General features: G+C 61.3%; 53 protein-coding genes and 2 pseudogenes (1 of these 55 running past the window's edge). 31 read left to right on the top strand and 24 right to left on the bottom strand.

Annotation, left to right across the window (positions count from 1 at the left end; all coding sequences use genetic code 11):
* Window positions 1–64 precede the first annotated feature (64 nt).
* Together ACQKP4_RS10365 and ACQKP4_RS10370 are read left to right on the top strand one after the other, a co-directional pair.
* Window positions 65–943: pseudogene (locus ACQKP4_RS10365) on the top strand (aspartate carbamoyltransferase catalytic subunit); the annotation flags it as partial.
* Window positions 940–2,211, top strand: a complete 1,272-nt coding sequence (locus ACQKP4_RS10370) for a dihydroorotase (RefSeq protein WP_427632793.1) — start codon at window positions 940–942, stop codon at window positions 2,209–2,211. The pseudogene ACQKP4_RS10365 and the gene ACQKP4_RS10370, both read left to right, overlap by 4 nt.
* An 83-nt stretch (window positions 2,212–2,294) precedes the next feature.
* Here ACQKP4_RS10370 and ACQKP4_RS10375 read toward each other — a convergent pair whose 3' ends face one another.
* Window positions 2,295–2,726, bottom strand: coding sequence for an NINE protein (locus ACQKP4_RS10375; RefSeq protein ID WP_427632795.1), 432 nt, complete (start codon window positions 2,724–2,726; stop codon window positions 2,295–2,297).
* A gap of 250 nt (window positions 2,727–2,976) precedes the next feature.
* Here ACQKP4_RS10375 and ACQKP4_RS10380 point away from each other — a divergent pair, with 250 nt between their 5' ends.
* On the top strand, window positions 2,977–3,597 hold the full coding sequence (locus tag ACQKP4_RS10380) for a C40 family peptidase (protein WP_427632797.1): 621 nt from the start codon (window positions 2,977–2,979) through the stop codon (window positions 3,595–3,597).
* Window positions 3,598–3,673: 76 nt separating this feature from the next.
* On the opposite strand, the gene ACQKP4_RS10385 is transcribed toward ACQKP4_RS10380, so the two are convergent.
* Complete coding sequence (locus ACQKP4_RS10385; RefSeq protein WP_427632798.1) at window positions 3,674–4,708, bottom strand: type IV pilus twitching motility protein PilT; 1,035 nt, start codon at window positions 4,706–4,708, stop codon at window positions 3,674–3,676.
* 195 nt (window positions 4,709–4,903) lie between these two features.
* On the opposite strand from ACQKP4_RS10385, the gene ACQKP4_RS10390 reads away from it, so the two are divergent.
* The 9 genes from ACQKP4_RS10390 to ACQKP4_RS10430 all read left to right on the top strand — a co-directional run bounded on the left by ACQKP4_RS10390 (window position 4,904) and on the right by ACQKP4_RS10430 (window position 11,617).
* Window positions 4,904–5,602 (top strand): YggS family pyridoxal phosphate-dependent enzyme, encoded by a 699-nt coding sequence (locus tag ACQKP4_RS10390; protein WP_427632800.1) that lies wholly within the window; start codon window positions 4,904–4,906, stop codon window positions 5,600–5,602.
* Window positions 5,603–5,627: 25 nt separating this feature from the next.
* Window positions 5,628–6,446, top strand: coding sequence for a pyrroline-5-carboxylate reductase (gene proC, locus ACQKP4_RS10395; RefSeq protein WP_427632802.1), 819 nt, complete (start codon window positions 5,628–5,630; stop codon window positions 6,444–6,446).
* Window positions 6,447–6,470: 24 nt separating this feature from the next.
* Complete coding sequence (locus ACQKP4_RS10400) at window positions 6,471–7,058, top strand: YggT family protein (protein ID WP_427632804.1); 588 nt, start codon at window positions 6,471–6,473, stop codon at window positions 7,056–7,058.
* Window positions 7,059–7,247: 189 nt separating this feature from the next.
* Window positions 7,248–8,387 (top strand): homoserine O-succinyltransferase MetX, encoded by a 1,140-nt coding sequence (metX, locus tag ACQKP4_RS10405; RefSeq protein WP_427632806.1) that lies wholly within the window; start codon window positions 7,248–7,250, stop codon window positions 8,385–8,387.
* Window positions 8,388–8,394: 7 nt separating this feature from the next.
* Window positions 8,395–9,015, top strand: a complete 621-nt coding sequence (gene metW / locus ACQKP4_RS10410; RefSeq protein WP_427632808.1) for a methionine biosynthesis protein MetW — start codon at window positions 8,395–8,397, stop codon at window positions 9,013–9,015.
* A 26-nt stretch (window positions 9,016–9,041) separates the two neighbouring features.
* On the top strand, window positions 9,042–9,476 hold the full coding sequence (locus tag ACQKP4_RS10415) for a DUF4426 domain-containing protein (protein WP_427632810.1): 435 nt from the start codon (window positions 9,042–9,044) through the stop codon (window positions 9,474–9,476).
* Window positions 9,473–10,069, top strand: a complete 597-nt coding sequence (rdgB, locus tag ACQKP4_RS10420) for an RdgB/HAM1 family non-canonical purine NTP pyrophosphatase (RefSeq protein WP_427632811.1) — start codon at window positions 9,473–9,475, stop codon at window positions 10,067–10,069. Before ACQKP4_RS10415 ends, rdgB begins: the two co-directional genes overlap by 4 nt.
* On the top strand, window positions 10,066–11,271 hold the full coding sequence (gene hemW / locus ACQKP4_RS10425; protein ID WP_427632813.1) for a radical SAM family heme chaperone HemW: 1,206 nt from the start codon (window positions 10,066–10,068) through the stop codon (window positions 11,269–11,271). The genes rdgB and hemW overlap by 4 nt, the downstream gene beginning before the upstream one ends.
* A 22-nt stretch (window positions 11,272–11,293) precedes the next feature.
* Window positions 11,294–11,617, top strand: coding sequence for a DUF3392 domain-containing protein (locus ACQKP4_RS10430; protein ID WP_427632815.1), 324 nt, complete (start codon window positions 11,294–11,296; stop codon window positions 11,615–11,617).
* A 159-nt stretch (window positions 11,618–11,776) separates the two neighbouring features.
* On the opposite strand, the gene trmB is transcribed toward ACQKP4_RS10430, so the two are convergent.
* From trmB to ACQKP4_RS10450, 4 genes are all read right to left on the bottom strand, one after another.
* A complete protein-coding gene (gene trmB, locus ACQKP4_RS10435) occupies window positions 11,777–12,502 on the bottom strand; it encodes a tRNA (guanosine(46)-N7)-methyltransferase TrmB (RefSeq protein ID WP_427632817.1) in 726 nt (241 codons plus the stop codon).
* Between the two features lie 9 nt (window positions 12,503–12,511).
* Entirely contained in the window at window positions 12,512–13,306 is a 795-nt protein-coding gene (locus ACQKP4_RS10440) for a thiazole synthase (protein WP_008068101.1), read from the bottom strand.
* A 60-nt stretch (window positions 13,307–13,366) separates the two neighbouring features.
* Window positions 13,367–13,567 carry a sulfur carrier protein ThiS gene (gene thiS / locus ACQKP4_RS10445; RefSeq protein WP_427632819.1) on the bottom strand — a complete coding sequence of 67 codons (201 nt, stop codon included), beginning with the start codon at window positions 13,565–13,567 and terminating at the stop codon, window positions 13,367–13,369.
* Between the two features lie 90 nt (window positions 13,568–13,657).
* The gene (locus ACQKP4_RS10450) at window positions 13,658–14,029 is read right to left on the bottom strand and encodes a DUF423 domain-containing protein (RefSeq protein ID WP_427632821.1); all 372 of its coding nucleotides are present in this window, start codon (window positions 14,027–14,029) and stop codon (window positions 13,658–13,660) included.
* Window positions 14,030–14,103: 74 nt separating this feature from the next.
* Here ACQKP4_RS10450 and mtgA point away from each other — a divergent pair, with 74 nt between their 5' ends.
* Window positions 14,104–14,826 carry a monofunctional biosynthetic peptidoglycan transglycosylase gene (gene mtgA, locus ACQKP4_RS10455; protein ID WP_427632822.1) on the top strand — a complete coding sequence of 241 codons (723 nt, stop codon included), beginning with the start codon at window positions 14,104–14,106 and terminating at the stop codon, window positions 14,824–14,826.
* Between the two features lie 193 nt (window positions 14,827–15,019).
* Here mtgA and rpoH read toward each other — a convergent pair whose 3' ends face one another.
* From rpoH to ftsY, 4 genes are all read right to left on the bottom strand, one after another.
* On the bottom strand, window positions 15,020–15,874 hold the full coding sequence (gene rpoH / locus ACQKP4_RS10460) for an RNA polymerase sigma factor RpoH (protein WP_045059814.1): 855 nt from the start codon (window positions 15,872–15,874) through the stop codon (window positions 15,020–15,022).
* Between the two features lie 112 nt (window positions 15,875–15,986).
* The gene (gene ftsX, locus ACQKP4_RS10465) at window positions 15,987–17,009 is read right to left on the bottom strand and encodes a permease-like cell division protein FtsX (protein ID WP_427632825.1); all 1,023 of its coding nucleotides are present in this window, start codon (window positions 17,007–17,009) and stop codon (window positions 15,987–15,989) included.
* Window positions 17,006–17,677: a cell division ATP-binding protein FtsE gene (gene ftsE / locus ACQKP4_RS10470; RefSeq protein ID WP_427632827.1), complete on the bottom strand. Its 672-nt coding sequence runs from the start codon at window positions 17,675–17,677 to the stop codon at window positions 17,006–17,008. Before ftsE ends, ftsX begins: the two co-directional genes overlap by 4 nt.
* Complete coding sequence (gene ftsY, locus ACQKP4_RS10475) at window positions 17,674–19,191, bottom strand: signal recognition particle-docking protein FtsY (RefSeq protein ID WP_427632829.1); 1,518 nt, start codon at window positions 19,189–19,191, stop codon at window positions 17,674–17,676. The genes ftsE and ftsY overlap by 4 nt, the downstream gene beginning before the upstream one ends.
* Before the next feature lie 344 nt (window positions 19,192–19,535).
* On the opposite strand from ftsY, the gene ACQKP4_RS10480 reads away from it, so the two are divergent.
* The 4 genes from ACQKP4_RS10480 to ACQKP4_RS10495 are packed head-to-tail and all read left to right on the top strand — an operon-like array spanning window position 19,536 to window position 24,039.
* Window positions 19,536–20,891: a M16 family metallopeptidase gene (locus ACQKP4_RS10480; protein WP_427632831.1), complete on the top strand. Its 1,356-nt coding sequence runs from the start codon at window positions 19,536–19,538 to the stop codon at window positions 20,889–20,891.
* Window positions 20,884–22,374: a M16 family metallopeptidase gene (locus ACQKP4_RS10485; protein WP_427632833.1), complete on the top strand. Its 1,491-nt coding sequence runs from the start codon at window positions 20,884–20,886 to the stop codon at window positions 22,372–22,374. The genes ACQKP4_RS10480 and ACQKP4_RS10485 overlap by 8 nt, the downstream gene beginning before the upstream one ends.
* Window positions 22,374–22,985, top strand: coding sequence for a 16S rRNA (guanine(966)-N(2))-methyltransferase RsmD (gene rsmD, locus ACQKP4_RS10490; protein ID WP_427632835.1), 612 nt, complete (start codon window positions 22,374–22,376; stop codon window positions 22,983–22,985). The genes ACQKP4_RS10485 and rsmD overlap by 1 nt, the downstream gene beginning before the upstream one ends.
* A gap of 55 nt (window positions 22,986–23,040) precedes the next feature.
* Window positions 23,041–24,039, top strand: a complete 999-nt coding sequence (locus ACQKP4_RS10495) for a hydrolase (protein ID WP_427632837.1) — start codon at window positions 23,041–23,043, stop codon at window positions 24,037–24,039.
* 37 nt (window positions 24,040–24,076) lie between these two features.
* Here the strand turns inward: ACQKP4_RS10495 and ACQKP4_RS10500 are convergent, their stop codons facing one another.
* Window positions 24,077–24,931, bottom strand: a complete 855-nt coding sequence (locus ACQKP4_RS10500; RefSeq protein ID WP_427632839.1) for a sulfurtransferase — start codon at window positions 24,929–24,931, stop codon at window positions 24,077–24,079.
* A gap of 45 nt (window positions 24,932–24,976) precedes the next feature.
* Window positions 24,977–25,648 carry a TetR/AcrR family transcriptional regulator gene (locus ACQKP4_RS10505; protein ID WP_427632841.1) on the bottom strand — a complete coding sequence of 224 codons (672 nt, stop codon included), beginning with the start codon at window positions 25,646–25,648 and terminating at the stop codon, window positions 24,977–24,979.
* A gap of 138 nt (window positions 25,649–25,786) precedes the next feature.
* Between ACQKP4_RS10505 and ACQKP4_RS10510 the strand changes: the two genes are divergently transcribed.
* The 5 genes from ACQKP4_RS10510 to ACQKP4_RS10530 all read left to right on the top strand — a co-directional run bounded on the left by ACQKP4_RS10510 (window position 25,787) and on the right by ACQKP4_RS10530 (window position 30,475).
* Window positions 25,787–27,217 carry a coniferyl aldehyde dehydrogenase gene (locus ACQKP4_RS10510; RefSeq protein ID WP_427632843.1) on the top strand — a complete coding sequence of 477 codons (1,431 nt, stop codon included), beginning with the start codon at window positions 25,787–25,789 and terminating at the stop codon, window positions 27,215–27,217.
* A gap of 27 nt (window positions 27,218–27,244) precedes the next feature.
* A complete protein-coding gene (locus ACQKP4_RS10515) occupies window positions 27,245–27,790 on the top strand; it encodes a twin-arginine translocation pathway signal protein (RefSeq protein ID WP_427632845.1) in 546 nt (181 codons plus the stop codon).
* A 140-nt stretch (window positions 27,791–27,930) separates the two neighbouring features.
* Window positions 27,931–29,526 carry a GMC family oxidoreductase N-terminal domain-containing protein gene (locus ACQKP4_RS10520; protein WP_427632847.1) on the top strand — a complete coding sequence of 532 codons (1,596 nt, stop codon included), beginning with the start codon at window positions 27,931–27,933 and terminating at the stop codon, window positions 29,524–29,526.
* A gap of 115 nt (window positions 29,527–29,641) precedes the next feature.
* Window positions 29,642–30,121, top strand: a complete 480-nt coding sequence (gene coaD, locus ACQKP4_RS10525; protein ID WP_427632849.1) for a pantetheine-phosphate adenylyltransferase — start codon at window positions 29,642–29,644, stop codon at window positions 30,119–30,121.
* Between the two features lie 102 nt (window positions 30,122–30,223).
* Entirely contained in the window at window positions 30,224–30,475 is a 252-nt protein-coding gene (locus ACQKP4_RS10530; protein WP_048722619.1) for a YfhL family 4Fe-4S dicluster ferredoxin, read from the top strand.
* Window positions 30,476–30,648: 173 nt separating this feature from the next.
* Here the strand turns inward: ACQKP4_RS10530 and ACQKP4_RS10535 are convergent, their stop codons facing one another.
* The 3 genes from ACQKP4_RS10535 to ACQKP4_RS10545 are packed head-to-tail and all read right to left on the bottom strand — an operon-like array spanning window position 30,649 to window position 32,679.
* Entirely contained in the window at window positions 30,649–30,972 is a 324-nt protein-coding gene (locus tag ACQKP4_RS10535) for a multidrug transporter (RefSeq protein WP_427632851.1), read from the bottom strand.
* A gap of 50 nt (window positions 30,973–31,022) precedes the next feature.
* Window positions 31,023–31,835, bottom strand: a complete 813-nt coding sequence (gene mutM / locus ACQKP4_RS10540) for a bifunctional DNA-formamidopyrimidine glycosylase/DNA-(apurinic or apyrimidinic site) lyase (protein ID WP_427632853.1) — start codon at window positions 31,833–31,835, stop codon at window positions 31,023–31,025.
* A 28-nt stretch (window positions 31,836–31,863) separates the two neighbouring features.
* Window positions 31,864–32,679: an HDOD domain-containing protein gene (locus tag ACQKP4_RS10545; protein WP_427632893.1), complete on the bottom strand. Its 816-nt coding sequence runs from the start codon at window positions 32,677–32,679 to the stop codon at window positions 31,864–31,866.
* Window positions 32,680–33,027: 348 nt separating this feature from the next.
* Between ACQKP4_RS10545 and ACQKP4_RS10550 the strand changes: the two genes are divergently transcribed.
* From ACQKP4_RS10550 to ilvD, 5 genes are all read left to right on the top strand, one after another.
* A complete protein-coding gene (locus tag ACQKP4_RS10550) occupies window positions 33,028–34,224 on the top strand; it encodes a class I SAM-dependent rRNA methyltransferase (protein ID WP_427632855.1) in 1,197 nt (398 codons plus the stop codon).
* 422 nt (window positions 34,225–34,646) lie between these two features.
* Window positions 34,647–35,726 carry a SagB family peptide dehydrogenase gene (locus tag ACQKP4_RS10555; protein ID WP_427632857.1) on the top strand — a complete coding sequence of 360 codons (1,080 nt, stop codon included), beginning with the start codon at window positions 34,647–34,649 and terminating at the stop codon, window positions 35,724–35,726.
* Window positions 35,723–36,700: a diiron oxygenase gene (locus tag ACQKP4_RS10560; RefSeq protein ID WP_427632859.1), complete on the top strand. Its 978-nt coding sequence runs from the start codon at window positions 35,723–35,725 to the stop codon at window positions 36,698–36,700. Before ACQKP4_RS10555 ends, ACQKP4_RS10560 begins: the two co-directional genes overlap by 4 nt.
* Window positions 36,693–37,892, top strand: a complete 1,200-nt coding sequence (locus ACQKP4_RS10565; protein ID WP_427632861.1) for an MFS transporter — start codon at window positions 36,693–36,695, stop codon at window positions 37,890–37,892. Before ACQKP4_RS10560 ends, ACQKP4_RS10565 begins: the two co-directional genes overlap by 8 nt.
* 255 nt (window positions 37,893–38,147) lie before the next feature.
* Window positions 38,148–39,989 (top strand): dihydroxy-acid dehydratase, encoded by a 1,842-nt coding sequence (ilvD, locus tag ACQKP4_RS10570; protein ID WP_427632863.1) that lies wholly within the window; start codon window positions 38,148–38,150, stop codon window positions 39,987–39,989.
* 496 nt (window positions 39,990–40,485) lie between these two features.
* Here ilvD and ACQKP4_RS10575 read toward each other — a convergent pair whose 3' ends face one another.
* Complete coding sequence (locus ACQKP4_RS10575) at window positions 40,486–41,541, bottom strand: haloacid dehalogenase-like hydrolase (protein WP_427632894.1); 1,056 nt, start codon at window positions 41,539–41,541, stop codon at window positions 40,486–40,488.
* Between the two features lie 256 nt (window positions 41,542–41,797).
* On the opposite strand from ACQKP4_RS10575, the gene ACQKP4_RS10580 reads away from it, so the two are divergent.
* Window positions 41,798–43,189 (top strand): L-cystine transporter, encoded by a 1,392-nt coding sequence (locus tag ACQKP4_RS10580; protein ID WP_427632865.1) that lies wholly within the window; start codon window positions 41,798–41,800, stop codon window positions 43,187–43,189.
* Between the two features lie 129 nt (window positions 43,190–43,318).
* Here ACQKP4_RS10580 and ACQKP4_RS10585 read toward each other — a convergent pair whose 3' ends face one another.
* A complete protein-coding gene (locus ACQKP4_RS10585; protein WP_427632867.1) occupies window positions 43,319–43,831 on the bottom strand; it encodes a dihydrofolate reductase in 513 nt (170 codons plus the stop codon).
* Between the two features lie 85 nt (window positions 43,832–43,916).
* Here ACQKP4_RS10585 and ACQKP4_RS10590 point away from each other — a divergent pair, with 85 nt between their 5' ends.
* Together ACQKP4_RS10590 and ACQKP4_RS10595 are read left to right on the top strand one after the other, a co-directional pair.
* Entirely contained in the window at window positions 43,917–45,296 is a 1,380-nt protein-coding gene (locus tag ACQKP4_RS10590) for a DUF2868 domain-containing protein (protein WP_427632869.1), read from the top strand.
* A complete protein-coding gene (locus ACQKP4_RS10595; RefSeq protein ID WP_427632871.1) occupies window positions 45,289–46,665 on the top strand; it encodes a GTPase/DUF3482 domain-containing protein in 1,377 nt (458 codons plus the stop codon). The genes ACQKP4_RS10590 and ACQKP4_RS10595 overlap by 8 nt, the downstream gene beginning before the upstream one ends.
* A gap of 111 nt (window positions 46,666–46,776) precedes the next feature.
* Here ACQKP4_RS10595 and ACQKP4_RS10600 read toward each other — a convergent pair whose 3' ends face one another.
* The 7 genes and pseudogenes from ACQKP4_RS10600 to ACQKP4_RS10630 form a co-directional block, all read right to left on the bottom strand.
* Entirely contained in the window at window positions 46,777–47,340 is a 564-nt protein-coding gene (locus ACQKP4_RS10600) for a phosphonate degradation HD-domain oxygenase (protein WP_427632873.1), read from the bottom strand.
* Window positions 47,340–48,473, bottom strand: coding sequence for a TIGR03364 family FAD-dependent oxidoreductase (locus ACQKP4_RS10605; protein ID WP_427632875.1), 1,134 nt, complete (start codon window positions 48,471–48,473; stop codon window positions 47,340–47,342). Before ACQKP4_RS10605 ends, ACQKP4_RS10600 begins: the two co-directional genes overlap by 1 nt.
* Before the next feature lie 146 nt (window positions 48,474–48,619).
* The gene (locus tag ACQKP4_RS10610) at window positions 48,620–49,645 is read right to left on the bottom strand and encodes a putative 2-aminoethylphosphonate ABC transporter substrate-binding protein (protein WP_427632877.1); all 1,026 of its coding nucleotides are present in this window, start codon (window positions 49,643–49,645) and stop codon (window positions 48,620–48,622) included.
* A gap of 39 nt (window positions 49,646–49,684) precedes the next feature.
* Window positions 49,685–51,420, bottom strand: a pseudogene (locus tag ACQKP4_RS10615) (putative 2-aminoethylphosphonate ABC transporter permease subunit).
* On the bottom strand, window positions 51,420–52,496 hold the full coding sequence (locus ACQKP4_RS10620; RefSeq protein ID WP_427632879.1) for a putative 2-aminoethylphosphonate ABC transporter ATP-binding protein: 1,077 nt from the start codon (window positions 52,494–52,496) through the stop codon (window positions 51,420–51,422). Before ACQKP4_RS10620 ends, ACQKP4_RS10615 begins: the two are co-directional and overlap by 1 nt.
* A 258-nt stretch (window positions 52,497–52,754) precedes the next feature.
* Window positions 52,755–53,618 (bottom strand): LysR family transcriptional regulator, encoded by an 864-nt coding sequence (locus ACQKP4_RS10625; RefSeq protein ID WP_427632881.1) that lies wholly within the window; start codon window positions 53,616–53,618, stop codon window positions 52,755–52,757.
* A 15-nt stretch (window positions 53,619–53,633) separates the two neighbouring features.
* The gene (locus tag ACQKP4_RS10630; protein WP_427632896.1) at window positions 53,634–55,832 is read right to left on the bottom strand and encodes a heavy metal translocating P-type ATPase; all 2,199 of its coding nucleotides are present in this window, start codon (window positions 55,830–55,832) and stop codon (window positions 53,634–53,636) included.
* Between ACQKP4_RS10630 and ACQKP4_RS10635 the strand changes: the two genes are divergently transcribed.
* Window positions 55,803–55,970: the 5' portion of a hypothetical protein gene (locus ACQKP4_RS10635; protein WP_427632898.1), read on the top strand. It continues 6 nt past the right edge of the window; 168 of the gene's 174 nt are visible here — the first part of the coding sequence; it begins with the start codon at window positions 55,803–55,805; its stop codon lies beyond the right edge, outside the window. The genes ACQKP4_RS10630 and ACQKP4_RS10635 overlap by 30 nt on opposite strands.

Below are 55,970 nucleotides of genomic sequence, written 5' to 3' on the forward strand. Positions count from 1 at the left end.
GTGAAGGTTTGAGCGTACTTCAGTACTTCATCTCCACTCACGGTGCTCGTAAAGGTTTGGCGGCCTCGAAGTCGGTGCCCGGGCGGTGAAGAAAGTCCCGTTGCTGCGCGGCAAGACCGTGTGCAACGTGTTCTTCGAAAACTCCACGCGCACCCGTACCACCTTCGAACTGGCGGCCCAGCGCCTTTCGGCGGACGTGATCACCCTGAACGTGTCGACCTCGTCGGCGAGCAAGGGTGAAACCCTGCTCGATACCCTGCGCAACCTGGAAGCCATGGCCGCCGACATGTTCGTCGTGCGCCACGGTGATTCCGGCGCCGCGCACTTCATCGCCGAACATGTGTGCCCGCAAGTGGCAATCATCAACGGCGGCGACGGCCGTCACGCGCACCCGACCCAAGGCATGCTCGACATGCTGACGATCCGCCGGCACAAGGGCGGTTTCGAAAATCTCTCGGTGGCCATCGTCGGCGACATCCTGCACTCGCGGGTCGCGCGTTCGAACATGCTCGCGCTGAAAACCCTCGGCTGCCCGGACATCCGCGTGATCGCGCCGAAAACCCTGCTGCCGATCGGCATCGAGCAATACGGCGTGAAGGTCTACACCGACATGACCGAAGGTCTGAAAGACGTCGACGTGGTGATCATGCTGCGCTTGCAGCGTGAGCGCATGACCGGCGGCCTGCTGCCGAGCGAAGGCGAGTTCTATCGCCTGTTCGGCCTGACCACCGCGCGCCTGGCCGGGGCCAAGCCGGATTGCATCGTCATGCACCCGGGGCCGATCAACCGTGGCGTGGAGATTGAGTCGGCGGTGGCCGACGGCCCGCACTCGGTGATCCTCAATCAGGTCACCTACGGCATCGCGATTCGTATGGCGGTGTTGTCCATGGCCATGAGCGGGCAGACTGCGCAACGTCAATTCGAGCAGGAGAACGCCCAGTGAAGCTCAGCATTCTCGGCGCACGCGTCATCGATCCGACCTCGGGTCTGGATAAAGTCACCGACATTCATATCGAAGCCTGCAAGATCGTGGCCCTTGGCGCAGCACCCGCCGGTTTTGTGCCGGTCGATACCCTCGACGCCCAAGGCCTGGTGGCCGCGCCTGGCCTGGTTGACCTGAACGTCGCCCTGCGCGAGCCGGGTTACAGCCGCAAAGGCTCGATTGTCAGCGAAACCCGGGCCGCTGCGGCCGGTGGCGTGACCAGCCTGTGCTGCCCGCCGCACACCAAACCGGTGCTCGACACGTCGGCCGTGGCGGAACTGATCCTCGACCGCGCCCGCGAGGCCGGCAACACCAAAGTCTTCCCGATTGGCGCGCTGAGCAAAGGCCTGGACGGCGAACAGCTGGCCGAACTGGTCGCGTTGCGCGATGCCGGTTGTGTGGCCTTCGGCAACGGCCTGGAGAGCTTTCGCAACACCCGCACGCTGTGCCGGGCGCTGGAATACGCGGCGACGTTCGACCTGACGGTGATTTTCCACTCTCAGGACCACGACCTGGCCGAAGGTGGCCTGGCCCACGAAGGCCCGACCGCCAGTTTCCTCGGGTTGCCGGGCATTCCGGAAACCGCCGAGACGGTGGCGTTGGCCCGTGACCTGTTACTGGTCGAACAAAGCGGCGTGCGCGCGCACTTCAGCCAGCTCACCAGCGCTCGCGGCGTGGCCCTGATTGCTCAGGCCCAGGCGCGCGGTTTGCCAGTGACCGCCGACGTGGCGCTGTATCAACTGATTTTGACCGACGAAGCGCTGATCGATTTCAGCAGCCTCTATCACGTCCAGCCGCCGCTGCGCACCCGCGCCGACCGCGACGGCCTGCGTGCGGCGGTGAAGTCGGGCGTGGTGTCCGCCATCTCCAGCCATCACCAGCCGCACGAACGCGACGCCAAACTGGCGCCGTTCGGCGCGACCGAGCCGGGGATCAGCAGCGTTGAACTGTTGCTGCCGCTGGCGATGACGTTGGTTGAGGATGGTTTGCTGGACTTGCCGACGCTGCTGGCGCGCTTGAGCGCCGGGCCCGCCGAGGCATTGCGCTTGCCGGCCGGCCAATTGGCGGTGGGTGGGCCGGCGGACATCGTGTTGTTCGACCCGACGGCGTCGACCGTTGCCGGTGAGAACTGGCTGTCGAAAGGCGAAAACTGCCCGTTCATTGGCCACACCTTGCCGGGCGTGGTGCGATACACCCTGGTGGATGGGCGGATCAGCCACCAGGCTTAACACCGCACTGCCTGCATTCGCGAGCAAGCCCGCTCCCACATTGGAACGCATTCTCCTGTGGGAGCGGGCTTGCTCGCGAAGGCTTACTGAAAGGCGCCTCTGTTCTGTGCATTACGCAGCGAAACCTGGTCATTCAGCGTCCAGAAGTCATACAGCACACCGACAAAGAACAACCCGCCCGTCACCAGGTACAGCAATCCGCTGATCCACTTCCCCTGATACATCCGGTGCACGCCGAATACCCCCAGAAACGTCAGCAGAATCCACGCCACGTTGTATTCGATCGGCCCGGCGGTGAACCGCAGGTCTGCTTCACGGTCCATCGCCGGGATCAGAAACACGTCGATCAGCCAGCCAATACCCAGCAAACCGAAGGTGAAGAACCAGATCGTCCCGGTCACCGGCTTGCCGTAATAGAAGCGGTGAGCCCCGGTGAAACCCAAAATCCACAGCAGATAGCCAATCACTTTGCTGTGGGTGTCTTGATGCGTGCCGGCCTGTTGATAGGTGTTCATGAAGGACCTCGATTCACACGATAGATAAATATTCTTGAATTCTTTGTGACTTTTTTACAGGTTGCCGACGTATGGCAAATGCTACCTTGGATCCCGTCAAAGCCTTATACCACCTGACTCCTGTCCGACAATTGCGTCCATTTGCCGCTTGATTGGTTCCGTTGACCTCCAGGTTCAATCGACCAACGGCCTCGGAATGACAAAAAAAGCTGTTATAAAGTTTCGCGCTAACCCATATGAGCCTTGCCTAATGCGTCCATTTTTCAAGACATGGCTAACCATTTGCCTTTTGATGCCACTGGCCGCCCACGCCACCAATCGTGAGCAACGTCTTCCTAACGTTAATGGTTACACCCCGAAATCCCATGTTTCTGCTCCAACGAGCAAAAACAAGCAAACAGCCAAACACTCGACCCAACTGAGCAAGGCCAACAGCAAACTGGTGCCGCCGATGGCGAGCAAGACCAGCAGCAATGTATTGAGCCGCGCCGTCAACGTCCTCGGTACTCCCTACCGTTGGGGCGGCAGCAGCCCAAGTAAAGGGTTCGATTGCAGTGGTCTGGTGAAATACGCGTTCAACGACGCCACATTCGACCTGCCGCGTACTTCCAACGAGATGGCCAGCGGTCATGGCGAGAAAGTCGAGCGCGGCGACCTGAAGCCGGGCGATCTGATTTTCTTCAACATCAAGAGTCGTCGGGTCAATCACGTTGCCATTTACCTGGGCAATGACCGCTTTATCCACGCACCGCGTCGTGGCAAGTCGGTGACCATCGACACTTTGAAGAAACCGTACTGGGAAAGCCACTACGTCGTTGCCAAGCGGGTTCTGCCGAAAGAGCCTGGGCAGATGCGAGTCGTTCAGCGCTGATTTACCGGTGCCCACCTGAAGGCGGGCATTTGTGGTGAGGGGACAAGCCCCCTCACCACAAGGCTGCATTCCCTACTTAAAAATTATCCGGCGACCGCGCTTTCTCCCGCGCATGCTCCCGACTGATCAAGCCCTTGGTCACCAAGTCCTTCAAGCACATATCCAGCGTCTGCATCCCCAGATTCCCACCCGTCTGAATCGACGAGTACATCTGCGCCACCTTGTCTTCGCGGATCAGGTTACGAATCGCCGACGTTCCGAGCATGATCTCGTGCGCGGCAATGCGCCCGCCGCCGATCTTCTTCACCAAGGTCTGCGACACCACCGCCAGCAGCGACTCGGACAACATCGAGCGCACCATCGACTTCTCGTCCCCCGGAAACACGTCCACCACCCGGTCGATGGTTTTCGCCGCCGACGTGGTGTGCAGCGTGCCGAACACCAGGTGACCGGTCTCGGCGGCGGTCAGCGCCAGGCGAATGGTCTCCAGATCGCGCATCTCCCCCACCAGAATCACGTCCGGGTCTTCGCGCAACGCCGAGCGCAGGGCGGTGGCGAAGCTGCGGGTATCACGGTGGACTTCGCGCTGGTTGATCAGGCATTTGCGCGATTCGTGAACGAACTCGATCGGGTCTTCGATGGTGAGGATGTGGTGATGGCGATGGTTGTTCAGGTAATCGATCATCGCCGCCAGGGTGGTGGATTTGCCGGAGCCGGTCGGGCCGGTCACCAGCACCAGGCCACGCGGCGCCTCGGTAATCTTGCGAAATACCTCGCCCATGCCAAGGTCATCCATGCTCAGGACCTTAGAGGGAATGGTCCGAAACACCGCGCCGGCGCCACGGTTCTGGTTGAAAGCGTTGACCCGGAAGCGCGCCACGCCGGGCACTTCAAAGGAAAAATCGGTTTCCAGGTGTTTCTCGAAGTCGACCCGCTGGGTGTCGTTCATGATGTCGTAGATCAGTTCGTGCACCTGTTTGTGATCCAGGGCCGGCAGGTTGATGCGCCGCACATCGCCATCGACGCGAATCATCGGTGGCAGGCCGGCAGACAGGTGCAAGTCGGAAGCGCCCTGTTTGGCGCTGAACGCCAGTAGCTCAGTGATATCCATAGCACTCCTCAATTCCAGTAGAATGCCGCGAACCTTCAGACCAGCGGCGCCAAATCCTCGCCTGAAAAGTCGCCGAGCGATGATCAGGCAAGGCAAACGTTGGCGAAGAAGCGCAGTTGACGTCAGTCAATGAGCATTCTGAGCCGACTTTTAACGCCGCATGATCGAGTGCAGGCACTTTTCAGGCAGGATTTGATGTCCACGATAGCAGACAACATTCTTCAGGTTAGTTCGCGCATCCAGGCAGCGACCCAGGCCGCGCACCGCGACGAACACAGCGTTCAACTGCTGGCAGTGAGCAAGACCAAGCCCGCCGAGGCCCTGCGCGAAGCCCATGCCGCCGGCCTGCGTGACTTTGGCGAGAACTATCTGCAAGAAGCCCTGGGCAAACAGCTCGAACTGGCCGACCTGCCCTTGATCTGGCACTTCATCGGCCCCATTCAATCGAACAAGACTCGCGCTATCGCCGAGCACTTCGCCTGGGTGCATTCCGTGGATCGTCTGAAAATCGCACAACGCCTGTCCGAACAACGTCCTGCCGATCTGCCGCCACTGAACATCTGCATCCAGGTCAACGTCAGCGGCGAAGCCAGCAAATCCGGCTGCACCCCGGCCGATCTGCCGGCACTGGCCAAGGCCATCAGCGAGTTGCCACGCATCAAGCTGCGCGGGTTGATGGCAATTCCCGAGCCGACTGACGATCGTGCCGAGCAAGACGCCGCTTTTGCTGCCGTGCAGCGCCTGCAAACCAGCCTCAATCTGCCGCTCGACACGCTTTCCATGGGCATGAGCCATGACCTTGAGTCGGCCATCGCCCACGGCGCCACTTGGGTCCGTGTCGGCACGGCCCTGTTCGGTGCCCGCGGCTCTCAACAAATGCACGGCCAGCCTTGACCACTTTCTTTTATAGGGACCTGACATGAGCAAGACTCGTATTGCCTTTATCGGTGCCGGCAACATGGCCGCCAGCCTGATCGGCGGCCTGCGTGCCAAAGGTCTGGACGCGGCACACCTGCGCGCCAGCGATCCGGGCGCTGAAACCCGCGCGCGCGTGAGCGCAGAGCATGGCATTGAAGTATTCGCCGACAACGCCGACGCCATCGAGGACGCCGATGTCGTTGTTCTGGCCGTCAAACCCCAGGCAATGAAAGCCGTGTGCGAAGCCATTCGCCCAAGCCTCAAGCCGAATCAGCTGGTGGTTTCGATTGCCGCCGGCATCACGTGCGCGAGCATGAACAACTGGCTCGGCGCCCAGCCAATCGTGCGCTGCATGCCCAACACGCCAGCGCTGCTGCGCCAGGGCGTGAGCGGTTTGTTCGCCACCGCCGAAGTCACCGCGCAACAGCGCCAGCACGCTGAAGAACTGCTGTCGGCCGTGGGCATTGCCCTGTGGCTGAGCGAAGAACAACAACTGGACGCGGTCACCGCTGTTTCCGGTTCCGGCCCGGCGTACTTCTTTTTGCTGATCGAAGCCATGACCGCCGCTGGCGTCAAGCTTGGTCTGCCGGCAGACATCGCCGCGCAACTGACCGTGCAAACCGCGCTGGGCGCGGCGCACATGGCGGTCGCCAGCGACGTCGACGCCGCTGAGCTGCGTCGCCGCGTGACCTCTCCGGCGGGCACCACCGAAGCCGCCATCAAATCTTTCCAGGCCGACGGCTTCGAGGCGTTGGTAGAAAAAGCACTCGGCGCCGCCGCGCATCGCTCGGCCGAAATGGCTGAGCAACTCGGTCGCTAATCCGCTCTTATAAAGGAATCAATGATGCTCGGACTCAATGACGCTGCCATTTTCATCATTAAAACCCTAGGCAGCCTGTACCTGCTGATCGTGCTAATGCGCTTCATCCTGCAACTGGTGCGGGCGAACTTCTACAACCCGCTCTGCCAGTTCATCGTCAAAGCCACGCAACCGCTGCTCAAGCCGCTGCGCCGGGTCATCCCGAGCATGTTCGGCCTGGACATGTCGTCGCTGGTGCTGGCGCTGATCATTCAGATGCTGCTGATCGCGGTGATCCTCGCGCTCAAAGGCTTCATGGTTGATTGGGTGTTGCTGGTGCCTTGGGCGCTGATCGCGTTGTTCTCGCTGTTTTTGAACATTATTTTCTACGCCATGATCATCAGCGTGATTCTGTCCTGGGTCGCCCCGGGCAGCCACAATCCGGGCGCCGAGCTGGTCGGGCAGATCACTGAACCGGTCCTCGCGCCGTTCCGCCGGATCATTCCGAACCTGGGCGGCCTCGATATTTCGCCGATCTTTGCGTTTATCGTGATCCAGCTGCTGCAAAGCTGGCTGATCCCGCGCCTGGCGTACTTCGCTTTCATGCCGGAAGGGTTGCTCGGGCTGATCTGATTCAGCGAGACCGCGTCGCGCCCTTCGCGAGCAAGCCCGCTCCCACAGAGAAATGCATTCCCTGTGGGATTCGACTTGCTCGTGAAGGGCGCGACTCGATTCAACGGAATGAAATCACCCCCGCCCTTTGCTTGCCGCTAACCCCCCCGGTCTTTAGACTTACGCCTCATTTCAACGAGAGCAGGGTCGATGCCAACTGCCTTTCCCGCCGATTCTGTTGGTCTGGTGACGCCGCAAGTGGCGCACTTCAGCGAGCCCCTGGCCCTGGCCTGTGGCCGTTCGCTCCCAGCGTATGACCTGATTTACGAAACCTACGGCACGCTGAACGCCACGGCGAGCAACGCCGTGCTGATCTGTCACGCCTTGTCTGGCCATCATCACGCGGCCGGTTTCCACAGCCCCGACGACCGCAAACCCGGTTGGTGGGACAGCTGCATCGGCCCCGGCAAGCCGATCGATACCCGCAAGTTCTTCGTGGTCAGCCTGAACAACCTCGGCGGCTGCAACGGCTCAACCGGCCCCAGCAGCCTCAACCCGGAGACCGGCAAGCCGTTCGGCGCCGATTTCCCGGTGTTGACCGTGGAAGACTGGGTGCACAGCCAGGCACGCCTGGCCGACCGGATCGGCATCGGCCAATGGGCCGCAGTGATCGGCGGCAGCCTCGGCGGCATGCAGGCGATGCAATGGAGCATCACTTACCCCGAACGCATTCGTCACTGCCTGGCCATCGCCTCGGCACCCAAGCTGTCGGCGCAGAACATCGCCTTCAACGAAGTCGCGCGCCAGGCGATCCTCACCGACCCCGAGTTCCACGGCGGTTCGTTCCAGGAAGCGGGCGTGATCCCCAAGCGCGGCTTGATGCTGGCGCGGATGGTCGGGCACATCACCTATCTGTCCGATGACTCGATGGGCGAGAAATTCGGCCGTGGCCTCAAGAGCGAAAAACTCAACTATGACTTCCACAGCGTCGAGTTCCAGGTGGAAAGCTACCTGCGTTATCAGGGCGAAGAATTCTCCGGGCGTTTCGACGCCAACACCTATCTGCTGATGACCAAGGCGCTGGATTACTTCGACCCGGCGGCGAACTTCGACGACGACCTGGCGAAAACCTTCGCCGGAGCCCAGGCCAAGTTCTGCGTGATGTCCTTCACCACCGACTGGCGCTTCTCCCCTGCCCGCTCGCGGGAACTGGTGGATGCGCTGATGGCCGCGAAAAAAGACGTTTGCTACCTCGAGATCGACGCTCCGCAAGGCCACGACGCCTTCCTGATTCCGATCCCGCGTTATTTGCAGGCGTTCAGCAACTATATGAACCGAATCCAATTGTGAGAAAGCCATGAGAGCCGATCTGGAAATCATCCAGGAATGGATCCCCGCCGGCAGCCGCGTGCTCGACCTCGGTTGCGGTGACGGCGAGCTGCTGACGTGGCTGCGCGACAACAAGCAAGTCACCGGCTATGGCCTGGAAAACGACCCGGACAACATCGCCGAGTGCGTGGCCAAGGGCATCAACGTGATCGAGCAGGACCTGGACAAGGGCCTGGGCAACTTTGCCAGCAACAGCTTCGACATCGTGGTCATGACCCAGGCGCTGCAAGCCGTGCATTACCCGGACAAGATCCTCGACGAAATGCTGCGGGTCGGGCGCCAGTGCATCATCACCTTCCCCAACTTCGGTCACTGGCGCTGCCGCTGGTACCTGGCGAGCAAGGGCCGGATGCCGGTTTCGGACTTTCTGCCTTACACCTGGTACAACACGCCGAACATCCACTTCTGCACCTTCGGCGACTTTGAAGAACTGTGCCGCGAACGTGAAGCCAAGGTCATTGATCGGCTGGCCGTGGATCAACAGCACCGGCACGGGTGGGCCAGCAAGCTATGGCCTAATCTGTTAGGTGAGATCGGTATCTACCGTGTCAGCAGCCCAGGGCTGCAAGATCATAAAATCGCGGTCTGAACCAAGACATTTCAAGGAGAACGATCATGGGTCGTCTAGCGCTGTTTTTACTTACTGCCTGCCTGAGCGTCACCGCCATGGCCGCCGACGTTATCAAGAGCACGCGCCAGGAAACCTTCGGCGACGTGACGGTGCACTACAACACCTTCAACTCGACCTACCTGACACCGGACATCGCCCGGGCGGCCGAGTTGATCCGTAGCAAGAATCAGGGCGTGATCAACGTGTCGGTGATAAAGGAAGGCAAGCCGTTGATGGCGTCGGTCACCGGCACCGTCAAAGACCTGACCAGCCAGAGCGTGCCGCTGAACTTCAAACAGGTGACCGAGCAAGGCGCGATTTACTACATCGCCCAGTACCCGGTGGACCAGCAGGAAATCCGCACCTTCGAAATCAAGGTGCAGAACGGCGACAAAATCAACACCATCAATTTCAACCAAGAGCTCTTCCCCGGCGAATGATCAACTTCACGCAACTCGTACTGGCCAGCCACAACGCCGGCAAACTCAAGGAACTCCAGGCCATGCTCGGCGACGCGGTGCAACTGCGCTCGATCGGCGAGTTCAGCACGGTCGAGCCTGAAGAAACCGGCCTGTCGTTCGTCGAGAACGCCATCCTCAAGGCCCGCAATGCCGCGCGCATTTCCGGTCTGCCGGCGCTGGCCGACGATTCCGGGTTGGCGGTGGATTTCCTTGGCGGTGCGCCGGGGATCTATTCGGCGCGTTACGCCGACGGCCAGGGCGATGCGGCGAACAACGCCAAACTGCTCGACGCCTTGAAAGACGTGCCTGACGCCGAGCGCGGCGCGCAGTTCGTCTGCGTATTGGCGCTGGTGCGGCATGCCGATGATCCACTGCCAATTCTCTGTGAAGGCTTGTGGCACGGACGCATCCTGCGAGTGGCCAGCGGCGAACACGGTTTTGGTTACGATCCGCTGTTCTGGGTGCCGGAGCGCGGTTGCTCCAGCGCCGACCTGAGCCCGAGCGACAAAAACCTGATCAGCCACCGCGCCCGTGCAATGGATCTGCTGCGCCAGCGTCTGGGCCTGAAATGACCCACGACTCATCCGCGTCGCCGCTGATTTACGGCGGCGCCGCCCAATCGCCTCGGGCTGCGCTGCCGACGCTGCCGCCCTTGGCGTTGTACATCCACATTCCGTGGTGTGTGCGCAAATGCCCGTATTGCGACTTCAATTCCCACACCGCCAGCCCGGTGCTGCCGGAACAGGAGTACGTCGACGCGCTGCTGGCCGACCTCGATCAGGATCTGCACGCGGTCTACGGCCGTGAGTTGAGTTCGATCTTCTTCGGTGGCGGCACGCCGAGCCTGTTCAGCGCCGAGGCACTGGGCCGCTTGCTCAAAGGTGTCGAACAGCGCATTGCGTTTGCCAGTGACATCGAAATTACCCTGGAAGCCAATCCAGGCACGTTCGAGCAAGAGAAGTTCGTCGCCTACCGGGCGCTGGGCATCAATCGCTTGTCGATTGGCATCCAGAGTTTTCAGGAAGAAAAGCTCAAGGCCCTCGGGCGGATTCACAACGGTGACGAAGCCGTGCGTGCCGCCGGCATGGCGCGTCAGGCCGGGTTCGATAATTTCAACCTGGACTTGATGCACGGTTTGCCCGATCAGTCGCTGGACGACGCGCTGAGCGACTTGCGCCAGGCCATCGCCCTGAAGCCGACGCATCTGTCCTGGTATCAGCTGACCCTGGAGCCAAACACGGTGTTCTGGAACCAGCCGCCGACGCTGCCGGAAGACGACACGTTGTGGGACATTCAGGAAGCCGGGCAGGCATTGCTGGCCGAGCACGGTTACGCGCAATACGAAGTCTCGGCTTATGCCCAACCCGGTCGCCCGGCGCGGCATAACCTCAATTACTGGAGTTTCGGCGACTTCATCGGCATCGGCGCCGGCGCCCACGGCAAGCTCAGCCACCCGGACGGGCGCATCGTGCGCACCTGGAAAACTCGCCTGCCCAAGGACTATCTGAACCCGGCGAAAAGCTTCAAGGCCGGCGAAAAGGCGCTGACCAACGATGAACTGCCGTTCGAATTCCTGATGAACGCTTTGCGCCTGACCGAAGGCGTCGAGTCGCGCCTGTATCCGGAGCGCACGGGCCTGCCGCTGGAAAGCCTCGCCGAGGGTCGCCGTGAAGCCGAACAAACTGGCTTGTTGCAGGTCGAACCGTCACGCCTGGCGGCCACCGAGCGCGGCCAACTGTTTCTCAACGATTTGCTGCAGACATTTCTGAGCTGATTTCAGCCTTAAGGGAAAACCAATGGATTTGATCCTCGACCTGCTCGCCACCGTGTCCCGCTGGAGCCGCAGCAACCTGTCGGAAATTTCTCTGGCACTGGTGGGTTGTCTGCTGGTGCTGTTCGGCGCCGACATCAAAAGCTGGGTCGACCAACGCCTGGGCAGCATCGCCGGCGCCTTGCGCGTCCCGCTGATGGCCCTGCTGTGCATGGTCGGCAGCGGCGTCGCACTGATCTACGCCACGCCATGGATCATCAAAGGCCTGAGCCAGTTCAACAACTACAGCCTGGCGCCAGTGTTGCTGGTGGTGCTGGTGCTGATCGGCGTAGTCGCCGACCGCCGCTGATTTCAGCTACAACCTAAAACAACGGTGGGAGCGGCGGTGCGACGATTCGACTTGCTCGCGAAAGCGGTGTGTCAGTCGACATGAATGTATCTGATACACCGCTTTCGCGAGCAAGTCGAATCGTCGCACCGCCGCTCCCACATTAGGTATTGCGTGGGCTCAGGACTGTTTTTCGAACTTCAGATCCCACACGCCGTGCCCAAGGCGTTCGCCACGGCGTTCGAACTTGGTGATCGGGCGCTCGGTCGGACGCGGCACGCATTTGCCGTCTTCGGCCAGGTTGCGATAGCCCGGCGCGACGTTCATCACTTCCAGCATGTACTCGGCATACGGCTCCCAGTCGGTCGCCATGTGCAGAATGCCGCCGACCTTCAACTTGCTGCGCACCAGTTCAGCGAACGATGCCTGAACGATACGACGCTTGTGATGACGGCTCTTGTGCCACGGGTCCGGGAAAAACAGCATCAGGCGATCGAGGCTGTTGTCGGCCACGCACTGGTTGAGCACTTCGATCGCGTCGCAATCGTAGACCCGCAGGTTAGTCAGGCCCTGCGTCAGTACGCCATTGAGCAGCGCGCCGACACCCGGCCGGTGAACTTCCACGCCGATAAAATCCTGTTCCGGCGAAGCGGCGGCCATTTCCAGCAGCGAATGGCCCATGCCGAAACCGATTTCCAGCGAACGTGGCGCGGAACGGCCGAACACCTGGTCGAAGTCTACCGGTGCATCGGCCAATGGCAGCACGAACAGCGGCGTGCCTTGTTCCAGGCCTTTTTGCTGGCCTTCGGTCATGCGCCCGGCGCGCATCACAAAACTCTTGATGCGGCGGTGTTGGCGCTCGTCGCCTTCTTCCGGCTGGATTGGCGTGTCGTTTGATTCAGTCATCAATGGCTCTTACTTGATCAGACCATCCAGCGGCGAGGACGCGCTGGCATAGAGTTTTTTCGGCATGCGGCCGGCGAGGTAGGCCAGGCGACCCGCGACGATGGCGTGTTTCATGGCTTCAGCCATCATGATCGGCTGCTGGGCGTGAGCGATGGCCGAGTTCATCAGCACCGCTTCGCAACCCAGTTCCATGGCGATGGTCGCGTCGGAAGCAGTACCGACACCGGCATCGACCAACACCGGAATCTTGGCTTCTTCGAGGATGATCTGCAGGTTGTACGGGTTGCAGATCCCCAGGCCCGTGCCGATCAGACCGGCCAGCGGCATCACCGCGATAACGCCGATTTCCGCCAGTTGACGGGCGATGATCGGGTCATCGCTGGTGTAGACCATCACGTCGAAACCTTCCTTGACCAGCACTTCGGCGGCCTTGAGGGTTTCAATCACGTTGGGGAACAGGGTTTTCTGGTCCGCCAGCACTTCCAGTTTCACCAGGTTGTGACCGCCAAGCAGTTCACGGGCCAGGCGGCAGGTGCGCACCGCCTCGGTGGCGTCGAAGCAGCCGGCGGTGTTGGGCAGGAAGGTGTAGCGGTCCGGCGACAGGACTTCGAGCAGGTTCGGTTCGCCCGGATTCTGGCCCAGATTGGTGCGGCGCACGGCGAAGGTGACAATCTCGGCACCCGAGGCTTCGATGGCCAGACGGGTTTCTTCCATGTCGCGGTACTTGCCGGTGCCTACCAGCAAACGCGACTGGTAAGTACGACCGGCCAGGACGAAGGGCTTGTCGCTACGAACGATGCTCATGGGAAATCCTCTGTAGGGGTGAGGTTCTTGCAGAATTCTGTGCCCTTGCGGGCCGGGCGCCTAGCCACCGCCGATGGCGTGCACGACTTCGACACTGTCGCCGTCGTTCAACGTGGTGTCGCCATGCTGGCTGCGCGGGACGATATCCAGATTGAGTTCCACCGCCACCCGGCGTCCGGTCAGTTCCAGACGGGTCAGCAGCGCCGCAACGGTTTCACCGTCAGGCAGTTCAAGGGATTCGCCGTTCAACTGAATGCGCATGCAGGAAGCCGCCATCATTTTTAGGGGCTGGCATTCTAGCCCGATCAGTCTTGGCGACCCAAGCCATTCGTCATGAAACGGACCGCCCGGTCAGCTCAACCGCCAGGCGGCGAGGCCGAGGCAGAACCAGCCGATCAGGAATGCCAGGCCGCCGAAGGGGGTGATAATGCCGAGCTTACTGATACCGGTCAGGGTCAGCAGGTACAAACTGCCGGAAAACAGCACAATGCCAATCGCAAACGAGGCGCCGGCCCAGGTAATCAAACGCCCCGGAACCTGCGTGGCCAGCAGCGCCACGCCCAACAACGCCAGGGTGTGTACCAGTTGATAGGTGACGCCGGTGTGGAAAATCGCCAGGTACTCTGGCGTCAGACGGTTTTTCAGGCCGTGGGCGGCGAACGCGCCAAGGGCAACGCCGGTGAAGCCGAAGAAAGCGGCCAGCATCAGAAAGCCACGCAGCATGAATAACTCCAGTCAGACTCGATCAACAGGGTCTGTATAATGGCCCGCTCAACGGGTTCGGCCAAGCCATCTCTATGCTGCGTTCATTTTTACGACGTTTCACCAAAGCCCTGCTCTGGTTCGCGGGTGGCAGCGTATTGCTGGTGCTGATCTTTCGCGTGGTGCCACCACCGGGCACGGCGCTGATGGTTGAGCGCAAGGTGCAATCCTGGTTCGACGGCGAGCCGATTGACCTGCAGCGCACCTGGAAACCCTGGGATGAAATCTCTGACGACCTGAAACTCGCGGTGATTGCGGGCGAGGATCAGAAATTCCCGGAGCATTGGGGTTTTGACTTTGGGGCGATCCAGGCCGCGCTGGCGCACAACGAGCTGGGTGGTTCGATTCGCGGGGCCAGCACCTTGAGTCAGCAAGTGTCGAAGAATCTGTTTTTGTGGTCCGGCCGCAGTTGGTTGCGCAAAGGCCTGGAAGCCTGGTTTACCGGGTTGATCGAAGTGTTCTGGCCCAAGCAGCGAATTCTCGAGGTGTACTTGAACAGCGTCGAGTGGGATGACGGCGTGTTTGGCGCGGAAGCGGCGGCCCGGCATCATTTTGGCGTCAGCGCGAAAGGGCTTAGCCGCCAGCAATCGAGCCTGCTGGCTGCCGTACTGCCGAACCCGAGGGTATGGAGCGCGAGCCATCCGACCAACTACGTGGCGCGCCGCGCCGGCTGGATTCGGCAGCAGATGAGTCAGTTGGGTGGTGACAGCTATTTACTGGGGCTCAACGATTCGCGCCGGGCGCCTTGGGCTCAGTAACACCGCAGATCCCTTGTGGGAGCGGGCTTGCTCGCGAAGGCGTCGTGTCATCCAGCAATGATGTTGACTGACACGACGCTTTCGCGAGCAAGCCCGCTCCCACAGGGGGCCAGGGTGAAGCTGAAAACTGGTCATCAACAAAAACGCCCCGATCATTGCTGATCGGGGCGTTTTTTTATTGCCGGTTCGCAGGTTATGCGGCAATCGACAACTTGAGCTTGTTCATCGCGCTCTTCTCGAGCTGACGAATACGCTCGGCCGACACGTTGTACTTCTGCGCCAAGTCGTGCAGCGTGGCTTTCTCTTCAGCCAACCAGCGCTGGTAAAGGATGTCACGGCTGCGGTCGTCCAGCACTTCCAGCGCTTCGTGCAGGTTGTGGTTGGAGTTGTCGCTCCAGTCGGCATCTTCCAGTTGACGGGCCGGGTCATACCGGTGGTCTTCCAGATAGTTGGCCGGCGACTGGAAAGCACTGTCGTCGTCCGCTTCTGCGGCCGGGTCGAAGGCCATGTCATGGCCGGTCAGGCGACTTTCCATCTCGCGCACTTCCCGCGGCTCTACGCCGAGGCTTTCCGCCACACGGTGGACTTCTTCGTTGTTCAGCCACGCCAGGCGTTTCTTCTGGCCACGCAGGTTGAAGAACAGCTTGCGCTGGGCCTTGGTGGTCGCGACTTTCACAATGCGCCAGTTGCGCAGGATGAACTCGTGAATCTCCGCCTTGATCCAGTGCACAGCGAACGACACCAGGCGCACACCCATCTCAGGGTTGAAGCGCTTCACGGCCTTCATCAGGCCGACGTTGCCTTCCTGGATCAGGTCAGCCTGAGCCAGACCGTAGCCGGAATAGCTACGGGCGATATGTACGACAAAACGCAGGTGGGCGAGGACCATCTGCCGAGCCGCCCCCAAATCCTGCTCATAATAGAGACTCTCGGCCAGTTCACGCTCCTGCTCCGGCGTCAGCAATGGAATGCTGTTGACGGTGTGCACATAGGCCTCCAGGTTCGCACCCGGGACCAGAGCATATGCAGGTTGCAAAGAATTGGTCATACGAAAAAACCTCCGACTACATGACTCGTGCAGTTCAGCACTGCGAAAATTGACCGGAAACCGCAAGACAAGTTCCCATAAACGCTGAAAGGTCAATACGAGCAAAATGATACTACTTAGGCGCAAGCTCCCTCAGGTGGCGTGCGACTGCAATCCATGCACCGATATACCCCAACAGCACCGCGCCAAGCAAGAGAGACAGACCATCGGCAGCTGGCACTCCGGCCAGCGCAAAATTACTGCCGTACAAACCGGCCAATCCTACCACCGCCTCGTTCAGCCAGTTCAGGCCAAACGCCAATACGCCCCAGGAAAGTATCCCCGCACCGAAACCATATAACGCGCCCATATACAGAAAGGGCCTGCGCACATAGCTGTCCGTGCCGCCGACGAGTTTAATCACTTCTATCTCTGTGCGGCGGTTTTCAATATGAAGACGAATGGTATTGCCTATCACCAAAAGTAATGCAGAAACCAGAAGCACGGTCAGACCGAACACAAATCGGTCGCCCAGCTTGAGGATGGCTGCCAGACGCTCGACCCAGACTAGATCAAGTTGCGCCTGTTGCACCTTCGGCAGCTCGGAAAGTTTTTGTCGTAATGCTTCAAGCGCGGGCTTGTCGACTTCCTTCGGGGTCACTAACACCACACCGGGCAGCGGGTTTTCCGGCAATTCCTTCAGTGCCTCACCCAGCCCCGACTGCTGCTGAAACTCTTCCAGCGCCTGATCGCGGCCGACATATTCAGCCTCCGCGACGCCCGGCATGCCTTTGATCTGTTCACGCAACGACTCGCCTTCAGCCGGGCTGGCTTCAAGTTGCAGGTACAGGGAAATCTGCGCCGCACGCTGCCAGGAACCGCCCAGACGCTCGACGTTACTCAGCAAAAGTGACAGGCCCATCGGCAAGCTCAACGCAACCGCCATCACCATGCAGGTGAAAAAGCTGCCGATCGGCTGTTTACCCAGGCGGCGCAAGCTGTCCAGCAGGCTGGCGCGATGGCTTTCGATCCAGGCGCGAAACAGCGTGGCGAAGTCAGGGCCGTCGTCATCGTCGCGTTTTTTCTTCTGCGGCTGCGGATCGGCGGCTTTCGGCGCGACACGCTCGGAAACCTTGGGGCTGCGTGTCGCACTCATTCGGCCGCCTCCCCGTCGCCGATCAATCGGCCGCGTTGCAGGGTCAGCATGCGGTGACGCATGCGGGCGATCAGGGCCAGGTCGTGACTGGCGATCAGCACGCTGGTGCCCAGACGGTTGATGTCTTCGAACACACCCATGATCTCGGCGGCCAGGCGCGGGTCGAGGTTACCGGTCGGTTCGTCCGCCAGTAGCAAGGCCGGGCGATGAACGATGGCGCGGGCAATGCCGACGCGTTGTTGCTGTCCGGTGGACAGGTCGCCGGGGTACAGATCGGTCTTGTCCGAGAGCGCCACGCGCTCCAGCGCCGAATCCACCCGCTTGGCGATTTCGGCCTTGGACAGGCCGAGAATCTGCAACGGCAACGCGACATTGTTAAAGACGGTGCGATCAAACAGCAGCTGGTGATTCTGGAACACCACGCCAATCTGCCGGCGCAGGTACGGAATCTGCGCATTGCTGATGGTGCCGAGGTCCTGGCCGGCCAGCAGCAACTTGCCCGTGGTCGGACGCTCCATGGCCAGCAACAGGCGCAACAAAGTACTTTTACCGGCGCCGGAGTGGCCGGTGACAAACAAGAACTCGCCACGACGGACTCGAAAGCTCAGCTCATGCAAGCCGACGTGACCGTTCGGGTAGCGCTTACCGACCTGTTCGAAACGAATCATGAACGCTCCCGCTCGGCAAACAATGCCTGGACAAAGGGTTCTGCTTCAAAAGTACGCAAATCATCAATGCCTTCACCCACGCCGATGTAGCGAATCGGCAGACCAAATTGCTTGGCCAGGGCGAAAATCACCCCGCCCTTGGCGGTTCCGTCGAGTTTGGTCAGCGCCAGCCCGGTCAGTTCGACGGTCTGGTTGAACTGCTTGGCCTGGTTGATGGCGTTCTGGCCGGTGCCGGCGTCGAGTACCAACAGCACTTCATGCGGCGCGTCGGCGTCGAGTTTGCTGATGACCCGGCGAACCTTCTTCAACTCTTCCATCAAATTGTCTTTGGTGTGCAGGCGACCGGCGGTGTCGGCGATCAGTACGTCAATGCCACGGGCCTTGGCGGCCTGCACGGCATCGAAGATAACCGAAGCGGAGTCGGCGCCGGTGTGCTGGGCGATCACCGGGATCTTGTTGCGCTCGCCCCAGACCTGCAATTGCTCGACCGCTGCCGCGCGGAAGGTATCACCTGCCGCGAGCATGACTTTCTTGCCTTCCAGTTGCAGCTTTTTCGCCAGTTTGCCGATGGTGGTGGTTTTGCCGGCACCGTTGACGCCGACGACCAGAATCACGAACGGCTTGTTCTGCGAGGTGATTTTCAGCGGCTGCTCAACAGGCTTGAGCATCGCCGCCAGTTCAGCTTGCAGGGATTTGTACAACGCGTCCGCATCGGCCAGCTCTTTGCGGGCGACCTTCTGGGTCAGGCGCTGGATGATCACCGAGGTCGCTTCGACACCCACGTCGGCGGTCAGCAGACGGGTTTCGATGTCTTCAAGCAGCTCGTCATCGATGATCTTCTTGCCCAGAAACAGGCTGGCCATGCCTTCGCCGATGCTGGCGCTGGTCTTGGACAGGCCCTGCTTGAGCCGGGCGAAGAAACCGGCCTTGGTCTCTTCGGTACGCGCAGGCTCGGCCGGGGTTTCGACGACAGCGACAGGCGTTTCGACAACCGGGACGACGATTGGCGCAGGCGCTGGTGCTTGAGCAGCCGGAGCAGCCGGAGCAGCCGGAGCAACAAAAGCAGGGACCACCGGTTCTGCAACCACCGGCTCAGGCGCGGCCACCACGACCGGTTCGACAACCGGCTCAATCACTGGAACCCGAGCAGGCTCAGGGGTAAACGCAAGCGGCGCAGGAATCGGCGGCGTGACATGCGGCGCCAACTCGTCATCAACCAGCGCGACCGGCTCTTCCGCCACCGGCAAGGTGAGCCACGGTTCGGCGACTGGCGTCAGCGGCTGTTCAGCAACAATTCCAGGTGCAGGTTCAGCCTCAACCACCGGTTGCAGTACCGGCTCGGCCATCGGCAGAACAATCGGCGTCGGTTCTTCTTCTATTACCGGCGCTGGCGTTGGTTCAGGCTGTGGCTGTTCGACGACGGGTTCCTGCGGCTTTTTGCGCAGCCATCCGAACAGGCTTTTCTTCTCGCCAGCCGCAGCTGGGGCTTTCTTGTCGTCGTTGGAACCAAACATGGAGGACGGCTATCTCACGGTAGCGACGCGCCCAAGGGCGCCCCGGCAAATAAATATTCGATGCAGAACAGACTGCGATTGATCCAGCTTGTTCACGCGCAACATTTTGTCGAGGCGCAATCAGCGCCTCAAAGGTCGACTAATACGAAGGACTGGAACGGCATCGTCGGCGAAAACGCAGAGTTTAGCTGACAAACTCAAAGCTCAAGCCGTAAACCCAAACAACCTGCCGGCCGATCAAAGGCCTGATAGGCGTGGCCGCCAGTAAAACGGATCAGTATCCTAGCACCCTCTCGCCCGCCGACGCTAAGACCAAGCGGGCAGCTCAACAGGTTTAAAAACGAATGAATGCTCTAGCCCGCCGCGCCGCAGGCCTGCTGTTCAGCACAGTTTGTCTGCCCTTTTCTGCCCTTGCTGCCGATCCGCAACCCACCCACGAATTCACCCTCGACAACGGCTTGAAAGTCATCGTGCGCGAAGACCATCGCGCGCCGGTGGTGGTTTCCCAGGTCTGGTACAAGGTCGGCTCCAGCTACGAGACGCCGGGGCAGACCGGTTTGTCCCACGCGCTTGAACACATGATGTTCAAGGGCAGCGAAAAAGTCGGCCCCGGCGAAGCCTCGTTGATCCTGCGCGACCTCGGCGCCGAAGAGAACGCGTTCACCAGCGACGACTTCACCGCGTACTACCAGGTGCTGGCCCGCGACCGTCTGGGCGTGGCCTTCGAGCTGGAAGCCGACCGCATGGCCAGCCTGCGCCTGCCGGCTGACGAGTTCGCCCGCGAGATCGAAGTCATCAAGGAAGAACGTCGCCTGCGCACCGACGACAAGCCGATGGCCAAGGCCTACGAGCGCTTCAAGGCCATGGCTTACCCGGCCAGCGGTTACCACACGCCGACCATTGGCTGGATGGCGGACCTGGACCGCATGAAAGTCGAAGAGCTGCGCCACTGGTACCAATCCTGGTACGTGCCGAACAACGCCACGCTGGTGGTGGTCGGCGACGTAACCCCGGACGAGGTCAAAGCCCTGGCCCAGCGCTATTTCGGCCCGATCGCCAAGCGTGAAGTGCCCCCGGCGAAAATCCCGCTGGAGCTGGCCGAGCCCGGCGAGCGTCTGATTACCCTGCACGTGCAGACCCAATTGCCGAGCCTGATGCTGGGCTTCAACGTGCCGAGCATCGCCACCGCCGAAGACAAACGTTCGGTCAACGCCCTGCGCCTGATCTCGGCCCTGCTCGACGGCGGCTACAGCGGCCGCATCCCGACGCAACTGGAGCGCGGCGAGGAGCTGGTGTCCGGCGGTTCGTCGAGTTACGACGCCTACACTCGCGGCGACAGCCTGTTCACCTTGTCGGCCACGCCGAACACGCAGAAAAAGAAAACCATGGCCCAGGTTGAAGCCGGCTTGTGGAAACTGCTCGAACAACTGAAAACCACCGCGCCGTCCGCCGATGAGCTGGAACGTGTGCGGGCGCAAGTGATTGCCGGCCTGGTTTATGAGCGTGACTCGATCACCAGCCAGGCTACGTCGATTGGCCAACTGGAAACCGTCGGCCTGTCGTGGAAGCTGATGGACACGGAACTCGCCGACCTGGAAAGCGTGACCCCGCAAGATATCCAGAACGCCGCCAAGCTGTATTTCACCCGCGAACGTCTCAGCGTCGCCCATGTCCTGCCACTGGAGACGACTCATGAGTGAGCGTAAAAAATCCCGCCTGGCCCTGATCGGCCTGATCGCTGTTGCAGTGATCGGCTCCACGGCGGTCTACCTGTCCAAAAGCGATGAGAGCAACGCCAGCGAAGCGTTGGACAAGGCCAAGTCCACCCAGAAGCTGCAATCGCTGACTGAACTGGATGGCAAGGCACCGAGCCACCGTTCGCTCGATGTGCAGACCTGGCGCACCGCCGAAGGCGCCAAGGTGATGTTTGTCGAAGCCCGCGAGCTGCCGATGTTCGACCTGCGCCTGATCTTCGCCGCCGGCAGCAGCCAGGACGGCAATGCGCCGGGGCTGGCGGTGCTGACCAACGCGATGCTCAACGAAGGCGTGGCCGGTAAAGATGTCGGCGCCATCGCTCAGGGTTTCGAGAGCCTCGGCGCAGACTTTGGCAACGGCGCGTTCAAGGACATGTCGCTCGCTTCGCTGCGCAGCCTCAGTGCCCCGGACAAACGCGAGCCGGCGCTGAAACTGTTTGCAGAAGTGGTAGGCAAACCGACCTTCCCCGCCGATTCGTTCGCACGCATCAAGAACCAGATGCTGGCCGGTTTCGAATACCAGAAGCAGAACCCGGGCAAACTGGCGAGCCTGGAGCTGATGAACCGCTTGTACAGCGACCACCCCTACGCGCATTCCAGCGACGGCACGGCGAAAAGCATCCCGGCGATCACCCTGGCTCAGTTGAAAGCGTTCCACGAAAAAGCCTACGCCGCCGGCAACGTGGTGATTGCGCTGGTGGGCGACTTGTCCCGCGCCGAAGCCGAAGCCATTGCCGCGCAGGTCTCCAGCGCGCTGCCCAAAGGCCCGGCACTGCCGAAGATCGCGCAACCGGTCGAGCCGAAAGCGAGCATCGGCCACATCGAGTTTCCGTCCAAACAAACCAACCTGATGCTCTCGCAACTGGGCATCGACCGTGACGATCCGGACTACGCGGCGCTGTCCATGGGCAACCAGATCCTCGGCGGCGGTGGTTTCGGCACCCGTTTGATGAGCGAAGTTCGCGAGAAGCGCGGGCTGGCATACGGCGTGTATTCGGGCTTCACCCCGATGCAGGCGCGTGGCCCGTTCATGATCAACCTGCAAACCCGCGCCGAGATGAGCGAAGGCACGCTGAAACTGGTGCAGGACGTGCTGGCGGACTACCTTAAGACCGGCCCGACCCAGAAAGAACTCGACGACGCCAAGCGCGAACTGGCGGGCAGCTTCCCGCTGTCCACCGCCAGCAACGCCGACATCGTCGGTCAGCTCGGCGCCATGGGGTTCTACAACCTGCCGCTGAGCTACCTGGACGACTTCATGCGTCAGTCCCAGAGCCTGACCGTCGAGCAAGTCAAAGAAGCAATGAACAAACACTTGAGCACGGACAAAATGGTCATCGTCAGCGCTGGCCCGACCGTGCCGCAAAAGCCGTTACCGGCCCCATCTGATAAACCTGCCGAGCAACCGCTCGGGGTTCCGGAGCATTAATGGCCACTCGTCCAAAAAAACCTGTTCACAACGTGCACAACGGTGTGAACCAACTGCGCATCATCGGCGGTGAATGGGGCAGCCGAAAGCTGAGCTTCCCCGATGCGCCGGGCCTGCGCCCGACGCCGGACCGGGTACGAGAAACCCTGTTCAACTGGCTCGCCCCTTATGTTCCCGGAGCCAAGGTGTTCGACCCGTTCGCCGGCAGCGGCGCGCTGTTCCTCGAGGCGTTGTCCCGTGGCGCAGCGCAGGGCCAGGCGCTGGACGCCAGCAACATCGCCGTCGCCAGCATCAAGGAACACCTGGGCACGTTGCGCTGCACCACCGGCCAGATCCAGACCGCCGATGCGCTGCGCTATCTGGAAACCCAGGCAGCCACGCCTTACGACGTGGTATTCCTCGATCCGCCGTTCAACCAGAACCTGTTGCCAACCGTCTGCACGTTGCTCGAAGAACGTCAGTGGCTGGCCAACGAGGCCTGGATCTACACTGAAAGTGAAAATGCGCCATCGAGCCTCGGCTTGCCAGGCAACTGGCGCCTGCACCGGGAGCAGAAATCCGGGCGGGTGTATTACGCGTTGTGGCAGCGTATGGCAGAGATCGCCGGTTAACCGACCGGCCTGAAAGGGTGCGCACAGGTTGCGCACCGCGGCATCGAGAGCAATCGTGTCCCTTGCGTCAGAACGTTTCACTCCCGCCTTCGGCCTCGGCAACCCGCACTTGCAAACCTTGTGGGGACCGCTGTGGCGCAAAACCACGCACATCGAACGCGAGCGCGAACGCGTGTGGCTCGAGGACGGCGACTTCCTTGATCTGGACTGGCACGGCCCGCACAGCGCCGACGCACCGCTGGTGCTGGTGCTGCACGGGCTGACCGGTTCTTCCAATTCGCCTTACGTCGCCGGCGTACAAAAAGCCCTCGGCGCCCAAGGCTGGGCCAGCGTAGCGTTGAACTGGCGCGGGTGCTCGGGCGAACCGAATCTGCTGCCGCGCAGCTACCATTCCGGCGCCAGCGAAGACCTGGCCGAAGCCATCACGCACCTGCGGGCCAAGCGGCCACTTGCACCGCTGTATGCGGTCGGTTATTCGCTGGGCGGCAACGTGTTACTCAAGTACCTGGGTGAAACCGGCAGTGACAGCGGCGTGCTCGGCGCGGTGGCCGTGTCGGTGCCGTTTCGGCTCGACCAGTGCGCCGATCGTATCGGCCAGGGTTTCTCGAAGGTCTATCAGGCGCACTTCATGCGCGAGATGGTCGGCTACATCAAGAACAAACAGCGTCAGTTTCAGCACGACGGGCGCGAAGACGGTTTGGCGGCACTGGCGGCGCTGGGCTCACTGGAGAACATGCGCACCTTCTGGGATTTCGATGGCCGGGTTACAGCGCCGCTGAATGGTTTTATCGATGCCGAGGATTACTACCGACGCGCGTCCAGTCGTTATTTCCTCGGTGAAATTCGCACGCCGACCCTGATCATTCAGTCCGCCGACGACCCGTTTGTGTTCCCGCACAGCCTGCCGCAAGCAACGGAATTGTCCGCTTCGACGCAGTTCGAATTGCAGGCCAAGGGTGGGCATGTCGGTTTCGTCGAGGGCTCATTCCGGCAACCGGGTTATTACCTGGAGCGGCGCATCCCGCAGTGGTTGAGCGCCGTGGGTCGCGAGTAGTCGATGGACGAACTCGCGGCCACGGGGGGATTTGCCGTCACTCGCCGAGGGCGATACCGCGCGCGGGATCGTTGATCCACTCGCTCCACGACCCGGCGTACAACGCCCCCAACGGATAACCCGCCAGGCACAACGCGAACAGGTTGTGACACGCCGTCACACCAGAACCGCAGTACGCCACCAGTTCATCAGGTGACCGATTGCCGAGTTTGGCGGCAAACCGCTGCTTGAGCTGATCAGCCGGCAGGAAGCGCCCATTGCTGTCCAGGTTCTCGTTGAACGCCGCGCATTGCGCCCCGGGAATGTGCCCGGCAATCGGATCGATGGGTTCCACTTCGCCCTTGAAACGCGGCAAGGCGCGGGCGTCCAGCAAGGTCAATTCCGGCTGGCCGAGCCGCTGCTGAAGTTGTTCGGCGCTCATGATCAGCGCGTTGTCCGGCGCGCCGTTAAACGTACCGCGCCGGGTGTCGCAGGCATCCAGGCTCAGTGGCAAACCGGCCGCGTGCCACGCCTTGAGCCCGCCATCCAGAATAAACACGCCGTCGCGCTTGCCCAGCCAGGCCAGCAACCACCAGGCCCGGGCCGCGAATGCGCCAGGACCGTCGTCGTACACCACCACTTCGCTGTCGGCGTCGATGCCCCAGGCTTGCAGCCGTTCGACCAAATCCTCGGCGTCAGGCAGCGGATGACGCCCGGTGACACCCTTGATCACCTTGCCACTCAAATCACGCTCAAGATCGGCAAACTTCGACCCGGCAATATGCCCTTCGGCGTAGCTGCGTTGACCGTAATCCGGGTCTTCGAGGGCAAAACGACAATCCAGAATCACCAGCCCCGGCTGATCCTTTTTCAGGTCCAGTGCTTGCGGGCTGATCAGTTGCGCAATGGGCATAACGGGCTCCTGTGATGACGTCGGTTTTATAGCCTGCTGTACGTTCTATCCCGCATCTTCAAGGGCCTGGGCCAGCGGTACGTAAAACTCTTCGTACAGCGCATTCACGGCATCGCGGGCTTGATCCGTGACGAAACCGGCCTCCAGCACCAGCACCTGATACACGCCACGTTTGATGGCTTGCTCGCTCAGATGGTTGGAGTTTTCCCGAGTGGTGCACAGAAAACGCACCCACGAGGTGAGGATGATCCAGGCATTGAGGGTCAGCGATTCGATCTGCACCTTGTCCATGCTCAGGATTCCGGCTTCGACGAAGGCTGCGTAGATGTGCGTGCCATGGATCAGGCAGCGCTGGGAAAAACGCCGATAACGGGCGGCGAGTTCCGGATCGCTGTCGAGCAAATGCTCGAGGTCACGATGCAAAAAGCGGTAACGCCACATTGCCGCCAGCAATTCCTGAAGGTAGAACCGTTTGTCGTCCACCGTCGACGCCCGGCCCTGAGGCGGGCGCAGGAAGCTGTCCACCAGGCTTTCGTACTCACTGAACAGCACGGCGATAATCGCCTGCTTGTTGGGGAAGTGGTAGTACAGGTTGCCCGGTGAAATTTCCATATGGGCTGCGATGTGGTTGGTGCTGATGCTGCGCTCGCCCTGCTGGTTGAACAGCTCCAGGCTGTTCTGCACGATGCGCTCGCTGGTTTTAATCCTGGGGGCCATGGCTTGAGCTTTAATCCAGAGTGCGATGAAGCGCATCTTACGACCTAACCGCGGCAGGATAAAACACTGCATGTCATTTGACTTTATAGAGCACAGACTCTAAAAAGTGCTTCATTAAAACAAAAACCGGAGCTCGCCATGACTGCTGACATCGCCTACCTGCAGAACCTGCAACAGCCGCTGGACGAGCTTCACGCCCTGTTTGATGCGCAGCGTGCGGCGTATGCGGCCAACCCAATGCCGCCAGCCGCCCAGCGTCAGCAATGGCTCAAAGCCCTGCGCGACCTGCTGAGTCATGAACGCCAGGCGCTGATCGATGCCATCAGCCAGGACTTCAGCCACCGCAGCGCGGATGAAACCCTGCTCGCCGAACTGATGCCCAGCCTGCACGGCATTCACTACGCCAGCCAACACCTCAAAGGCTGGATGAAAGCGTCGCGGCGCAAGGTAGGCATCGCGTTTCAACCGGCGGCGGCCAAGGTGGTTTACCAACCGCTGGGCGTCGTCGGCGTGATCGTGCCGTGGAACTACCCGTTGTACCTGGCCATCGGTCCGTTGGTGGGCGCGTTGTCGGCGGGCAATCGGGTGATGCTCAAACTCAGCGAATCGACCCCCGCCACCGGCCTGTTGCTCAAGGAATTGCTGGGGCGCATCTTTCCAGCGGACCTGGTCTGCGTGGTGCTGGGCGAGGCCGATATCGGCGTGGCGTTCTCCCGCCTGCGCTTCGATCACCTGCTGTTCACCGGCGCCACCAGCATCGGCAAGCATGTGATGCGTGCGGCGGCCGAGAACCTGACCCCGGTCACGCTTGAACTTGGCGGTAAATCCCCGGCCATCGTCTCTCACGATGTGCCACTCAAGGACGCCGCCGAGCGCATCGCTTTCGGCAAAACCCTCAACGCCGGGCAAACCTGCGTCGCGCCCGACTATGTGCTGGTGCCGAAAGACCGGGTGGGCGGTTTCGTCGAGGCCTATCGCCAGGCCGTTCGCGGGTTTTTTCCGACACTCACCGACAACCCGGACTACACCGCAATCATCAACGAACGTCAGTTGGCCCGGCTCAATGGCTACGTCAGCGACGCCACCAGCAAAGGCGCGCTGCTGATCCCGCTGTTCGATGAGGGTCAGGGCCGGCGCATGAGTCATAGTCTGCTGCTCAACGTCAGCGACGACATGACCGTGATGCAGGATGAAATCTTCGGCCCGCTGTTGCCGATCGTGCCGTACACCGATCTGGATGAGGCGTTTGCCTACATCAATCAACGCCCTCGTCCACTGGCGCTTTACTACTTCGGCTACGACAAGCGCGAACAAAACCGCGTACTCCACGAAACCCATTCCGGCGGTGTGTGCCTCAACGACACGCTGCTGCACGTCGCGCAGGACGACATGCCGTTTGGTGGCATCGGTGCCTCGGGCATGGGCCATTACCACGGTCACGAGGGTTTTCTGACGTTCAGCAAAGCCAAAGGGGTGCTGATCAAACAGCGCTTCAACGCGGCGAAGCTGATCTATCCGCCCTATGGCAAGTCGATTCAGAAACTGATCCAGAAGCTGTTTATCCGCTAACGATCGCACCGTCGGGTAATAACAATAATGAGCCCAAGCCTGTCCGCTACACCCGCGCTGTCCCGGCGCGGCCTGCTTAAATTCAGTCTCGGGGCGAGCGCCTTCCTGGCCACGGCCGGGCTGGGCGCGAGCCTCAGCGGTTGCTCGTCGAGCATCCCGGCCAATGGTTTCGCGATTCTGCGCAGCGCCGACCTGCTGTTTTTGCGCGCACTGGTGCCGGTGATGCTCGATGGCGCCGTGGCGCTCGAGAACATGCCGGCATCGGTCGAAGGCACGCTGAAAACCCTGGATAACGGCCTGAATCACCTGTCGCCGGAAATGCTCAAGCTGACCCGGCAATTGTTCGATGTGCTGGGAATGGCCGTGACGCGTGGGCCGCTGACCGGGATTTGGGGCAGTTGGGAAAACGCCAGTGGCGATGAGATGCGGCATTTTCTTGATCGTTGGCAAAACAGTTCGTTGAGCCTGTTGCGCATGGGGCACAGCTCGTTGCTGCAACTGGTGATGATGGCGTGGTACAGCCGCAAGGAATCCTGGGCGCATTGCGGGTATCCGGGGCCGCCTGCGGTTTGAGACCGTGGCTCGCCCTTCGCGAGCAAGCCCGCTCCCACAGGACTGGCAGGCTTGGCTAAAACCCTGTGGGAGCGTGGCTGGCCCGCGAAGGCGCCAGCCGCTTCACCACCGAATCCACATAATAAGAAGAGAACCTGAAGATGCCCGTACCCGATCCGTTCCGCGAGGGCATGGCCCGTGGCTGGAAAACCTACAACGGGTCGCAACTGACTCAAGACCTGACGCTTGAAGCGGACGTGGCGATTATCGGCAGCGGCGCGGGTGGCGGCACCACCGCTGAAATTCTCAGCGCCGCCGGCTACAAGGTGTTGCTGATCGAAGAAGGTCCGCTCAAAACCAGCACCGACTTCAAGATGCTCGAAGACCAGGCGTACACCAACCTGTATCAGGAAGGCATCGGCCGCATGAGCAAGGACGGCGCGATCACCATTCTTCAGGGCCGCGCGGTGGGCGGCACCACGCTGATCAACTGGACCTCGAGTTTCCGCACCCCGGAGCCGACCCTCGAACACTGGGCCAAAGAACATGACGTCAAAGGCCACAGCCCGGCCGAGATGGCGCCCTGGTTCGAGAAAATGGAGCAACGCTTGGGGGTCGCGCCCTGGATGGTCCCGCCCAACGCCAACAATGATGTGATCCGCAAAGGTTGCGAGCAACTCGGCTACAGCTGGCATGTGATCCCGCGCAACGTGCGCGGCTGCTGGAACCTCGGCTACTGCGGCATGGGCTGCCCGACCAACGCCAAGCAATCGATGATGGTCACGACCATTCCGGCGACCCTGGAAAAAGGTGGCGAACTGCTTTATCTGGCCCGCGCCGAAAAACTCTCGATCAACGACGGCAAGGTCACTGGCCTGCACTGTGTGGCAATGGATGATCGCTGCGTTGCGCCGACGGGCAAGACCATTACGGTCAAGGCACGGCATTACGTGCTGGCAGGCGGCGGGATCAACAGCCCGGCGCTGCTTATGCGCTCCGATGCGCCGGACCCGCACCAACGACTGGGCAAACGCACGTTCCTGCATTTGGTGAACATGTCCGCCGCGCTGTTCGACGAGGTGATCAACCCGTTTTACGGCGCGCCGCAGTCGATCTATTCCGACCACTTCCAGTGGCAGGACGGCGCGACGGGCAAGATGTCCTACAAACTTGAAGTGCCGCCGCTGCACCCGGCGCTGGCCGCCACGTTGCTCGGGGGCTTCGGCCAGGAAAGCGCGCGGCACATGGAAAACCTGCCGCACACCCACGCCATGCTGGCCTTGCTGCGCGACGGTTTTCACCCGGACAGCCCCGGTGGCAGCGTCGAGTTGCGCGGGGACAACACGCCGGTGCTCGACTACCAGGTTTCACCCTACGCCTGGGACGGTTTGCGTCGCGCATTCCACAGCATGGCCGAGATCCAGTTTGCCGGGGGCGCCAATGCGGTGATGCCGATGCACGCCGACGCTCGCTATGTGAAAACCCTGGCCGAAGCGCGCACGCTGATCGATGGCTTGAGCCTTGAGCTGTACCGCACACGCCTGGGCAGCGCCCATGTGATGGGCGGTTGTGCGATGGGCGAAAACCCGAAAAACGCCGTGACCGATAGCCTCGGCCGGCATCATCAGGTCAGTAATTTGTCGATCCACGATGGCTCGCTGTTCCCCACCAGCATTGGCGCAAACCCGCAATTGTCGGTCTATGGCCTGACCGCACAACTGGCCACTTTGCTGGCCGAGCGTCTGAAAAACCCATGAAAAGCGAGAATATTCCCATCGTCTATAGTGCTTTCTTACCCAACAGGCGACTTGGCCGACCGGGAAGGCTGCGATACCATCCGACTCCCCAACGGACTCCCGCCAGGACGACGCGATGAACCGAGTGTTGTACCCAGGTACCTTCGACCCTATTACCAAGGGCCATGGCGACTTGGTCGAACGCGCCGCGCGCCTGTTCGATCATGTGATCATTGCCGTCGCTGCCAGCCCGAAGAAAAACCCGTTGTTTCCCCTGGAACAGCGTGTGGAGCTGGCCCGCGAGGTCACCAAACATCTGCCGAACGTTGAAGTCGTCGGTTTCTCGACGCTGCTCGCGCACTTTGCCAAAGAGCAGAACGCCAACGTATTCCTGCGTGGTTTGCGCGCGGTATCGGACTTCGAATACGAATTCCAGCTGGCCAACATGAACCGCCAACTGGCGCCGGATGTGGAGAGCCTTTTTCTTACACCGTCCGAGCGTTATTCGTTCATCTCTTCGACGCTGGTCCGTGAAATTGCAGCGTTGGGTGGCGATATCACCAAATTCGTCCACCCGGCGGTGGCCGACGCCCTGACCGAACGCTTCAAGAAGTAACGACCGCTCAAGCGGCGCCCGCGTGCACTGCGGGCGCCAATGCGGCACAATTGCGCGCATTGGTTTATTACGCCCGGGCCTCGCGCCCCGGCTGGAGTTAGCATGTCCCTGATCATCACCGACGATTGCATCAATTGCGACGTCTGCGAACCCGAGTGCCCGAACGCCGCCATTTCCCAAGGCGAAGAGATCTACGTGATCGACCCGAACCTGTGCACCCAGTGCGTCGGCCACTACGACGAACCTCAGTGCCAGCAGGTGTGCCCGGTGGACTGCATTCCATTGGATGAAGCGCATCCGGAGACTGAAGAACAGTTGATGGCGAAGTATCGGGTGATTACCGGCAAGGCTTGAGTCCCATATTTTTGTAGCGTTTATTCGGGGCTCTTCGTCGGAACGCCCTTTCGCGAGCAAGCCCGCTCCCACAGTCGGTGCATGTCACAACGCAAATCCCCTGTGGGAGCGGGCTTGCTCCGGGCGGCGTTCCGACGAAGAGGCCATCAGCTGCACCGAAGATGTAACTGATTTCACTCCCGCCGCTCAAACCCCTCCCCAATACACCCCAGGCACCGCACAAACGCCGCTTTCGCCGGGTCGACCACCAACGCCTGTCCCGCATCGCCAACGCCGCCACCCAGGGCGGTAAATGGCAACGACACCACAAACACCCCGGCACCAATCACCGTCGCCGCCACCAGCAAAGGTCGGGCAATCAGCAAATCACCGATCATGGCGTAGGCAGGAGGATTCTGGATGGCGTAGAGCGGATCGCCGCTGTCGCTGTCTGCCGCGAGCGCAGGCGCACCGACGCTCAGGAGCAAAACAACGACCAGGGTTCGCAACGAATTCATGGCTCGGTCCTTCGGCTAGCTAGACAGTCAGAACTCTGACTATAGACGTCTCAGCTCTGACAGCGCGGGCAAAAGACGCTGGCGCGTTGCCCCAGTTTTACTTCGCGCAGCTCCGTGCCGCAGATTTTGCAAGGTTGACCGCCCCGTCCGTACGCGAACAATTCCTGCTGGAAATAACCCGGCTGCCCGTCACCACCGATAAAGTCGCGCAGTGTGGTGCCGCCACGTTCGATCGCATGGGCGAGGATGCGTTTGATCTCGATCGCCAGTTTCAAATAGCGCGCCCGGGAAATACCCTTGGCTTCGCGGCGCGGGTCAATCCCGGCAGCAAACAAGGCTTCGGTCGCATAGATATTGCCGACGCCGACCACCACCGCGTTGTCCATGATGAACGGCTTGACCGCCATGGAGCGTGCGCGCGACAGCTGAAACAGACGCTCGCCGTCGAACAGATCGGTCAACGGCTCCGGCCCCAGGCGGATCAACAGTTCGTGATTCAGCGGGTCGAGGCTCCAGAGCATCGCGCCGAACCGGCGCGGGTCGGTGTAACGCAGGGCCAACCCGGACTCCAGTTCGATGTCGACATGTTCATGCTTGGCCGCCGGCATGCCGGCTTCCACCAGACGCAGATTGCCCGACATGCCCAAATGGCTGATCAGCGTACCGACTTCGGCGTTGATCAACAGGTACTTGGCACGGCGCTCGACCAGGACGATGCGCTGGCCGGAAAGCCGTACATCCAGGTCCTCGGGAATCGGCCAGCGCAGACGACGATCACGCACGATCACCCGGCTGACCCGCTGGCCTTCCAGGTGCGGCGCGATGCCACGGCGGGTGGTTTCGACTTCTGGCAGTTCAGGCATGGGGCTCTCGAATCAGGCTGACCGACCCTCAGCGATGATTGCCGAGGTCGCGGATCGTTTGTTTGAGGGTTTCGAAGTCGTAGTCCGAAAGACCGACATAGTCGAGCACCAGCTGGCTGATGCTGTTCCATTCGTGGTCCTCGGCCTGGTTGCCCAGCACGCGGTACGACGCACAAATGTGTTCGGACATTTTCAGGATCGCCAGCAGGTTTTTCAGCTGGGCGTGGCGCGACGACTCGTCGCTGAAGATCGCCAGCGCATTATGGTGATTGGCGATGGCGGTGCTCAAATGTTCCGGCAGGCGCCAGGACTTGGCGGTGTAGTAACCGACCACCGCGTGGTTGGTGTTGAACACGCGGTTTTCGGTGTCCACCACCCGGCTTTCGGCGCTGGCGTTGGCATACGCCTCTTCCAGGACGCTCATGTAATTGGGGAAACGCTGCAGCATCAGCGGCACGCCGCAGTCATGGAACAGCCCCAGCGCGTAGGCTTCGTCGCCGGCCTGGGCGCCGATGCGCTTGGCCAGCGTCAGGCAGGTCATGGCCACGTCCTGAGCGGTGTCCCAGAACCGGTTCAAGGTGACGATGGTGTCGTCGTTCATCTCGCCCTTGATCGACTGCGCGTTGATCAGGTTGATGATCGAACGGCTGCCCAGCAGATTCACCGCGCGCTGGATCGAGGCGATCTTGTTGCTCAAGCCGTAATACGGCGAGTTGACGATCTTCAGCAACGCCCCGGAGAGGCCCGGGTCCTGGGAGATCAGCTTGGCGATCACCTCCAGGTCCGGGTCGGGCATGTACTGCTCCATCTGCAAATCCACCATGATCTGCGGCTGGGCGGGCACGCTGATGCCTTGCAGGGACTGTTGAATCTGTTCGGTGGTCAGCTCTTGGGACATAGGTACGCACTCTGGGTCAGGCGCCGATTCTAACCTTTATAAAGTTGGATTCGACACACCGATGGGTAATCGCGGGAAGTTTCATTTAAGTCCAGATATCCGATAAATGCCGAAACCGCTTTCGCGAGCAAGCGCGCTCCCACAAGAGCGAGTTGAAATGCAATTTTTCTGAACGACACAGAACCTGTGGGAAGCAGGCTCGCCCGCGAAGGCGTCATCCGCGTTTCATCGCCCACCGGGCCCGTCGCCCCCCTCAACACGCTATACTCCCGCTCTTTTTTCCGGAGCGACGTCATGTCCCTGCCTAGCCTGCGCCTCAAAGCCAACGCCGACCGTCGCCTGCGAAACGGCCACTTGTGGGTCTACAGCAACGAAATCGATGTAGCCGCTACCCCGTTGCACGGCTTCAAGGCCGGCGACCAGGCGATCCTCGAAGCCGCCGGTGGCAAGCCGCTGGGCATCGTCGCCATGAGTCCGAACAACCTGATCTGCGCGCGCTTGTTGTCGCGCGACATCAAGTTGCCGCTGGACAAATCACTGCTGGTGCATCGCCTGAACGTCGCCCTGTCCTTGCGCGACCGCTTGTTCGACAAGCCGTTCTATCGCCTGGTCTACGGTGATTCCGATTTGCTGCCGGGCCTGGTCGTCGACCGTTTCGGCGACATCCTGGTGGTGCAGATCGCTTCGGCGACCATGGAAGCCCATAAAGACGACGTGATCGCAGCACTGACCCAAGTGCTCAAGCCAAGCGGCATTCTGTTCAAGAACGATTCCGCTGCCCGCGACGCCGAAGGCCTCAACCGCTACGTCGAAACCGTGTTCGGCCTGGTGCCGGAGTGGGTTGCGCTGGAAGAGAACGGCGTGAAATTCGAAGCCCCGGTCATCCAGGGTCAGAAAACCGGCTGGTTCTACGACCACCGCATGAACCGCGCGCGCCTGGCCCCTTACGCCAAAGGCAAACGCGTACTCGACCTCTACAGCTACATCGGCGGTTGGGGCGTGCAAGCCGCCGCGTTCGGCGCCAGTGAAGTGTTCTGCGTCGACGCTTCGGCCTTCGCCCTCGACGGCGTCGAGCGCAACGCTGCGCTGAACGGCTTCGCCGAGAAGATGACCTGCATCGAAGGCGACGTCTTCGAAGCCCTGAAAGAACTGAAAGCCAGCGAAGAACGCTTCGACGTGATCGTGGCCGATCCGCCAGCGTTCATCAAACGCAAGAAAGACATGAAAAACGGTGAAGGCGCCTACCGTCGCCTGAACGAGCAAGCCATGCGCCTGCTCAGCAAGGACGGCATCCTGATCAGCGCTTCGTGCTCGATGCACCTGCCGGAAGATGATCTGCAAAACATCCTGCTGACCAGTGCCCGTCACCTGGATCGCAACATCCAGATGCTGGAACGTGGCGGTCAGGGCCCGGATCACCCGGTACACCCGGCGATTGCCGAGACGCGTTACATCAAGAGCATCACCTGCCGTCTGCTGCCTAACAGCTGATGACCCCGGTTTAACGGGGGGCCAGTCGGCCCCCCGTGACATTATCCGCAACAAGACTCCCAAACTTCCTACTCCAGCGGTCTGACTGACTTGCAGGACGTTTCTCTGCGCCCTTTATTACAGCGGATATAACTTACAAAGATTAAGAATTCAAAAGATCATTCCGACAAAATTACTGGACGCTTCCTACCAAACATCTCCTTGATAAGCGCTCATTACACTCTATGATTGAGTTGTCACAGCGAAGTGACTCACTTTCAAACACAAGGAGTTTCAAACATGAAAGCAATTACTCTGGAAGCAAACACCATCGCCAACCTGTCTTTCCTGGTCGCTCCGAAAGCCCGTTAAGTAAATGAAACGCTGGGGAGTGCCGGCTACCCAGCGTTCTCTATGCCATTGCCCAGAGCGAACCGCCTATCATGCAGATCAACCCGCATTTATTCATATTGCCTCGCACACCCGGTCAAATAGTTTGGGATTATAAAAACCACAAACAGTTTGAGCTCAACCTGAAGTACTCCACGCGACTTGCCGAACTGATCAACAACCCGAGCATATTCAATAAGAACAACGCAATAGACAGCCAACTTCTCAGTGCAGGAATACTGACATCAACCGCCCCGGACATTTGCAAGTGGGGTTGGGATGAACTATCGAAAATATTTCATATCGGCACCAAGAACATTCCCTGCGAACATGTCCCGCAAGATATCCATCAATGGTCGAGACAATATCTGGATCACTGCTCGGACGTGCTGAGCACGCCAGCGCCACCCGCCAGACCATCGGAATGCCCGCCGCACGAGTTGATCGCCCTGCCAGAACCTCAATGCCTGCCGCAAGGCTCGCTGGCAACCGCACTGCTCGACCGCAAAACCTGCCGCGTCTTCACCGGCGAAGCCGTGCCCCTCGAAATGGTCAGTACCTTGTTGTACCTGTCCCTCGGCTATCTGCATGAGCGCAAGGACGACATCGACGACAGCATTGTCGAAGGCCTCGGTGCCCGGCGAAGCAGCCCCTCCGGCGGCGGACTTAACGCCTGTGAAGGTTTCTTCCTGGCGCAGAACGTCAGCAACCTGGAACCCGGCCTCTACGCCTACCACCCCACCGAGCACGCGCTGAGCCTCGTCAAGCCTTTGCCCACCCAGCCCTTGGGGCAACTGCTGTGCGGGCAACATTTCATCAACAACTTGCCGGCGGGTCTGTTCATCACCAGTCGCTTCGACAAGCTGTGGTGGAAATACGAACACTCGCGAGCCTACCGGATGGCGTACGTCGAGGCAGGTCACATCTCCCAGACCTTCCAACTGGTGGCGACCTCGCTGGGTTTGAACACCTGGCTGACCGGAGCCCTGACGGACGACCAGGTTGAAGCGCTGCTGGGGCTCGAGAACAGCGCGGAGCAACCGTTGTTTTTTGTCGGTTGCGGCCAGAGCGATGGTCAAGTGATGTGCAAGGAACTGAAGGCGATGTTGAGCAACAGGGAGCGCGAACAATGACCCGATTGCTTGTCGAACCTACGACGGTCCTCAGCCAGTGGGCGCACCGATTCACACTGGCGGACTGGAATACCCGAGCCTCCGTACGCACCAGCCAGCACGCTTATCTATTGCCGGCTAACCTGCAATGGCAACTGGAGACTCGATACTGGTTCCCGCCGGCCTTTATCCCTTACCTGAATCACCCGTCGATCAAAGCCGCGGACAGCAACATTGCCCATCGTCTGGCTGCCAACCATCTGGTGTATTTCCTCGACTACACCACCCTGCTTGAACACCGGATCGTCAATCGGTCCGTGGAAACCATTGTCCACAACGAACTTGGCGTCTCCATCCCGCCCCGCATGAAAACCGCCGCATTGCAGCTCTATACCGATGAGGGTTATCACGCGCTGTTCTCCAACGCCCTCGCCGAACAGATAGCCGATGTTTACGGCATGACCGATCGCCCGGTCATGCCCCAGCGCATTATCCGGCTGAACGCGCTACTGGACCGCGCACCGGACAAGCACAAGGCACTGGCGTGGTTTCTCGTCGGGTTCGTCTCGGAAACGATTATTGCCAGTGAACTGCTGGACGTCTGTCGCGACGAGCTGGTGAGCAGCGTTCAGGAAATGCTCAGGGACCACCTTGCCGACGAGGCTCGGCACAGTCGCTACTTTTGCGAAGTGTTTCATTACCTGTGGCTGCAATTGAGCGGCGGTCAACGCACGTTCGCCGCCAGGGTGTTGCTGGAAACCCTGCTGATCTTCTTTGAGATTGATGAACATTGGCTCCGCGAAAGCCTGCGCAGTGCCGGTCTGGCTGAAGTGTCTGCCGGGCAAATCCTGGGTGAGCTGACAACCCCGGATGCGCATCTGGGCCGCGCTCGTTCAGGAGCTCGTGCCACGCTGAACGCATTGAGCAAGGCGGGGTTCTTTGATTTGCCTGCCAATCGGCAACTTTTCTCCAAAGCTGGGCTTTTCGATGAATGAAGGAAAACAGCAAAGCAGCACCCATAAACGGAGCATGGTCACGCTGTTGATGATCATGACTTTGCTCGCCGTTTTCCCGCTGGATGTGGTCCTGCCTTCCTTTCCAGCCCTCGCTGACCATTTCCGCACATCGCCCTCGGACATCGCTCTGTCCGTCAGCCTGTTTGCCGTCGGCCTCGCGTTTTCGTTACTGCTGATCGGGCCGTTGTCCGACATGTTCGGCCGCAAGAAGCTGCTACTGTCGGGGATTGCCCTGGCCGCCATGGGCGCGGCAGGCTGTCTGTTCGCCAGCGATTACAACTGGTTCCTGGGCTTTCGCGTGGTCCAGGCCGTGGGCTGCGGATCGTTTGCCTTGTCGCAGGCGCTTGTGCAGGATCTGTTCGTCGGTCAGGAGCTGGAGCGGCTCCGAATCTGGATGGCAACTGCAGGCGGGATCTTCATTTGCTGTTCGCCCCTGATGGGCACGTGGTTGCAGTTATATGTCGGCTGGCAGGGCAGTTTTCATGTCTTCATCATCCTGGCGATTGTTGTCTGGCTGAGAGCCTGGTTCCTGCTTGCGGACACCCGCGGCAGCAGCGCATTACCCCGGCGATTTTTCGGCACCTATTGGCGACTCTGTTCAGACATCCGCTTCTTGAGTTACTGGCTGATTTCCGCACTGGCCTTCGCCTGCCATTTCTCGTTCATCGTCATGTCGCCGATCATTTTCATGGAACACTTGAATCTGTCGACTTATGAGTTCGCCTGGACGCTGCTGATATACGGCGCGGCCTATGTGATCGGCGGGGTGGTTGCCAGCGTGCTGCACCGCCAGATGGAGGGCGGCAGACAGATAGGCATCGGCCTGTACCTGATTGCGCTTTCGGGTCTGGTGATGCTGTGGCTGGTTTGGCAATTCGGCCTGTCCGTCGCCACCGTGCTGATCCCCATGCTGATCTGTACGGCCGGCACCACCATCTCCCGGCCCATCGCAAACTCCAGGGCAATGAGCCTCTATCCGCAACACGCTGGCACCGCGACCTCCGCCGGCAGCCTGCTGATTTTCATGTGTGGCGGTCTGATCAGCAGCGTGATCAACCTGGCCAGCGAACACCTGACCACCGCCCTGGCCCTGTGCTTTTTGATCTCGAGTGCGGTGGGCCTGGGATTGAACTCCCTGACCAGCCGACGCCAATTGAGCACCGCGATATGACGCTGATCGTGCTGCCCACACGTCTTGTCAGTGCCAACTGCACGCTTGCAGCCATTCCCTCCTGACACCAGCCGTGTAGAATCGCGACATTCATCGCCAGACATCCCCCGGCGGGTTTATGAGCTCAAGCTGAAGCGCGCGGCGATCCCGCAAAGTTATCGGCAACTTCCGGACACACGGCTATTTCTGAGTGTTCCAGACGTCAATAGAAGCTCACTTCCCTTTTGATACCTGATTAGCCGCCCGGAGTGCTTCATGCCTGATTACCGCTCGAAAACATCCACCCACGGCCGCAACATGGCCGGCGCCCGCGCACTGTGGCGCGCCACGGGGATGAAAGATGACGACTTCAAAAAGCCGATCATCGCCATTGCCAACTCCTTCACCCAGTTCGTACCGGGCCACGTCCACCTCAAGGACCTGGGTCAACTGGTCGCGCGCGAGATCGAACGTGCCGGCGGTGTAGCCAAGGAATTCAATACCATTGCTGTCGATGACGGCATCGCCATGGGCCACGACGGCATGCTGTATTCGCTGCCGAGCCGCGAGATCATCGCCGACTCCGTCGAGTACATGGTCAACGCCCACTGCGCCGACGCCATCGTCTGCATCTCCAACTGCGACAAGATCACCCCCGGCATGCTGATGGCGTCCCTGCGCCTGAACATCCCGGTGATTTTCGTCTCTGGCGGCCCGATGGAAGCCGGCAAGACCAAACTGGCCAGCCACGGTCTCGACCTCGTCGACGCCATGGTGATCGCCGCCGACTCCAGCGCTTCTGACGAGAAAGTCGCTGAGTACGAGCGCAGCGCCTGCCCGACCTGCGGTTCGTGCTCTGGCATGTTCACCGCCAACTCGATGAACTGCCTGGTTGAAGCGCTGGGCCTGGCCTTGCCGGGCAACGGTTCGACCCTCGCCACTCACAGCGACCGCGAGCAACTGTTCCTGCAGGCCGGTCGCACCATCGTCGAGCTGTGCAAGCGTTACTACGGCGAGAACGACGAGTCGGTGCTGCCGCGCAACATCGCCAACTTCAAGGCGTTCGAGAACGCCATGACGCTGGACATCGCCATGGGCGGTTCCACCAACACCATCCTGCACTTGCTGGCCGCGGCCCAGGAAGCCGAGATCGATTTCGACCTGCGCGACATCGACCGTCTCTCCCGCCACGTGCCGCAACTGTGCAAAGTCGCGCCGAACATCCAGAAGTACCACATGGAAGACGTGCACCGTGCCGGCGGGATCTTCAGCATCCTCGGTTCGCTGGCCCGTGGCGGCCTGCTGCACACCGACTTGCCGACCGTGCACAGCAAGACCCTGGCCGAAGGCATTGCCAAGTGGGACATCACCCAGACTGACGACGAAGCGGTGCATCACTTCTTCAAGGCCGGCCCGGCAGGCATCCCGACGCAAACTGCGTTCAGCCAGTCGACCCGCTGGGAAACCCTGGACGACGACCGTGAAAACGGCTGCATCCGCAGTGTCGAGCACGCCTACTCGAAAGAAGGCGGCCTGGCCGTGCTGTACGGCAACATCGCGCTGGACGGCTGCGTGGTGAAAACCGCCGGCGTCGACGAGTCGATCCACGTGTTCGAAGGCAACGCGAAGATCTTCGAAAGCCAGGACAGTGCCGTACGCGGCATCCTCGCGGACGAAGTGAAGGCCGGCGACATCGTGATCATTCGTTACGAAGGCCCGAAAGGCGGCCCAGGCATGCAGGAAATGCTGTACCCGACGTCCTACCTGAAATCCAAGGGCCTGGGCAAAGCCTGCGCCCTGCTCACCGACGGCCGTTTCTCCGGCGGCACCTCGGGCCTGTCCATCGGCCACGCTTCGCCTGAAGCCGCAGCCGGTGGCGCGATTGGTCTGGTGCAGGACGGCGACAAAGTGCTGATCGACATTCCGAACCGCTCGATCAACCTGTTGATCAGCGACGCGGAAATGGCCGGCCGCCGTGCCGAGCAGGATCAGAAAGGCTGGAAGCCTGTGGAAAAACGTCCACGCAAAGTGACCACCGCGCTGAAAGCCTACGCCCTGCTGGCGACCAGTGCCGACAAGGGCGCTGTGCGTAACAAGGCGATGCTCGACGGGCTGTAACACTGTGGCGAGGGGGCTCGTCGGACCGCCGCACCGCCCCGTTCGGCGGCGAAGCAGTCGCCAGTCAAGAAGACTCGTTGGGTCTGAATGATCCGGGGGGTCGCTTCGCAACCCAACGGGGGCAAGCCCCCTCGCCACAGTTGTGTTTGCTTGCAATCAATAAAAATACCCCGCCAAGTGCGGGGTATTTTTTTGCGCGGATCGCCGTCGTAGTTGTTGGCTGAGACCTGGCTGTACGACGGGATGAAGTACTGCTTGTCGAACAGGTCGAACGTCAACGACTCGGTCAACGGTGGGAGCGGGCTTGCTCGCGAAGGGGTCTTCAGATCCGACATTGATGCCGACTGACACACCGCTTTCGCGAGCAAGCCCGCTCCCCACAGGGTTTGGCGCCGGTCACAACACCATTGTGGAAGGGAGCTTGCTCCTCAAGGTTTTGCGTCGATCACAAATCCATTGTGGGAGCGAGCTTGCTCGCGATGGGTGCGACGCAGTCTTACTGGATCTCTTCCGGCTTGACGATCACCCAGTTCTTGTCCGCGGTGACCGGCAATCCTTCCTTGGCCTGAGCCGCAGCATTCTTGGCCATCATCCCGTTGAGCTGGGTCATGTATTTGTCTTTGCGGTTGACCCACAAGTGGATGCCACCCTTGGCCACGTCGACGCTGTGGAACAGCATGTAGCCGTCACTGGTCGGGGTATCGCCGCCCACCAGAACCGGTTTTTTCCATTCATCGATGTAGGTCAGGATCGCCGCTTGCTTGCCGGCCATCCAGGTCGCGGGGGTCCACAGGTACGGTGTCAGTTCGAGGCCGAGGTTGGCCTTTTCGTCATACTTGCCAGCGCTGATCTGTTTGCGCGCGGTGGTCAGTTCGCCGGTCTTGCGGTCCTTGAGCAGCGTGGTCACGCCGATCACGTTTTGCGGTTTGACGTTGTAGCCGTACTTCGGATCGGCGGCGACCATGCGCACCAGCTCCTCGGATGCGGCCGTCATCACGTAGACCTCAATGCCGTTTTCCATGAGCTTGTTGTACAGCTCGGCCTGGCCGGTGAAGACTTTCGGCGGGTTGACGTCGAGGGTCTTGACCACGTCGCCGTCGTAATACGTGGTGGGCACCGGTTTGCCGGAAGCCATCAACTCGTCGACATAGCCTTTGAGTTCTTTGAGCGTAAAGCCGGAGAACACCTGGGCGACCCATGGGTAGCACACCATGTCGTCGATTTCGCAGAGGCGATAGTAGTAACTGAACAGGCTTTCCTTGTGGTCGGCGGTGTCTTTGAACGGAATCAGTTTCAGGGAGGGGTCGAGCGTGTCGCGGGTGATCAGGCCTTTGTTTTCCATGAATGGCAGCAACGACTCTTCGAGGTCGTAGCGGTAACTGGTGTTGTCCATGTCGAACACCGCGTAGTTACCTTTGTTGGCGTTGGCGGCGATCATCGCGTCCAGGGCCTTGGCCTGATCGGCGGGCCAGTGTTTCAAATCGGTCGCGAAAACTTGGCTGGCAAGGCCCAGGCACATTGCTACTGCCAGAAATTTCGGTGCGAACTTCATTGGCATGCTTCTCCTTATTAAAAGACCTGAATGCGGAACACATCGACGCTAACAAATAACTGTGACAACTCACGTCTGTCAGCGACCGCTAACGTACCCATCGCGCCAGCTGCATCCCTCACAGCGACACCGGCTTATTCCAAAAACGACGGTTTCCATACGTTTTTGGTATTAATTCATTGCAAATCAACCTGTTAGGCTTGCCGGTTCGCAGCTGCCCCAGAAGGTGGCTGGCACAAGTCTTTCGGAGTTTTTAATGAATCTGCCGCTGATCCTCAATCTGCTGGTGTTCCTCGCCTTACTGATTGGCCTGGCACAAACCCGTCACACCACCTGGAGCCTGGCGAAAAAAGTCCTGCTCGCGCTGGCCTTGGGCGTGGCATTTGGTGTGGCGTTGCACGCCATTTACGGGGCCGGTAACCCGGTGCTCAAAGCCTCGATCGGCTGGTTCGATCTGGTGGGCAACGGTTACGTGCAGTTGCTGCAAATGATCGTGATCCCGCTGGTGTTCGCCTCGATCCTCAGTGCCGTGGCACGGCTGCACAACGCCTCGTCGCTGGGCAAGATCAGCTTCCTGACCATCGGCACGCTGCTGTTCACCACGGCCATTGCGGCGCTGATCGGTATCGGCCTGACCAACCTGTTCGGGCTTACCGCTGAAGGTCTGGTCGCCGGCACCCAGGAAATGGCTCGTCTGCAAACCATTCAGACCGACTACGCCGGCAAGGTCGCGGACCTGAATGTGCCGCAGCTGCTGCTGTCGTTCATTCCGCAAAACCCCTTCGCCGACCTGGCGCGGGCCAAGCCGACCTCGATCATCAGCGTGGTGATTTTCGCCGCGTTCCTCGGCGTCGCGGCCCTGCAACTGCTCAAGGATGACGTCGAGAAAGGCCAGAAAGTGATCAACGCCATCGACACCCTGCAAGCCTGGGTGATGCGTCTGGTGCGTTTGGTGATGAAGCTGACGCCGTACGGCGTGTTGGCGCTGATGACCAAAGTGGTCGCCGGCTCCAACCTGCAAGACATCATCAAGCTCGGCAGTTTTGTGGTGGTGTCCTACATCGGCCTGGGCCTGATGTTTGTGGTCCACGGCGTGCTGGTGTCGGCGGCCGGGATCAACCCGCTGCGCTTCTTCCGCAAGATCTGGCCGGTGCTGACCTTTGCGTTCACCAGCCGCTCCAGCGCGGCAACGATTCCGCTGAGCATTGAAGCGCAGACCAGCCGCTTGGGTATCCCGCAGTCCATCGCCAGTTTCGCCGCTTCGTTCGGCGCGACCATCGGCCAGAACGGTTGCGCCGGGCTGTACCCGGCGATGTTGGCGGTGATGGTGGCGCCGACCGTGGGCATCAACCCGCTGGACCCGCTGTGGATCGCAACGCTGGTGGCGATTGTGACGTTGAGTTCGGCGGGTGTGGCCGGTGTCGGTGGCGGCGCGACGTTCGCGGCGCTGATCGTGCTGCCGGCGATGGGCTTGCCGGTGTCACTGGTGGCGTTGCTGATTTCAGTCGAGCCGCTGATTGATATGGGGCGCACGGCGTTGAACGTCAGTGGTTCGATCACCGCTGGCGCGATTACCAGCCAGCTGATGCAGCAGACGGATAAAGAACTGCTGGATGCGGATGAGCATGCGGAGTTGGCTCAGGCTTAAGATTTTCAGTGACTGAGAGGGCCTCTTCGCGAGCAAGCCCGCTCCCACATGGGGCCTGCGGTGACGCACACATTGTGTAAGCATCACAACCCCCCTGTGGGAGCGGGCTTGCTCGCGAAGCTCTTGCTCTTAAGCCTTTTCCCAAACCTCGAAGTTGTACGCCGGCTTGTCGTCCACAGCCGGATTCTCGATGTTCGACACCAACTTCCACTGCGCCAGATCAACCTGCGGAAACCACGCATCGCCGTCCGGGCTCAACGCCACGCGCGTCAGGTACAACCGATCCGCCTGCGCCATGCCTTGCGCATACAACTGCGCGCCGCCAATCAGCATCACCTCATCGACGCCCTGCTCTGTCGCCCACGCCTGGGCGCGAACCACGGCGGCCTCCAGCGACGGATAAACTTCCGCGCCTTCCAGCACCAGATCCGCCTGACGGCTGACCACGATGTTCAACCGGCCCGGCAGCGGACGACCGAGGGAATCCCAGGTCTTGCGACCCATGACGATCGGCTTGCCGAGGGTGGTGGCCTTGAAGTATTTGAAGTCCCCCGGCAAGTGCCAGGGCATGCAGTTGTCGACGCCGATCACACGGTTTTCACCGAGGGCTGCGATCAGGCTGAGGGGGAGTGATTTAGTCATGCCGGCGAGGATACCAGAGCCGCCCTTTTCCCGATAAGCGCCACAGCGGTTATGCTCACCGCTCATCCAAGCGACGGAATGCCGCGTGACTGAACTGACTCCACTGCAAAACTTCTGGCTGACCGAAACCGTGCGCCTGCGAGAAGAACACGCCGGCGCCCTCGAAGACCTGGAAGCCAACCGACTGGCCCGCAGCGCCGGCGGCGACCTGCCGTCGCGCATTCAACGCCGTGCGCTGTGGCTGGCCGAGCGCGATGGCTTGACCGCCGCGCTCAACCATTGGCTGCAAGGCGCGCGACTGGCGCTGATCGTGCTCGCGGTGCTGGCCGTGGTCAGTGGCGCCGGCCTGGCCTTTGCCGCGCTGGGCAACGGACAGACGCCGGTCAATGTGTTCTGGGCCTTGGGCAGCCTGCTCGGGTTGAACCTGATTCTGTTGCTGAGCTGGGCGCTGGGCCTGATGTTCGCCGGCGAACACGGCGCCAGCCTCGGGCGCTTGTGGTTGTGGCTCAGCGAAAAACTCGCCCGCGATGCCAAAGCCGCGCAACTGGCGCCGGCCCTGCTGTTATTGCTGCAACGGCACAAACTCAATCGCTGGGCGATCGGCGTGCTGGTCAATACCTTGTGGCTGCTGGCGATGCTCAGCGCCTTGGCGATTCTGCTAACGCTGATGGCGACCCGGCGCTACGGCTTCGTCTGGGAAACCACGCTCCTCGGCGCTGACACCTTCGTCGCCATGACTCAAGCGCTCGGCGCCCTGCCGGCCATGCTCGGCTTCAACGTGCCGACCGTGGACATGATCCGCGCCAGTGGCGATGGCGCCTTGAACATCGAAAGTGCCCGTCAGGCCTGGGCCACGTGGCTGGTCGGCGTGCTGGTGGTTTACGGGGTTTTCCCGCGCCTGCTGCTGGCGCTGTTTTGCCGGTGGCGCTGGACGTCCGGCCAGGCGAGATTACGCATCGACCTGAACCTGCCCGGCTACGCCCAACTGCGCGAACGCCTGATGCCCACCAGTGAACGCCTGGGTATCAGCGATGCCGCGCCCGCGCAGCTGCATAAAATCGAAAGCGCCAGCCGTGACCTGCAAAGCAACGGCGCGCTGTTGGTGGCCATCGAACTCGACGACCAACGCCCGTGGCCGCCGCCACTGCCGAACAACGTGAGCAATGCCGGCGTTCTCGACAGTCGCGAATCGCGGCACAAACTCCTGGAACAACTCAGCCGCTTCCCGCCCGAACGTCTGGTCATCGCCTGCGATCCACGGCGCTCGCCAGATCGCGGCAGCCTGGCGTTGATCGCTGAACTGGCGCGCAATGCTGCGGCTACCCGCGTCTGGCTGCTGCAAGCGCCGAGCGGCGAAGCGCTGGACGCCGCGCGACTCGGCGACTGGCACCTGGCACTGCAACAACTGCAATTGCCGTTCGCCGATTGCGCGCCGATGAACTGGCTGGAGACCGGTCATGACTAATCCGTCGCAAGCGCCGTTGAAACTCGCGGTGGTCGGCCACACCAATGTCGGCAAAACCTCGTTGCTGCGCACCCTGACCCGCGACGTCGGCTTCGGCGAAGTCTCCCATCGCCCCAGCACCACGCGCCATGTCGAAGGCGCTCGGTTGTCGGTGGACGGGGAGCCGTTGCTGGATTTGTTCGACACGCCGGGGCTGGAAGATGCCATCGCCCTGCTCGACTACCTCGAACGCCTGGAGCGTCCCGGCGAACGCCTCGACGGCCCGGCGCGATTGGCGCGATTCCTTGAAGGCAGCGAGGCACGGCAGCGTTTCGAACAGGAAGCCAAGGTGCTGCGCCAACTGCTGACCTGCGACGCCGGCCTCTATGTGATCGACGCCCGGGAGCCGGTGCTGGCCAAATATCGCGACGAACTGGAAGTGTTGGCCAGTTGCGGCAAACCGTTGCTGCCGGTGCTGAATTTCGTTAGCAGCGCCCACCACCGTGAGCCGGATTGGCGCGAAGCATTGGCGCGGCTGGGGCTGCATGCGCTGGTGCGTTTCGACAGCGTCGCGCCGCCGGAAGATGGCGAGCGGCGCCTCTATGAAAGCCTCGCGCTGCTGCTGGAAAACGCCCGACCGCAGCTTGAGCGGTTGATCGTCGATCAACAGGCCCAGCGTCTTGCTCGCCAGCAAAGTGCGGCGCGGCTGATTGCCGAGTTGTTGATCGACTGCGCGGCGTGCCGGCGCAGCGTGGTCAGCGAGGCCGAGCAGGAGCGCCAAGCGATCAGCGAGTTGCGCAAAGCCGTGCGCCAGCGCGAACAGCGTTGCGTCGAAGCCTTGCTCAAGCTCTACGCATTTCGTCCGCAGGACGCTGCGGCCACTGATCTGCCGCTGCTCGATGGCCGTTGGGGCGATGACTTGTTCAACCCCGAAACCCTCAGACAACTCGGCGTGCGCGTCGGCGGCGGGATCGCGGCCGGCGCGGCGGCGGGTGCCGGCGTGGACTTGCTGGTCGGCGGTTTGACCCTCGGCGCAGCGGCACTGGCCGGGGCGATTGCCGGCGGCGCGCTGCAAACCGCGCGCAGTTACGGTAGCCGGTTGATGGGCAAGCTCAAGGGGCAGCGGGAATTGACGGTCGATGACAGCGTGTTGCGGTTGTTGGCGCTGCGTCAGCGGCAATTGGTGCAGGCACTGAATGCGCGCGGGCATGCGGCGCTGGACAGCATTCAAGTGGCCACGCCGCAAGACAAGACCTGGCGCGAAGGCAAACTGCCCGAGGCGCTGAACAAGGCCCGGGCGTATCCGCAGTGGTCGTCGCTCAATCCGCATCCGAAGTTGAATCAGGCGCAGAGGCAAGAGCAGATTGAGTTGTTGGCTAAACAGTTATAGGCATCAAGTGAGGCGTTGTTCATACCGGCCCCTTCGCGAGCAAGCCCGCTCCCACAGGGGAATGCATCCCCGTGTGGGAGCGGGCTTGCTCGCGAAAGCAGCAACTCGGTCTCACGTCATACCAGCCAACAACCGCAACGCCTTCCCCTTCAATACCTCAAGATCCATCACCGGCACTGCCATCTCCTTCGCCAACTCATCCCACTGCCGCATGCGCAAACTCACCGCGCACAACGGGTCTTGCTCGAAGGCTTCGGCCTCGGCCAGCGACATCACCCCGCCCTGATATTCCAGCGTCCGACGGCTGGCCTCACTCAAGCGCTCGTAGTAACCTGGCTCTTTCAGCGTCAGATAACGCTTGGCCTGAACGTGGTATTCCACCAGTCGCGCCATGCGCTCGCTGAAACCGGCACGGCGCAAGTAATCGGCGCCCAGGCGCTCGTGGCTGACCACGCCAAAGCCGCCCATGTTCTCGGCGCTCTCGGCGCAGATATGGCCGATGTCGTGGAAGAACGCGGCCAGCACCACTTCGTCATCGAAGCCTTCGGCGATAGCCCGTTCGGCAGCCTGGGACATGTGCTCGATCTGCGACACCGGCTCGCCGATGTAATCACTGGCGCCAAAGCGTTCATACAGCGCGAACACCTCGGCGATCACCTGTGCGTGGTGCTGCATCAAACGTCCCCCATCAACACCGCGACATTTCGCTCTGCCATTGCCGGCCCGACGCTCATGCCCACGCCCGAATGCATCAGCGCCACACTGACGCCCGGCATCGGCCGCAGGAACGAGAACGGCCCCGGCCCCCGCGAACCGTAGACGCCTTGCCAACGCTCGAGCACTTGCACCTGGCAGCCCAGCGTTTGCTCGGCCAGTTCGATCATCCAGTCGTCCACCTGCTCGGCATTGAACGGCGACGGATCGCGGCCGTAGTGGTGGGAATCGCCGATGATCAATTCGCCGTAGGGCGTCGGGCTGATCAGCAGGTGAATGCCGTTTTCTTGCAGGTGCGGTGCGTCACGCAGGATTTGCGCCCGCACCGCCGCCGCTTCCGGCAGATCGGCGAAAGCACCGTAATGCACGCAACTCAACCCGGTGAGCAACGCGTGTTGCAGGTTGAGGTTAATCTGCGGGCGGGCGCGGAGCATTTGCAGACGACATACTTGCGGTTTGAGCGCCGCAATCGGCTCGGCCAGCAAGGTCTGATAGTCGTGGCCAGAGCAAACGATGATCTGCGCCGCGCTGAAGGTCCCGGCGGTGCTGTGCAAGCGACCGGGCTCGATGTCGCGCACCAGCGTGGAGAAGTGAAACTCGACGCCGAGTTCGCCGCGCAGGTAGTTGATCAGCGCCGGAATCGCTTCACGGGAATACAGTTGCTGGTCGTGCATGCCATGCAACGCGGCGCGGTGATGGCTGAATTGACCGCCATACACGTCGCGCAATGCCGCACCGCGCAGCAGCTCGACGCGGTAACCGTGCTCCACGGCGCGACCGCTGCAAAAGGCTTCGAGCAACTGTTCTTCAGCTTCAGTGCGGGCGAACAGGTAGGAACCGTTGCGCTTGAGGTGCAGGCCGGCGAGTTGCGCCCATTGGCCCCAGATCTCGCGGCTGGTTTTCGCCAGTTCGAGCATTTGGCCGGGGGGCTGGCCGGTGACCAGGGCCTGGCCGAAGTTGCGGACCGAGGCACCCAGCGGAGTTTCGCTGCGTTCGAAAACCGTGACTTTGAGGCCGCGTCTGGCGGCGGCGTAGGCGTGGGACAGGCCGAGAATGCCAGCGCCGACGATGAGCATGTCGTTGAGTTGGGTCATTGGGTTTTGTCCTGAATGACAGACCGCTATCGCGAGCAAGCTCGCTCCCACAGGGGATTTGTGGCGATTCACAAATCTTCAGCAACCTGCTGATCCAGTGTGGGAGCGGGCTTGCTCGCGAAGAGGCCCTGTCAGCCTATGAAGATTTACTTGGCAACCACCTTCTCGGACTTGCCGTCATACCGCTTGCGCCACTCGGTGAGGATTTCGTCGCGATTCTTCGACGCCCAGGCAAAGTCATTCTTGATCAGACGCTGCTCGTAATCGGCCGGCAATTCAGTCTGCGGCTTGGCAATTCCAGGCGAAGCGAGCACCGCGAAGTTCTCTTTATAAAGCTCCATCGCCGCCGGGCTGGCCGAGAAGTCCGCCAGTTTCTTCGCTGCGTCTTCATGCGCCGTGCCTTTGATCACAGCCGTCGCTTCGATCTCCCAGCCCAGGCCTTCTTTCGGCAGGATGATGTCCAGCGGCGCGCCCTGGCGCTTCAACTGCACGGCTGGGTATTCGAAGGAAATACCAATCGGGAATTCACCCGAGGCCGCCAGTTTGCAAGGCTTGGAACCGGAGTGAACGTACTGGCCGATGTTCTGGTGCAAACCGTCCATGTAGGCCCAGCCCTGCTTCTCGCCGAAGGTTTGCAGCCAGGCGCTGACGTCGAGGAAACCGGTGCCGGACGAGGCCGGGTTGGGCATCACGATCTTGCCTTTGTACTCAGGCTTGGTCAGGTCTTGCCAGCTCACGGGTTTGCTCAGGCCTTGCTTCTCGGCTTCGACGGTGTTGAAACAAATGGTCGCGGCCCAGACGTCCATGCCGACCCAGGCTGGCGGGTTGGCAGCGTCGCGGTAGTTGCCGCCGATCTTGGCCAAGTCCTTCGGCGCGTAGCTTTGCAGCATGCCTTGCTGGTCGAGGATCGCCAGGCTCGACGCCGCCAGGCCCCACACGGCGTCAGCCTGCGGGCGGTCTTTCTCGGCCAGCAGTTTGGCGGTGATGATGCCGGTGGAATCACGCACCCATTTGATCTCGACGTCCGGGTTGGCCTTTTCGAAAGCTTCTTTGTAGGTCTTCAGTTGTTCGGCTTCGAGGGCGGTGTACACCGTCAACTCGGTTTTCGCCGCGAAGGCGTTCAGGCTGAAAGCGGTGAGGACAGCAGCGGCCAGGGCCAGGGGCTTGAACATGATCTTTTCCTGTTTTTGAGTTGAGAGGGTTGTACGTAATCAGTTGCCGGGCGCGGTCTGCCGCCAGGCCTGGGAGCGGCGCAGCAAACCGCGCGAAGCCCAGGCCAGCAGCAGGGACACGCCCGCCGAGGTGAACAGAATCAGGGTCGACATCGCCGCCGCACCGCCGCCGCACCGCCGACGTTGCCGGCGTCGTCCATGTTCAGCACCGCCACCGCCGCGAGGATGGTGTCGGGGCTGTAGAGGAAGATCGCCGCCGAGACGGTGGTCATCGCCGAGACGAACAGGTAGCGCACGATGTCCAGCAGCGCCGGCAGGCAGATCGGCACGGTGACGCGCAGGTAATGCCGGTACAGCGGCGCCTTGAGCGACAGCGCGGCGGCTTCGAACTCGGCGTCGAGTTGGCGCAGCGCGGTGGTGGCGGTCATCTGCGCGGTGGTCAAATAGTGAGCAATGGTGCAGACCACCAGCAGGGTCATGGTCCCGTAGAGCACGTGCAGCGGGTTGCCACTGAGGTTGAAGAAGAAGACGTAACCCAACCCCAGCACCAGCCCCGGCACCGCCATCGGTACAAAACTGAGCAGGCGCAACGTCAGGTTCAGCCCGCGCTGGCCTTTGGTTTTTTCCATCAGGTAGGCGCCGGTGAAAATCAGCACGCTGCCGATCAACGCCGTGCACAGGGCCATCTTCACGCTGTTGCCGTAAGCCAGCCAGCCGCCGCCCGCCGTGTCGTTGAACTGGTAATGGTTGAGCGACAGCGACAGGTTGTACGGCCAGAATTTCACCAGCGACGAGTACACCGCCATGCCGAACACCAGCAGCAACACGGCGCAGATCAGCAGGACGATGGCCAGGTAGCAGCCGTCCCGCAGCGTCGACGGTGCCGGCTTGAAGACTTGCGCCCGACCGCTCATGGCATCGCCGTGACGCCGACGCAGCCAGGCATCGACGCCGAAGCTGAACAGCGCCGGCAGCAACAGCACCATGCCAATCAAGGCGCCGCGACCGAATTGTTGCTGGCCGACCACGGCTTTGTAGGCTTCCAGCGCCAGCACTTGATAGTCGCCACCGACCACCACGGGCACGCCGAAGTCAGTGATGGTCAACGTGAAGACCAGGCAAAACGCGGCGAACACCGCCTGACGCGTCGCCGGCCAGGTGATGCTGCGGAAGGCTTTGGCCGGGCTGGCGCCCATGCTGGAGGCGGCATCGAACAGTCGCGCATCCGCCAACGAAAGCGCCGACAGCAGAATCATCAACGCGTGCGGGAAGGTGTAGATCACCTCACCGAGAACGATGCCCCAGAAGCCGTAGATGTTGTCCGCGAGCAAACCGCGCAACAGGCCCTGGTTGCCGAACAGATACACCAAGGCGATCCCCGGCAGCATCGACGGCGCCATCAGTGGCAGCAACGATATCCCGCGCCAGAGTCCTTTGCCCGCAATCAAGGTGCGTTGCAGCGCGTAGGCAAACAGGTAGGCCAGCGGTACGACGATGGCCGCGACGCTGAGGGAAACTTTCAGGCTGTTGCCGAGCAACCAGTGGAAATTGGCGCTGGTCACCAACTCACGGGCCGCGACCACGCCACCGCCCTGCCCGGCCTCTGCGCTGAAACCACGCCAGAAGATCGCCAGCAGCGGCATCAACACCGCGACGCCGAGCAACACCAGCAACAGCACTTTGCCGCCGACCACGAACACCCGGTCGCCGATCTCGGCGCGGGAGGCCCGCCGCACCTGCTTGTGCGGTATCGGCAGCGCGAGGTTCGCGCTCATCAGGCAAACACCTGCAGGCTGCGCGGCGGCAAGGCGACCATGATCTGTTGGGCGCCGAGGCGTGGCATGGCTTCCGGGGCCAGTTCCGCCAGCAGCGGATGGCCGGGCAATTGGTCAAGCTCGAAGCTCATGCGGCAACGGTTGCCGAGGAAGGTGATCTCGCGAACCTTGGCCGGGAACAGGTTTTCTTCGTGTACCAACGGGTTGACGTTGATCGCCTCGGGTCGGCAGAACAAACGGCCCGACGCAGTTTTCGCACTGCCTTCGGCCAGGCGCAGGTTCATCCCGCCTACTTGTGCGTGGCTGTCGCTGCTGCGAAGGAATGGCAGCCAGTTGCCCTGCCCGACAAACTCCGCCACAAACGGCGTGGCCGGGCGGTTGTAGATTTCCTGCGGCGTGGCGTATTGCTCGACCTTGCCGTTGTTCATCACGGCGATGCGGTCGGCCATCAGCATGGCCTCGTCCTGATTGTGCGTGACCATCAGCGTGGTGATGCCGAGGTTGCGTTGCAGTTGGCGCAGCTCGGTGCACAGATGCTCGCGAACCCTGGCGTCGAGGGCCGACATCGGTTCGTCCAGCAACAACAGCGACGGCGCCGGGGCCAAGGCGCGGGCCAGTGCCACTCGTTGTTGCTGGCCGCCGGACAATTGGCCGGGGTACTTTTTCTCGCTGCCGGTCAGGCCGACCAGTTCGAGCATCTGGCCGACTCGCTTGCGCACTTCATCGCGCCCGCTGCCGGCCAGGCCGTAGGCAATGTTCGCGTCGACGGTGAGATTGGGGAACAGCGCGTAGGACTGGAACAGAATCCCGTAGTCCCGGGCTTGCGGTGCCAGGTGGGAAACGTCGCGATCACTGAGGTACAACTCGCCGCTGTCTTGCTTCTCCAGACCGGCGATGCAGCGCAGCAACGTGGTTTTGCCACAACCCGACGGGCCCAGCAGACACACCAGCTCACCGGCCGCCACGTCGAGGGAAACGTTGTCCAGCGCGGTGAAAGCGCCAAAGCGTTTCTGCACCCCGCGCACTTTCATCGGGGCGCCGGGGTGGGTCAGGGCAGTTGCAATCGAGTGGTTCATGGACAGGCCTCATCAAGCAGATGAAGGCCATCCTAGGGCGGCAATGCGTCCGTCATGTGGCAGTGAGGCAAAAACGGCTGATAGTGGTATTCAGGGATTTGGGTTCATTAGATTCAGATCGTGTAGCGATTGATCTGACGCCTTCGCGGGCAAGCCCGCTCCCACAGGGTTCTGCAGTGAACACAGATCTTGTAAACACCAGCGACACCTGTGGGAGCGGGCTTGCCCGCGAAGAGGCCAGCACAGGCAACCCAGCTCTCAGGCCGGCGCCATTTCCTGCGCCAAACCGAGGAACGCCGCCGGCAATCGCGCGCCCTTGCGTTCCTTGAGGCAATACAGGTACTCGGGAATCTGCGGCGCATTTTCGAGGGTCAGCACCCGCAGTTGCGGGTCGTGCGGCACTTCCTGGCGGGCAATGATGCTGATGCCGATGTTGCGCAGCACCGCCTCGCGAATCGACTCCCGGCTGCCGATCTCCAGCAACGGCCCGAAACTCACCCCGGCACTCGCCAGCAACGCCTCGGTCAGACGCCGCGTGGTCGAGCCCGACTCCCGCATCAACAAGGTATGCCCGGCCAACGCACTGAGCGGCACATGGTCGTGCGCGGCCAACGGATGATTGCGATGCACCGCCAACACCAGCGGATCGCTGCCGAGCACCCGACGAATCAGTCGCGGGTCGTCGAGCAATTGCGAAGAAGCGGCGACATCGACCCGGTAATCCTCCAGCGCTTCGAGCACTTGCTGGGAGTTGCCGATTTCCACCGAGACTTCCACCTGCGGCAGGCGCTCGCGGAAGGTCTTCACCAGATCGAGGATGTAATAAGGCGCGGTGGCGGCGATGCGCAGCGTGCCCTGGACCTGGCCGCTGTTGCGCAGGAAAAACTCGATATCGGCTTCCTGCTGCAACAGCGCCTTGACCATCGGCAGCAGCCGCGCGCCTTCGTCGCTGACGCTGAGGCGGCGGCCGCCACGGTAGAACAGCTCAACCGAGTACTGGCTTTCCAGATGGCGAATCTGGGTCGTCACCGTGGGCTGGCTCAGACCGAGCTTCTTGGCCGCCAGGGTAATGCTGCCCAAACGGGCCACCATGTAAAACGCCTTTAGCTCGGCACTCAGCACACCCGCCCCTCATCGTTATTTGCGCAATAGACGCAGACCGTTGAACACCACCAACAGGCTCACGCCCATGTCGGCGAACACCGCCATCCACATGGTGGCGAGTCCGGCGAAGGTTACCCCAAGAAAGATCGCCTTGATGACCAATGCCAGCGCGATGTTCTGTTTGAGGATGCTCGAGGTCTGCCGCGACAGGCGGATGAACGCGGGGATCTTGCGCAGATCGTCGTCCATCAGGGCGACATCCGCGGTCTCGATGGCGGTGTCGGTGCCAGCCGCCGCCATGGCGAAACCAATCTCCGCCCGCGCCAGCGCCGGGGCGTCGTTGATCCCGTCGCCGACCATGCCGACCTTATGGCCCTGCGCATAAAGCGCTTCGATGGCTTGCAGCTTGTCGGTCGGCAGCAAGTCGCCTTTGGCTTCGTCGATGCCGACCTGAGCGGCAATCGCCTGAGCGGTGTGGACGTTGTCGCCGGTGAGCATCAGGGTCTTGATGCCCAGTTCGTGCAGTTGCTGGATTGCCTCGCGGCTGGACTCTTTCACGGTGTCGGCCACGGCGAACAGCGCCAACGGGCCGGACTTGTCGAGCAGCAGCACCACGGACTTGCCCTGTTTCTCCAGGGCGAACAGTTTCTCTTCCAATGCCGGCGAGCACAGGTTCAGCTCTTCGACCAGGCGATGGTTGCCCAAGTGGTAGACCTGACCGTTGACCTCGCCACGCACACCGCGACCGGCCAACGCTTCGAAGTTGTCCACCACCAGCGGCGCAAACTGTTTGTCCGCCGCCGCATTGGCGATGGCCAACGACACCGGGTGATCCGAACGACCGGCCAGCGCCGCCGCAATCGCCGGGGCAGCGTCGTCAGCGGTTGGCTGCAGGGACAGATAGTCGGTTTGCACCGGTTTGCCGTGCGTGAGGGTGCCTGTCTTGTCCAGCGCCAGGTAATCAAGCTTGTAACCGCCCTCCAGGTAGACGCCGCCCTTGACCAGAATCCCTTTGCGCGCCGCTGCCGCGAGGCCACTGACGATGGTCACCGGCGTAGAAATCACCAGTGCACATGGGCAAGCGACCACCAGCAACACCAGCGCGCGGTAGATCCAGTCGAACCAGGCCGCGCCCATGAACAGTGGCGGAATCACCGCTACGGCGAGGGCGAAGATGAACACGACCGGGGTGTAGATTTTCGAAAACTGGTCGACAAAGCGCTGAGTCGGCGCCCGTGCACCTTGCGCTTGCTCCACCGCGTGGATGATTCGCGCCAGCGTCGAGTCGTTGGCCGCAGCGGTCACCGTGTACTCCAGCGAACCGGCCTGATTGATGGTGCCGGCGAAGACTTTATCGCCCACGGTCTTCTCGATCGGCAGGCTTTCGCCGGTGATCGGCGCCTGATCGATGGTAGAAGTCCCGGAAACCACTTGGCCGTCCAGGCCGATGCGCTCGCCGGGACGCACACGCACTCGCGTACCCAGCGCGATGGTTTTCACGTCTTGCTCGACCCAACTGCCGTCGGCCTGCTGCACCGTCGCCTGTTCCGGCGTCATCTGCATCAAACCGCCGATGGCGTTCCGGGCGCGGTCCAGCGACTTGGCTTCGATCAGCTCGGCCACGGTAAACAGGAACATCACCATCGCCGCTTCCGGCCACTGCCCGATCAGGATTGCGCCAGTCACCGCAATGCTCATCAGCGCGTTGATGTTCAGGTTGAGGTTCTTGAGGGCGATCCAGCCTTTCTTATAGGTGGTCAGCCCGCCGCTGAGGATCGAAATCAGCGCGATGATTGCCACGACCCAGGTGGGCGCCGCGTTAGTGAAATGGATGACTTCGGCAGCGAGCGCGCCGACACCGGACAGCGCCAGGGGCCACCAGTGTTTTTTCTCGGCGGTCGGGGCTGGCGCTTCGACGCCCTGCTCCAGCGGCTCGGCCACCATGCCCAGCGACTTGATCGCCTCGACAATCGGCGCGGTGCTCGGCAGGTCGTGGGTCACGCCCAAGACGCGGTTGATCAGGTTGAATTCCAGTTGCTGCACACCCGCGAGCTTGCCGAGTTTGTTCTGGATGAGTGTCTGTTCGGTCGGGCAGTCCATGGCGTCGATACGAAAAGTGCTCAGCCGCGCGCCATCGGTTGGCGTTTCGCTCAACTTGACCAACGCCGGCGCCGCCACTTTCGAGGAACAGCAGGAATCGCCATGACCGCCATGGTCATGGGCCTTTTGCACTGGCTGCAGCTTGTGGCTGTGATCGTGATCGTGATCGTGATCGTGATCGTGATCGTGATCGTGATCGTGGCCATCTTCGGGTTTGTGGGTGTGAAGGGAATCGCTCATCGGGGTGCGTCCATGAAGGTGCCTGTTGCC

Origin of the sequence: Pseudomonas sp. NPDC086278 (assembly GCF_050280905.1) — a bacterium.
GTDB lineage: Bacteria > Pseudomonadota > Gammaproteobacteria > Pseudomonadales > Pseudomonadaceae > Aquipseudomonas.

Excerpts from the sequence above, each read along its gene's own strand:
- ftsY (WP_427632829.1), bottom strand. The coding sequence starts at position 19,191 with ATGTTTGGTTCCAACGACGACAAGAAAGCCCCAGCTGCGGCTGGCGAG.
- ACQKP4_RS10600 (WP_427632873.1), bottom strand. The coding sequence starts at position 47,340 with ATGCAGCACCACGCACAGGTGATCGCCGAGGTGTTCGCGCTGTATGAA.
- metX (WP_427632806.1), top strand. The coding sequence starts at position 7,248 with ATGCCAACTGCCTTTCCCGCCGATTCTGTTGGTCTGGTGACGCCGCAA.
- ACQKP4_RS10620 (WP_427632879.1), bottom strand. The coding sequence starts at position 52,496 with ATGAACCACTCGATTGCAACTGCCCTGACCCACCCCGGCGCCCCGATG.
- ACQKP4_RS10375 (WP_427632795.1), bottom strand. The coding sequence starts at position 2,726 with ATGAACACCTATCAACAGGCCGGCACGCATCAAGACACCCACAGCAAA.
- ACQKP4_RS10515 (WP_427632845.1), top strand. The coding sequence starts at position 27,245 with ATGAGCCCAAGCCTGTCCGCTACACCCGCGCTGTCCCGGCGCGGCCTG.
- ACQKP4_RS10390 (WP_427632800.1), top strand. The coding sequence starts at position 4,904 with ATGTCCACGATAGCAGACAACATTCTTCAGGTTAGTTCGCGCATCCAG.
- ilvD (WP_427632863.1), top strand. The coding sequence starts at position 38,148 with ATGCCTGATTACCGCTCGAAAACATCCACCCACGGCCGCAACATGGCC.
- rsmD (WP_427632835.1), top strand. The coding sequence starts at position 22,374 with ATGGCCACTCGTCCAAAAAAACCTGTTCACAACGTGCACAACGGTGTG.
- coaD (WP_427632849.1), top strand. The coding sequence starts at position 29,642 with ATGAACCGAGTGTTGTACCCAGGTACCTTCGACCCTATTACCAAGGGC.
- ftsE (WP_427632827.1), bottom strand. The coding sequence starts at position 17,677 with ATGATTCGTTTCGAACAGGTCGGTAAGCGCTACCCGAACGGTCACGTC.
- ACQKP4_RS10485 (WP_427632833.1), top strand. The coding sequence starts at position 20,884 with ATGAGTGAGCGTAAAAAATCCCGCCTGGCCCTGATCGGCCTGATCGCT.
- ACQKP4_RS10500 (WP_427632839.1), bottom strand. The coding sequence starts at position 24,931 with ATGCCCATTGCGCAACTGATCAGCCCGCAAGCACTGGACCTGAAAAAG.
- proC (WP_427632802.1), top strand. The coding sequence starts at position 5,628 with ATGAGCAAGACTCGTATTGCCTTTATCGGTGCCGGCAACATGGCCGCC.
- ACQKP4_RS10535 (WP_427632851.1), bottom strand. The coding sequence starts at position 30,972 with ATGAATTCGTTGCGAACCCTGGTCGTTGTTTTGCTCCTGAGCGTCGGT.
- ACQKP4_RS10575 (WP_427632894.1), bottom strand. The coding sequence starts at position 41,541 with ATGAAGTTCGCACCGAAATTTCTGGCAGTAGCAATGTGCCTGGGCCTT.
- ACQKP4_RS10505 (WP_427632841.1), bottom strand. The coding sequence starts at position 25,648 with ATGGCCCCCAGGATTAAAACCAGCGAGCGCATCGTGCAGAACAGCCTG.
- rpoH (WP_045059814.1), bottom strand. The coding sequence starts at position 15,874 with ATGACCAATTCTTTGCAACCTGCATATGCTCTGGTCCCGGGTGCGAAC.
- ACQKP4_RS10610 (WP_427632877.1), bottom strand. The coding sequence starts at position 49,645 with ATGTTCAAGCCCCTGGCCCTGGCCGCTGCTGTCCTCACCGCTTTCAGC.
- ACQKP4_RS10480 (WP_427632831.1), top strand. The coding sequence starts at position 19,536 with ATGAATGCTCTAGCCCGCCGCGCCGCAGGCCTGCTGTTCAGCACAGTT.
- ACQKP4_RS10530 (WP_048722619.1), top strand. The coding sequence starts at position 30,224 with ATGTCCCTGATCATCACCGACGATTGCATCAATTGCGACGTCTGCGAA.
- ftsX (WP_427632825.1), bottom strand. The coding sequence starts at position 17,009 with ATGAGTGCGACACGCAGCCCCAAGGTTTCCGAGCGTGTCGCGCCGAAA.
- ACQKP4_RS10580 (WP_427632865.1), top strand. The coding sequence starts at position 41,798 with ATGAATCTGCCGCTGATCCTCAATCTGCTGGTGTTCCTCGCCTTACTG.
- ACQKP4_RS10450 (WP_427632821.1), bottom strand. The coding sequence starts at position 14,029 with ATGCTGCGTGGCTTTCTGATGCTGGCCGCTTTCTTCGGCTTCACCGGC.
- metW (WP_427632808.1), top strand. The coding sequence starts at position 8,395 with ATGAGAGCCGATCTGGAAATCATCCAGGAATGGATCCCCGCCGGCAGC.
- ACQKP4_RS10605 (WP_427632875.1), bottom strand. The coding sequence starts at position 48,473 with ATGACCCAACTCAACGACATGCTCATCGTCGGCGCTGGCATTCTCGGC.
- ACQKP4_RS10520 (WP_427632847.1), top strand. The coding sequence starts at position 27,931 with ATGCCCGTACCCGATCCGTTCCGCGAGGGCATGGCCCGTGGCTGGAAA.
- ACQKP4_RS10430 (WP_427632815.1), top strand. The coding sequence starts at position 11,294 with ATGGATTTGATCCTCGACCTGCTCGCCACCGTGTCCCGCTGGAGCCGC.
- rdgB (WP_427632811.1), top strand. The coding sequence starts at position 9,473 with ATGATCAACTTCACGCAACTCGTACTGGCCAGCCACAACGCCGGCAAA.
- ACQKP4_RS10595 (WP_427632871.1), top strand. The coding sequence starts at position 45,289 with ATGACTAATCCGTCGCAAGCGCCGTTGAAACTCGCGGTGGTCGGCCAC.
- ACQKP4_RS10415 (WP_427632810.1), top strand. The coding sequence starts at position 9,042 with ATGGGTCGTCTAGCGCTGTTTTTACTTACTGCCTGCCTGAGCGTCACC.
- mutM (WP_427632853.1), bottom strand. The coding sequence starts at position 31,835 with ATGCCTGAACTGCCAGAAGTCGAAACCACCCGCCGTGGCATCGCGCCG.
- hemW (WP_427632813.1), top strand. The coding sequence starts at position 10,066 with ATGACCCACGACTCATCCGCGTCGCCGCTGATTTACGGCGGCGCCGCC.
- ACQKP4_RS10440 (WP_008068101.1), bottom strand. The coding sequence starts at position 13,306 with ATGAGCATCGTTCGTAGCGACAAGCCCTTCGTCCTGGCCGGTCGTACT.
- ACQKP4_RS10555 (WP_427632857.1), top strand. The coding sequence starts at position 34,647 with ATGCAGATCAACCCGCATTTATTCATATTGCCTCGCACACCCGGTCAA.
- thiS (WP_427632819.1), bottom strand. The coding sequence starts at position 13,567 with ATGCGCATTCAGTTGAACGGCGAATCCCTTGAACTGCCTGACGGTGAA.
- mtgA (WP_427632822.1), top strand. The coding sequence starts at position 14,104 with ATGCTGCGTTCATTTTTACGACGTTTCACCAAAGCCCTGCTCTGGTTC.
- ACQKP4_RS10565 (WP_427632861.1), top strand. The coding sequence starts at position 36,693 with ATGAATGAAGGAAAACAGCAAAGCAGCACCCATAAACGGAGCATGGTC.
- ACQKP4_RS10510 (WP_427632843.1), top strand. The coding sequence starts at position 25,787 with ATGACTGCTGACATCGCCTACCTGCAGAACCTGCAACAGCCGCTGGAC.
- ACQKP4_RS10400 (WP_427632804.1), top strand. The coding sequence starts at position 6,471 with ATGCTCGGACTCAATGACGCTGCCATTTTCATCATTAAAACCCTAGGC.
- ACQKP4_RS10560 (WP_427632859.1), top strand. The coding sequence starts at position 35,723 with ATGACCCGATTGCTTGTCGAACCTACGACGGTCCTCAGCCAGTGGGCG.
- trmB (WP_427632817.1), bottom strand. The coding sequence starts at position 12,502 with ATGACTGAATCAAACGACACGCCAATCCAGCCGGAAGAAGGCGACGAG.
- ACQKP4_RS10385 (WP_427632798.1), bottom strand. The coding sequence starts at position 4,708 with ATGGATATCACTGAGCTACTGGCGTTCAGCGCCAAACAGGGCGCTTCC.
- ACQKP4_RS10585 (WP_427632867.1), bottom strand. The coding sequence starts at position 43,831 with ATGACTAAATCACTCCCCCTCAGCCTGATCGCAGCCCTCGGTGAAAAC.
- ACQKP4_RS10550 (WP_427632855.1), top strand. The coding sequence starts at position 33,028 with ATGTCCCTGCCTAGCCTGCGCCTCAAAGCCAACGCCGACCGTCGCCTG.
- ACQKP4_RS10380 (WP_427632797.1), top strand. The coding sequence starts at position 2,977 with ATGCGTCCATTTTTCAAGACATGGCTAACCATTTGCCTTTTGATGCCA.